Source organism: Pseudomonas onubensis (genome assembly GCF_965653655.1).
Classification (GTDB): Bacteria; Pseudomonadota; Gammaproteobacteria; order Pseudomonadales; family Pseudomonadaceae; genus Aquipseudomonas.
Map to the genome: position 1 here is coordinate 57,672 of NZ_CBFHAZ010000008.1, position 53,361 is coordinate 111,032.

Sequence of the window (53,361 nt, forward strand, 5' to 3'; positions counted from 1 at the left end):
GATCAGTGGGGAGTTTCGCAAGAATGTGCCGCGCTATCTCAAAGACCGTGAATACGCCGAAGGCTGGGAAGACGGCTTTCGCCAGTGCAAGGCCATGCGTGAGAACGAGGAGTTACGTGACTACAAAGACAACCACTGGGATGACCGTGAACGCGCCTGGCAGCAGGAGAAGGACCGTGACGCGGCCCGCGTCTATCGCCCGTAGTAGGTGGTTTTTCTGAAAAGCGGACGCAGAGCGTCAAAGGCGGCATGCCCACGCAGAGCGTGGGAACGATCGCACGGTGAACATGGCCCAACCTCCATAGAGGGAGAACACCATGAGCCGAGCTTTTGTAAACGAAGACAACGCCGCCGCCCAGGCCGATCAGCCGGTGGAGCGCCAGGTGAGTGAGCAGCCCAACCGCCTCACCGCGCAAGGGTTGGCGCAGTTGCAAGCCAAGGTTGCGCAGTTGCAGCAAGAACACAGCCTCGAATCCGCCAAGGACGATAAACAACGCCTGGCGGACCTTGAGCGCGATTTGCGCTACTTCAACCAGCGCGTGCAAAGCGCCCAAGTGGTAGCACCGGCCACCTCCACCGATAAGGTCCAGATCGGCAGTTGGGTCACTTTCGCCAACGAGCACGACGAGCAGCAGCGCATTCAACTGGTCGGTGAAGACCAGGCCGATGCCACTGCCCACCTGATCAACTGGGGCTCACCGTTGGGCCGCGCATTGCTGGGCGCCCAAGTAGGCGACGAGGTGCTGTGGAAGCGCCCCGTCGGCGATCAGTTGATCGAGGTGCTGCGTGTGGAGCCCGAGGTTTAGACGATGCCTTGGGCCAACATCGCATCGGCGACTTTTACAAAGCCCGCGATATTCGCGCCCTTCACGTAATTGACCCGACCGTTTTCTTCGCCGTAATGCACGCAGGCGTGATGGATCGACTGCATGATGGCGTGCAGTTTGCTGTCGACTTCGCCAGCGGTCCACAGCAGGCGCATGGCGTTCTGCGACATTTCCAGGCCACTCACGGCCACGCCACCGGCGTTGGAAGCTTTGCCCGGCGCGAACAGAATGCCCGCCTCGATAAAGATATCCACAGCCTCCAAAGTGGTCGGCATGTTGGCGCCTTCGGCCACGCAAATGCAGCCGTTGCGCAGCAGCGTGCGGGCGGCTTCGGCGTCGAGTTCGTTCTGGGTGGCGCAGGGCAAAGCGATGTCGCAGGCCAGTTCCCATGGCGTCTTACCGGCGCGAAATTCCAGCCCGTAACGAGAAGCCAATTCACTGATGCGCCCGCGCTGCACGTTTTTGAGCTCCAACAGCGCCGACCATTGCGCCTCGGTCAATCCGCTTTCGGCGTACAGCGTGCCTTCGGAGTCGGAGAGGGAAACCACCTTGCCGCCCAGGTCCATGACTTTGCGCGCGGCGTACTGCGCGACGTTGCCGGAACCCGAAACGGCTACACGCTTGCCTTCGACCCGCTGGCCGTTGCGCTTGAGCATTTCTTCAGCAAAGTACACACAGCCAAAACCGGTGGCTTCAGGGCGGACCAGGCTGCCACCGTAGGTCATGCCTTTGCCGGTCAGCACTGAGGTGAACTGATTGCTCAGGCGTTTGTACTGGCCAAACAAAAAACCGATTTCACGCGCACCCACGCCGATATCGCCGGCCGGCACGTCGACGTCTGCGCCGATGTGGCGGTACAGCTCGCTCATGAATGCCTGGCAAAAACGCATCACTTCGGCATCGCTCTTGCCCTTGGGGTCGAAGTCCGAGCCACCTTTGCCGCCGCCCATGGGCAGCGAGGTCAGGGAATTTTTAAAGGTTTGTTCGAAGGCGAGAAATTTCAGCACGCCCAAATTCACCGAAGGGTGAAAACGCAGGCCACCTTTATAAGGGCCGATGGCGCTGTTCATCTGGATGCGGAACCCGCGATTGACCTGAACCTTGCCGTGATCATCCACCCACGACACCCGGAAGGTGATCGCGCGTTCCGGCTCGCAGATGCGCTCCAGAATGCCCGAGGTCAGGTAGTGGGGGTTGGCTTCGAGAAACGGCCACAGGCTGCGCAGGACTTCTTCTACGGCCTGGTGGAATTCCGGCTGGTCGGGGTCGCGTTTCTTGAGGCGGAAAAGGAAGGATTCGACAGATTCGATCATGGAGAAGTCTCGGCAAATTGATTGTTTTTAAGGGAGATTGAGCCGGACCTTAGCAATTCATGTTGCACCTGAAAAGCGCAAGATGTCGCCTTTGTGAATTTAAATGGTGCATTGGATATAAATTAATGGGCTTTTTTGCACCATGAGAGGGATTTCAACTCAGAGCATGCACCAACAGTTAAACCGTCTTCGCGAGCAAGCCCGCTCCCACATTTGATCGGGTTGTCACATTGAAATGCGGTCGAATGTGGGAGCGGGCTTGCTCGCGAATGAATCCACCTCGGTCTCATTGAAAAAACGCGCAAAAAAAAACGGAGCCCAAAGGCTCCGCTCTTTTAAACCAGCCCAACTCAGGCCAGTTTTTTGTGCCGTACACGGTGCGGCTGGGCAGCAGCATCGCCCAAACGCTTCTTACGGTCCGCTTCGTACTCGGTGTAGTTACCTTCGAAGAACACCGCTTGGGAGTCATCTTCGTAGGCCAGGATGTGCGTCGCGACGCGGTCCAGGAACCACCGATCGTGAGAGATCACAATGGCGGCGCCCGGGAAGTCCAGCAGGGCTTCTTCCAGGGAACGCAGGGTTTCAACGTCGAGGTCGTTGGACGGTTCGTCGAGCAGCAACACGTTGCCGCCTTCTTTCAAGGTCAGGGCCAGGTGCAAGCGACCGCGCTCACCACCGGACAGGTCCTTGACGAACTTCTGCTGGTCGCCGCCCTTGAAGTTGAAACGGCCGACGTAGGTGCGCGACGGGATCTCATAGTTGCCGATGCGGATCTGGTCCGAACCCTCGGAGACTTGCTGGAATACCGTTTTGCTGCCATCGAGGTCTTCACGGCTCTGGTCCACACAGGCCAGTTGCACGGTTTCACCGATTTCGATGCTGCCCGAGTCCGGGGTTTCCTTGCCCATCAGCATGCGGAACAGCGTGGATTTACCCGCACCGTTACCCCCGATAACGCCGACGATCGCGCCTTTTGGCATGGAGAACGACAGGTTGTCGATCAACACACGGTCGCCATAGCCTTTGCAGACGTTCTTGAATTCGATGACCTTGTCACCCAGGCGCGGGCCGGCCGGGATGTAGATCTCGTTGGTTTCGCTGCGCTTCTGGAATTCCTGCGACTGCATTTCTTCAAAGCGTTGCAGACGTGCCTTGGATTTGGACTGGCGGGCCTTGGCGCCTTTGCGCACCCACTCCAGTTCTTCCTTCATGGCTTTTTCGTGGGCCGATTGCTGCTTGGATTCGGCGGCCAGACGGTCGGACTTGGCTTCCAGCCAACCGGAGTAGTTGCCCTCGTAAGGGATACCGGCGCCACGGTCGAGCTCGAGGATCCAGCCGGCGACGTTGTCGAGGAAGTAACGGTCGTGCGTGATCGCTACCACGGTGCCCGGGAAGTCGTGCAGGAAGTGCTCCAGCCAGGCGACGGAATCGGCGTCCAAGTGGTTGGTCGGTTCGTCGAGCAGCAGCATGTCGGGGGCCGACAGCAGCAGGCGGCACAGGGCCACACGGCGTTTTTCACCGCCGGAGAGGAATTCGACCTTGGCGTCCCACGCAGGCAGCCGCAGCGCGTCGGCGGCGACTTCCAGCTGGCGCTCCAGGTTGTGGCCGTCGCCAGCCTGCAGGATGGCTTCGAGCTTGGCCTGTTCGGCGGCCAGCTTGTCGAAGTCGGCATCTTCTTCGGCGTAGGCGGCGTAGACCTCGTCCAGGCGGGCCTGGGCGTTCTTGATCACGGCCACCGCTTCCTCGACCACTTCACGCACGGTCTTGGTCGGGTCCAGGATCGGCTCTTGCGGCAGGTAGCCGATGTTCAGTTCGGGCATCGGGCGCGCTTCGCCTTCGAACTCGGTGTCGACGCCGGCCATGATTTTCAGCAGCGTGGACTTACCCGAACCGTTGAGGCCGAGCACGCCGATCTTGGCGCCGGGGAAGAAGGACAGCGAAATGTTTTTCAGGATTTCCCGCTTCGGCGGAACAACTTTTCCCAGCCGATGCATGGTGAAGACGTATTGAGCCATGGTGAACCTAGCGTCAGTGACTGATGAATTAAGCGGGCGAAGCCCGTGCCAGGCCATGCGCCGCGCGGGCCGTTGACTATCATCAATGCCTGCGAGCGGAAAAAGCCTGAATGTCTGGGGCTGGAACGCCCCCGCGTAACCGGCAAAGCTACCTGAATGCGCTTGGGCAGTCCAGCCAGGCGGGGCTGGCACTTTGCCACAAGGCAAGGCATGCTAGCCGCCCTCCGGGCGTCCGGCTTATAGTGCACGTCGCGCGCCAATCCAGCCAAACCGCAGGATCACAGCTTGTCCAAAGTCACGCCGCCCACGCCCTTGCGCGCCGCTCATATAGCGCCGGGCGCGCCCCTGCACGGCACTTTTAAAGGCGCGTTGGCGATGCTGGTGCTGGTGCTGCTGGCGTTGTTGTTCTGGCAACTGCTGGACCAACTGCAGCAAAACCAGAAAAACCAGCAGCAATACACCATCGACTACAGTGCCGACCTGGCTGAACAAATCAGCCTGAATATGGCCCTGAGCGCGAAAATCGCCCTGAACCTGCTGCCGATGGTCGAGCCGCCGCGCAACGACGAACAGCAACAAGCGCTGATGCGCACCTTGCAGCGTTCGCTGCCGGAGCTGCGCAGTTTTGCCCTGCTCGCCCCCAGCGGTGCGCTGATCAGTGACAGCGCCAAAGACAGCCAGGACCGCGCCTGGCTCGAAGAACTGGTGCAGCGCAGCCATTCGCAACCTTATTACCTGAGCAACAATGCCGACGGCACCCTGATCTATTTGTTGCTGCAACAGCCCAGTGGCGGCTCGAAAATGTACTGGGCCTTGCGCTTGGCGCCCAACTACCTGAGCAACCTCACCCACCAGGACAGCCAGGGCCAGCGGCCGATGTGGGCCATCGAGAACCGCCTGAACCACCGTGTGGTCAGCCGTGACAACGGCATGCCGGCACAATGGGCCACGGCATTGACGCCGGATGAATTGAACAAAAGCGTACTGGTCACGCCCTTGAGTAAAAGCGACTGGCAATTGCGCGGGCTGTTCGACCGCAGCGCAGTGCTGGAACAACTGCTGCCGGCGTTTATCGGCAAATGCCTGCTGGGCCTGGCGTTCTCGCTGATCCCGCTGATCGTTTTGCTGAACATGCGCCGCCGCCAGCGCCAGGTGCATGAGGGCCGCCGACGTTATCAGGATATTTTCGAAGGCACTGGCGTGGCCCTGTGCGTGTTGGACCTGTCGGGGCTCAAGGCGTTTTTTGACAAAACCCACATGCAGACCCGAGAGCAACTAAAGGCCTGGTTGCACAACAACGCCGCAGAACGCCAGCAACTGCTCAAGGAATTGCGCATTACCGAAGTCAACCAGGTGGCCGTGCGCCTGTTGAATGTAGGCTCGTGCGAGGAAGCCTGGGAACGCCTGATCGATGATTGCCCACGCAATGCCACCGCCATTGGCTATCAAGTGCTTGAGGCGGTGCTGACCCAGCAAAAACAGCTGGAGCTGGAAATCCAGCTCAATGACGTCGCCGGCAACGACCAATACCTGTGGCTGGTGATGCGCCTGCCGGAGCAGCAGGACGACTTCAAGGCCGTGATCCTCAGCATCAGCGATATCACCAGCCGCAAGCTGATCGAGCTGTCGCTGGTGGAGCGCGAGAGTTTCTGGTCGGACGTGGTGCGCACCGTGCCCGACCATCTGTATGTACAGGACGTGATCAGCCAGCGGATGATTTTCAGCAACCACCATTTGGGCCACACCCTGGGCTATAACAAGCCCGAACTGCAGCAAATGGGCGAGTATTTCTGGGAAATCCTGCTGCACCCCGAGGATGCCGAGTATTACCACGACTTGCGCCAGCAACAGCGCGAAGTCGGCTACACCACCCAGCTGCAATGCCAGCTGCGCTTTCGTCATCGCAATAACCAGTGGCGGCGCTTTGATATCCGCGAGCAGGCCCTGGCCCGCGACAAAACCGCAGTGGTCACGCGCATCATCGGCGTGGCCAAGGACATTACCGACCAGATCGAAGCCAGCGAATCCCTGCGTGACAGCGAGCAGCGCTACCGCATGCTGGCCGAAAGCATCAGCGACGTGATCTGCTCCACCGACAGCCAACTGGCTCTCAACTACATCAGCCCTTCGGTGAATACCGTACTGGGTTATGACGTGGAATGGGTGTTCAAGAACGGCTGGCAGTCGATCATCGCCAACCCGCAGCAGTTGACCGGCATTTACAGCCTGATGGAACAGGTCAGCCGTGCGCTGGGCGATCCCGTAGCGTTGAACACGCTGCGTGATGACGTACAAACCCAGATGTTCCTGTTCGACTGCCTGCGCGCCGATGGCCGCAAGGTGCCGATCGAGCTGCGCCTGGTGCTGGTGTGGGACGAGCACGGCGCGTTTGAAGGCATCCTCGGTGTGGGCCGTGATATCAGCCAGCAACGCCGCGCCGAAAAAGACCTGCGCATGGCGGCCACGGTATTCGAGCACTCCACCTCTGCAATCCTCATTACCGACCCTGCGGGCTATATCGTGCAGGCCAACGAGGCGTTCAGCCGGGTCAGCGGCTATGCCGTGGCGGACGTGCTCGACCAGTTGCCGAACATGCTCACGGTGGACGAACAGCAGGAAGCCCACCTGCGTTACGTGCTCAAGCAGCTGCATCAGCACAGCACCTGGGAAGGTGAAGTGTGGCTCAAGCGGCGCAATGGCGAGCATTACCCGGCCTGGGTCGGCATTACCGCCGTGTTCGACGATGAAGGCGACCTGGCCAGCTACGTGTGTTTCTTCAGCGATATCAGCGAGCGCAAGGCCAGCGAACAGCGCATCCACCGCCTGGCGTATTACGACGCCCTGACCCACCTGCCCAACCGCACGCTATTCCAGGACCGCCTGCACACCGCGTTGCAGTCGGCCGAACGGCAGAAGTCGTGGGTGGTGCTGATGTTCCTCGACCTCGACCGCTTCAAGCCGATCAACGATTCCCTGGGCCACGCCGCCGGCGACCGCATGCTCAAGGAAATGGCCACCCGCCTGCTCGGTTGCGTGGCCGAAGACGACACCGTGGCACGCATGGGCGGCGACGAGTTCACCTTGCTGCTGCAACCACGGGTGAGCCGCGAGATGGCGTTGAACCGCGCAATTACCGTGGCCGAGCAGATCCTCGCAAGCCTGGTGAAGCCATTTGTGCTGGAAGGCCGCGAGTTCTTTGTGACCGCCAGTATCGGCATCGCCTTGAGCCCGCAGGACGGCAACGAGCTGAGCCAGTTGATGAAAAACGCCGACACGGCGATGTACCACGCCAAGGAGCGCGGCAAGAATAACTTCCAGTTCTATCAAGCCGACATGAACGCCAGCGCCCTTGAGCGTCTGGAGCTGGAAAGCGACCTGCGCCATGCCTTGGACCAGAACGAATTCGTGCTGTATTACCAACCGCAGTTCAGCGGCGACGGCAAGCGCCTGACCGGCGCCGAAGCCCTGCTGCGCTGGCGTCACCCACGCCGAGGGCTGGTGCCGCCGGGGGATTTCATCCCGGTACTGGAGGAATTGGGGCTGGTGGTGGACGTGGGCGACTGGGTGATCGCGGAAGCCTGCCGCCAGCTCAAGACCTGGCACCAGAACAAGGTGCGCGTGCCGAAAGTCTCGGTGAACATCTCGGCGCGCCAATTCTCCGATGGGCAATTGGGCGAGCGCATCGCGACCATTCTCAAGGACACCGGCCTGCCGCCGGCGTGCCTGGAGCTGGAGCTGACCGAAAGCATCCTGATGCGTGAGGTCAACGAAGCCATGCAGATCCTCGCCAGCCTGAAAAACCTGGGCCTGAGCATCGCGGTGGACGACTTCGGCACCGGTTATTCGTCGCTCAACTACCTCAAGCAATTCCCCATCGATGTGTTGAAGATCGACCGCACCTTTGTCGACGGCCTGCCGTCCGGCGAGCAGGACGCGCAAATTGCCCGCGCAATTATCGCCATGGCCCACAGCCTCAACCTGGCGGTGATCGCCGAGGGCGTGGAAACCCATGAGCAGCTGGATTTCCTGCGTGAGCATGGTTGCGATGAAGTGCAGGGTTATCTGTTTGGGCGGCCGATGCCGGCGAATCGGTTTGAGGCGCAGTTCAGTAACGACGCGTTGTTCATGTTCGACTGAAGCCCAGTGGTGGGGCTGATGGCCTCTTCGCGAGCAAGCCCGCTCCCACACTTGACCGAGTTCCAACTTTGAAATGCAATCGAATGTGGGAGCGGGCTTGCTCGCGAAGAGGCCAGTCAAGGCACCGCCCATCCCTGGATGAGCCCCACTTGTCCGCGACATGATGTCCTTTCATATGCCATCTAAAACCCATTGGGTTAGAATGCCCTCCTTTTCTGCCCCCGATCCTTGAGGACCGCCATGTTCAGCCGTGATTTGACTATTGCCAAGTACGACGCCGATCTCTTCGCCGCCATGCAGCAAGAAGCCGTGCGTCAGGAAGAGCACATTGAACTGATCGCTTCGGAAAACTACACCAGCCCTGCGGTGATGGAGGCTCAAGGTTCGGTTCTGACCAACAAGTACGCCGAAGGCTACCCAGGCAAGCGCTACTACGGTGGTTGCGAGTACGTCGACGTGGTTGAGCAACTGGCTATCGACCGTGCCAAGGAACTGTTCGGCGCCGATTACGCCAACGTCCAGCCACACGCCGGCTCCCAAGCCAACAGCGCCGTGTACCTGGCCCTGCTGCAAGGCGGCGACACCATCCTGGGCATGAGCCTGGCACACGGCGGTCACCTGACCCACGGCGCCAGCGTTTCCTCCTCCGGCAAGCTGTACAACGCCGTTCAGTACGGTATCGATGCCAATGGCCTGATCGACTACGACGAAGTCGAGCGCCTGGCCGTTGAGCACAAGCCAAAAATGATCGTGGCCGGTTTCTCTGCCTACTCGCAGATCCTGGATTTCCCACGTTTCCGCGAAATCGCCGACAAGGTTGGCGCATACCTGTTCGTGGACATGGCTCACGTAGCCGGTCTGGTCGCCGCTGGCGTCTACCCGAACCCGGTGCCATTCGCTGACGTCGTGACCACCACTACCCACAAGACCCTGCGCGGTCCACGTGGCGGCCTGATCCTGGCGCGCGCCAACGCCGAGATCGAGAAGAAGCTCAACTCCGCGGTATTCCCAGGCGCCCAGGGCGGCCCACTGGAGCACGTCATCGCTGCCAAAGCGATCTGCTTCAAAGAAGCCCTGCAGCCTGAGTTCAAGACTTACCAGCAACAAGTGGTGAAGAACGCCCAGACCATGGCCAGCGTGTTTATCGAGCGCGGCTTTGACGTGGTCTCCGGCGGTACTGAAAACCATCTGTTCCTGCTGTCGCTGATCAAGCAGGACATTTCCGGTAAAGATGCTGACGCCGCCCTGGGCAAAGCCTTCATCACCGTGAACAAAAACTCCGTGCCGAACGACCCACGTTCGCCGTTCGTCACCTCCGGCCTGCGCTTCGGCACCCCGGCTGTGACCACTCGTGGCTTTAAAGAAGCAGAGTGCCAAGAGCTGGCCGGCTGGATCTGCGACATCCTGGCAGACCTTAACAACGAAGCCGTGATCGACGCGGTCCGTGAGAAGGTCAAGGCCATCTGCAAAAAGCTGCCGGTGTACGGCGCTTGATTGCAGTTGCTTGAATAAAAAGCCCGGCTCTTGAGCCGGGCTTTTTTATGCCTGAAAAACGGCTCTCTGACCTTGAAACCGAATCAAATGTGGGAGCGGGCTTGCTCGCGAAAGCGGTCTTTCAGTTGATACTTGTGCTAACTGAACCACCGTATTCGCGAGCAAGCCCGCTCCCACATATTTGACCGTGTTTCAGGTCAGGACTGGTAGACGCGATGGAAGCCTTCGCGGATTTTGTCCTCCGGCAACTCATCGGCAATAAACACAATCACACTTTCGCGCGCCTCGCCCTCGGCCCATTCGGTGTCCCAATCGAAACCGTAAAGCTTGAGCACGCCCTGGAACACCATGCGCCGATCTTCCCCGGCAATATTCAGCACGCCTTTGTAGCGCAGCAGTTGTTTGCCGTGGTCTTCCAGCAGTTCGTTCATAAACTCGCTGAGCCGATCAATATCCAGCGGCTGGTCGGTGCGTAGCACCAGGCTGGAAATGCGGTCGATGGACGGCGCGGCACTGACCGGGCGCAGGCTCATGCCCGCGTTGAGGTTGAAGCCGCGCACGTCGAGCAGCTCGGCCAGGTCGATGGCGCCGTGGTCGACCACCCGAATCGGCGCGCGGCGGTTGATGCGGGTCAGGCGCTGGCTGAGGGCGTCGAAGCTCGCTTCGTCCACCAGGTCGCGCTTGCTCACCAGCAGGCGGTCGGCAAAACCGATCTGGGCCTGGGCGATGGTCTGGGTCAGGTGATGCTCGGCGTGGGCCGCGTCCACCAAGGTGATGATGCCGTCGAGGATGTAGCGCTCGCGCAATTCCTCGTCGATGAAAAAGGTCTGGGCCACGGGCGCAGGGTCGGCCAGGCCGGTGCACTCGATCACCAGGCGGTCGAAGGCGATTTCGCCGCTGTCCAGGCGTTCGAGCAGCAGGTACAGGGCTTTGGTCAGGTCGGTGTGGATGGTGCAGCACACGCAGCCGTTGGACAGGGTCATGACTTGCACCGGTTCGGCGCCCAACAGTTGGGTGTCGATGCCTGCATCACTGAACTCGTTTTCGATCACGGCGATTTTAAGGCCGTGCTCGGCTTTGAGCAGGTGGCGCAGCAAGGTGGTTTTGCCGGCGCCGAGGAAGCCGCTGAGGATGGTGACGGGGATGGGAGAGGACAAAAAATTCTCCTTATTATTGAAGGAACACAAAACAAATGTGGGAGCGGGCTTGCTCGCGAAGGCGGTGTATCAGCCAGCACATACATCAACTGACAGACCGCCTTCGCGAGCAAGCCCGCTCCCACAAGGGATCACCGCAACCCGTACTTACCGGGCTAGCAGCACTTGGGCCCACCCTTGCCACCGTAACGGGCTTCCTGGCGTTCCCGGAAGAACGCCTTGTAGTCCATCATCGGTTTGTCCGGGTGTTTGGTTTGCATATGCTCGACGTAGGTGTCGTAGTCGGGCATGCCGACCATCAGGCGCGCGGCCTGACCGAGGTATTTACCGAGGCGACTGATGTCATTGAACATGGTTGCAATCCTCGTTTACGCGTCCGGTACAGCCTGGAACGGGGCTTCTTTGTCCGTGCGTTCTTTGTTGCCCCAGGCGGCGACGCCGACTTTGAGCGCATAGAACAGGATGCTGAAGACCACGAACAGGAACAGCGCCGTCAGCGTTGCGTTGGTGTAGGCGTTCCAGATCACGTGTTGCATCTGGTCGATATTCTTGGCCGGCGCGAGGATCTGGCCGTTGGCCAGGGCATCGCTGTACTTCTTGGCCAGCGACAGGAAGCCGATCGCCGGGTTAGCGTCGAACAGCTTGATGAAGCCTGCGGTCACGGTGCAGATCAGCAGCCAGACAGCTGGCAGCATCGTCACCCAAATGTAGCGCTGGCGCTTCATTTTGATCAGCACAACGGTAGCGAGCATCAGCGCGATACCGGCGAGCATCTGGTTGGAGATACCGAACAGCGGCCACAAGGTGTTGATCCCGCCCAGCGGGTCGATCACGCCTTGGTACAGCAAGTAACCCCACATCGCCACGCAACCTGCGGTAGCAATCAGGTTGGCGGTCCAGGACTCGGTACGCTTGAGCGACGGCACGAAGGAGCCGAGCAAATCCTGGAGCATGAAGCGTCCGGCACGGGTGCCGGCGTCGACTGCGGTCAGGATGAACAGGGCTTCGAACAGGATCGCAAAGTGGTACCAGAACGCCATGGTGTTTTCACCCGGCAGCACACTGTGCAGGATCTGCGCGATACCAACGGCCAGGGTCGGCGCACCGCCGGCACGCGCCAGGATAGTGGTCTCGCCGATGTCATGGGCTACCGCCGTCAAGGCTTCCGGGGTAATGGCAAAACCCCAGCTGCTGACGGTTTGCGCCACCGTCACCACGTCCGCGCCGACGACCGCAGCCGGGCTGTTCATGGCGAAGTACACGCCGGGTTCGATCACCGAAGCGGCAACCATGGCCATGATCGCCACGAACGATTCCATCAGCATTGCGCCGTAACCGATGTAGCGCGAGTTGACTTCGTTATCCAGCAGCTTGGGCGTGGTGCCCGAAGAGATCAGCGCGTGGAAGCCGGAAACCGCACCGCAGGCAATGGTAATGAACAGGAACGGGAACAGACCGCCCTTCCACACCGGGCCGGTGCCGTCGATGAATTGGGTGAGGGCCGGCATTTTCAGCTCTGGCATGGTGACCAGGATGCCGATCGCCAGGGCAATGATGGTGCCGATTTTCAAGAACGTGGAGAGGTAGTCACGCGGTGCCAGGATCAGCCACACCGGCAGTACCGCTGCGACGAAACCATAGCCCACCAGCATCCAGGTGATCTGGATCCCGGTAAACGAGAAGGCCTTGGCCCACACCGGGTCAGCGGCGATTTGCCCGCCCAGCCAGATAGAACCCAGCAGCAACAGTACACCGATGACCGAGATTTCCCCAATCCGGCCCGGGCGGATGTAACGCATGTACACGCCCATGAACATCGCAATCGGGATGGTCGCCATCACCGTGAAGATGCCCCACGGGCTCTCGGCCAAGGCCTTGACCACGATCAGTGCCAGCACCGCGAGGATGATGATCATGATCAGGAAGCAGCCAAACAGCGCAATGGTCCCCGGAATGCGGCCCATCTCTTCGCGAACCATGTCCCCCAGGGAGCGGCCATTGCGACGAGTGGACAGGAACAGCACCATAAAGTCCTGCACCGCACCGGCCAGCACCACACCGGCAATCAGCCAAAGCGTGCCGGGCAGATAGCCCATTTGCGCCGCCAGTACCGGGCCGACCAACGGGCCTGCACCGGCAATCGCCGCAAAGTGGTGACCAAAAAGAATGTGTTTGTTGGTCGGCACATAGTCCAGACCGTCATTGTTGAGCACTGCGGGGGTGGCCCGCCGTGGGTCGAGCTGCATCACATGGTTAGCGATGAACAGACTGTAGTAACGGTACGCAACCAGGTAGATGGCGACAGCAGCAACCACAATCCACAAGGCGTTGATCGCCTCGCCGCGGCGCAAGGCCACTACGCCCAGGGCGCACGCTCCTACAATTGCCAGCCCCAGCCAGGGTAGGTGGCGTAGCAGGCTATTATTATTTTTCATTTTTATATTCCAGCCAGGGTGGACAGAAAGGACAGCCAGCCCGAGTTTAGCGCTGTTGGCCTTAAAGGCCACCCCCCTACGTTGGTCTAGAGCCTTGTGACAGCAAAAAAAGCAGAAATAAAAGCCCGGTGATGGCGCAGGGCTACAATCCCCTTATCTCCAGAGGGTTTGACCATGAGCGAACACCCGTCAGATCGCCGCCGTTTCCGGCGTATTGCCTTCGATGCGCGAACGACCATTGCGCAAAACAGCTGGAATTCGCCGGTGCAATTGGTGGACCTGTCGCTAAAAGGTTTGTTGGTGCAGCGCCCTGATGACTGGCAGGGCAATCGCGCTCAGCCGTTTGATGTGGATATCCGTCTGGATCCGCAGACGCATATAAAGATGCAGGTAAAACTGGCCCATGATGACCCTGGGCAGTTGGGGTTTGTGTGTGAGCACATCGATATGGAGTCGATCAGCCATTTGCGGCGGTTGATCGAGCTGAACCTCGGGGATGAGGAAGAGCTTCACCGTGAGTTAGCGGCCTTGCTGGAGATATAGCAGCCAACACCAACCAAAATGTGGTTTTGCAGTGTTATTGATTACTCGAACAGTGCATCCAGCGCCTGCTCAAGGCGCGTGACGCCAATAATCTTGATTCCCGGCGGCGATTCCTTCGGCATATTGCCCTTGGGCACGATCGCACGCTTGAAACCGTGCTTGGCCGCTTCCTTTAAACGCTCCTGGCCGCTCGGCACCGGGCGCACTTCGCCCGAGAGGCCGACCTCACCAAACACCAGCAAGTCATGGGGCAACGGCTTATTGCGCAGGCTGGACATCACCGCCGCCATCAGCGCCAGGTCGGAAGCGGTTTCCAGCACCTTGACCCCGCCGACCACGTTGAGGAACACGTCCTGGTCGTGGGTAGGAATGCCGCCGTGACGGTGCAACACCGCCAGCAGCATCGCCAATCGGTTCTGATCCAGGCCGAGCGTAACCCGGCGCGGGTTGGCCAAGTGGCTGTCATCCACCAGTGCCTGAACCTCCACCAGCATCGGCCGGGTGCCTTCCCACGTCGCCATCACCACACTGCCGGGGACTTCTTCCTGGGCGCGGGTCAGAAAAATCGCCGATGGGTTGGAGACTTCTTTCAAGCCTCGGTCAGTCATGGCGAACACGCCTAACTCGTTAACCGCACCAAAGCGGTTCTTCACCGCCCGCAGCAAACGCAGGCGGCCATCGGATTCGCCCTCAAAATACAGCACGGTGTCGACCATGTGCTCAAGCACGCGCGGGCCGGCCAGCGCGCCTTCCTTGGTTACGTGGCCGACCAGGAAAATCGCCGTGCCGCTCTGTTTGGCATAGCGCACCAACAGCGCCGCACTTTCACGCACCTGGGACACGCCGCCGGGTGCCGATTGCAGTTGTTCGGTAAAAATCGTCTGGATCGAGTCGATCACCATGACCTTGGGCTTTTCGATACGCGCCGTGGCGATGATGCTTTCGATGCAGGTTTCGGTCATGACCCGCAGTTGATCCTGGGGCAAGCCCAGGCGACGGGCGCGCATGGCCACTTGCTGCTGGGATTCTTCACCGGTGACGTACAACGCCGGCATGCGGCTGGCGATGCTGCACAGGGTTTGCAGCAAGATGGTCGATTTGCCGATGCCGGGGTCGCCGCCGATCAGCACCACCGAGCCGTCCACCAGCCCGCCGCCCAGTACACGGTCCAGCTCGCCGGACGCGGTGGAAAAACGCGGGATTTCTTCAACGCTGACTTCGGCCAACGTCTTGATCTGCGCCTGCTGCCCGGTCCAGCCGGCACGACCGGTGGGGGCAGCAGCGCCGCCGCTTTCGATCATGGTTTCCGTCAGGGTGTTCCATGCACCGCACTCGGTGCATTGGCCGGCCCACTTGGGAAAGGTCGCGCCGCACTCCGTGCAGCCGTACATGCGCTTGGCCTTTGCCATTTGAGAACCTCCAACCGAAAAACCGCGATGATAGCTCAGCGCGGCGCCGGGGTCCGGATTTCACCACTGGCCAAACGTGAAGCGCTGTTGCCGATCGGGTCTTCAGCGTTAAGGTCGGCTCCTTTGGCCTTTAACTCATCCAGCAACTCAACACGCTTGAACAGCCCGGCGTACATGGCGGCGGTCTGCCCGGCGCCGTTGCGCTGGTCGGGGTTGCAGTCGGTGGCGAGCAGGCGCTGGGCAATTTTCAGCTCGCCTTTGAAGATCGCGCCCATTAATGCGGTGTTACCGCGCTTGTCCTGCACACAGGCGTCGGCGCCGGCGTTGAGCAGGCGTTCCACGAACGGAGCCTGGCCGTGGTAAGCGGCAAGGATCAGCGCGGTGTACCCCTTGTCGTCCTGGGTGTTGAGGCTGTAGCCGGATTCGATGAAGGTGTTGAGCATGTCGATATCGCCACGGCGGGCGGCGTCAAAATAGTAGTCCTGCAACTGTGCCTTGAGTGCGACCGGGTCAGGTGACTCGGCATGGGCGACAAAGGCCAACATGGCCATCAGTAAACCGATAGAAATTCGCATGGTTTTTTTCTCCTGCAAGGAGTCGACGCCCGTCTGCGGGCGCCGACCGTCACCAACGTCAGTCAGTCAGTTTTTCTGCCAGCGCCTTGACGCGCGCCAGGTCGCCTTTTGCCACCTTGGTCACGCCAGTGCCGTACTCAGGGTCGGCCTTATAGAGGAACGACAGAATGATGTGCTTGCTCTCGTCGTCGGTGGTGGCCAGGGAGCCGCCGAAGTTTTCGATCAAGTCCTGACGCTCTTTGTTGCTATAGGAGCGGTACAAGTCACCGGCCTGCTTGAAGTTCTGCTCGCGCTGGATCTTCGCCTGTTGGGTGCTGCCCGACAGCGCCGACTGGCTGTAACGCGCGGCTTGCGGCTCCTCACGCGGCAACAGGCGGCTTGGCTGGTAGTTCACGCCTGTGGTGGTCTTGCCGGTGTTCATTGCGCCATCCTGGTTACCGTTGTTGACGGTGACACGGGGTGCGTTGATCGGCAGTTGCAGGGCGTTCGGCCCCAGGCGGTACATCTGCGTGTCCGCGTAGGAGAACACCCGGCCTTGCAGCAAGCGGTCTTCCGACGGCTCGATGCCCGGCACCAGGTTGGCCGGGGCCATGGCCACTTGCTCGGTTTCCTGGAAGACGTTGGCCGGGTTGCGGTTCAACACCATTTGCCCGACTTTGCGCTCGGGTATGTTCGGCCAGATCTTAGTGGCGTCCAGCGGATCGAAATCAAACTTGGCCAAGTCCTCAGGTTTTAATACCTGGACATACAAGTCCCACTTGGGGAAGTCCCCTTTATTGATATGGGTAACCAAGTCATTGGTCATATGGCTGTAGTCACGCCCCTGCACTTCGGTCACTTGCTTGGGGTCAAGGTTCTTGATGCCCTGCAGGCTCTTCCAGTGGAACTTGACGTAGTGCACTTCACCCTTGGCGTTGATCAACTTGTAGGCATGTACGCCGTTACCGTCCATTTCGCGATAACTGGCCGGCGTGCCGGAGTCAGAATACAACTCGGTGAGGGTGCGGGTGGACTCTGGAACATGGGAGAAGAAGTCAAAACGCCGCGAGTCGTCGTCGAGGTTAGTGCGCGGGTCCGGTTTGAACGCATGGACCATGTCCGGAAACTTGATGGCGTCGCGGATAAAAAACGTCGGGAAGTTATTGCCCACCAGGTCCCAGTTACCTTCGCTGGTGTAGAACTTGGTGGCGAAACCGCGTGGGTCACGCAAGGTTTCCGGGGAATGGTTGCCGTGCACCACCGCCGAAAAACGCACGAATACCGGGGTGGCTTCACCAGCCGCGAAGACTTTGGCTTTGGTCAGGTCGCTGAGGTTGTCGGTGACGGTAAAGGTGCCGTGGGCGCCGGTGCCGCGGGCGTGAACCACTCGCTCCGGGATGCGTTCGCGGTCAAAGCGCTGCAACTTCTGAATCAACTGCACGTCTTGCAGCAGTACCGGGCCATTGGCCCCGGCGGTTTGTGAATTCTGGTTGTCACCCACGGCGGCGCCGTTATCGCGGGTCAGGTTGGCAGCTTGTACCGAAAGGGATAGCAGGCTGGCAGTGACCAATCCCAGTGCGTATCGCGCGGTAACAGGCCTGCGGCTCATTGACGTGTTCATCGAGATTTCCTCTGGCTTTTTTAGTGCACATTCAGTTGTGCTTGCCAGAGGCTAGTGACCTGCGAGTCAGAAGATAAATAGAAAAACAGCACCGGGCTGATTAAGAAAAAAGTCTGGTAAGCCCCTGAAGTAGCGCGTATTTCGCGCGCGATTGGTGGCACTTTGCAAACTATTTGCGATTTAATGGGTCGATAAAAATTGACAGTGTTAAAGGTTGTGTCGAGCAAGCGGGCTACGACTGACTTACACTGACCTCCACCCTTCTCATCTGTAACAAGGAATAACCTATGGGCGTGATCAGTGAGTTCAAGGCCTTCGCGGTCAAAGGTAATGTGGTCGATATGGCCGTCGGTATCATCATCGGTGCCGCCTTCGGCAAAATCGTTTCCTCCTTTGTAGGCGACGTGGTGATGCCACCAATCGGTCTGTTGATCGGCGGTGTGGACTTCGGGGACCTGGCGATAACCCTCAAGGCTGCGCAGGGTGATGTGCCCGCCGTGGTCCTGGCTTATGGCAAGTTCATCCAGAGCGTCATCGACTTCGTGATCGTCGCCTTCGCCATCTTCATGGGCGTGAAAGCCATCAACCGCCTGAAGCGCGAAGAAGCTGTTGCGCCAAGCCTGCCACCGACGCCGACCAAGGAAGAGGTGCTGCTGGGCGAGATCCGTGATCTGCTCAAAGCACAAAACGACAAGCCGCTTTAACCCGAGTTTGCTTGGAAAAGGCGCCTGTTTCAGGCGCCTTTTTTGTTACCAGTAATTTTCTACCGCCACTTGCCCTGGACGCCGGCTGAGGCTCAGTTGCAGATCGCGCTGCTTGAGCAACTGCCGTGTGTCATCGACCATCTGCGGGTTGCCGCAGATCAGCACGCGGGAGTGCTCCGGCGTCAGTTCTACGCCGGCAGCGCGCTCCAGCTCGCCATTCGCGATCAACGTGGTGATGCGCCCGTTCAGCGCTCCAGGGTGCTGCTCACGGGTGACGATGGGAATGTAGGTGAGTTTGTGCGCGTACTCGGCCAGGTATTCGCGTTCACCCAGCGTGTTGATCAGCGACTGATACGCCAGCTCCTTGGCCTCACGGGCGCTGTAGACCAGCACGATGCGCTCGAATTTTTCCCAGACTTCGAAGTCCTGCAGCATCGACAGAAACGGTGCCACCCCGGTGCCTGTGCCCAGCAGCCACAGATCACGCCCGTCCACAAAGCGGTTCAAGGTCAGATAGCCTGTGGCCTGACGCTCCACCATCAAAGTATCGCCCACCTTCAGGCGGCTTAGTTCACTGGTGAATTCGCCACCCGGAACCACGATAGAGAAAAAATCCAGGTGTTCGTCAAACGGCGAGGACACAATGGAATAGGCGCGCCACACCGTGCTGCCGTCGGCCTTGTTCACGCCCAGGCGTACAAACTGGCCGGCGGTAAACCGAAAGCCCGGGTCTCGGGTGGTGCGCAGGGTAAACAGGCTGGGCGTCAGCGATTGCACCTCGAGCAGGGTCTGGCGGGTAAATTTCTCAGCACTGGCCGTCATGGGGGGCTCCGTTGAACAGGTGCCCTAGTGTCCCTCAAAGCCGCTGCGGGAAACACCGCTGGTTTGTACTGACATTGCCAATGCCAGCAATCACTGAGGGTTACACCAGAAGTGGTCGGATCGAAACTACCCAGTTCCAACTAATCATTTAGCTATTTCCAACCTTTCAACCGGCCATTACATGTCGCAGTGCAACTAAATAAATGCCAATTTAACATCACTGCTAACGTATTGAACCTATTAAAGTTATCCGAACCACAGAAGTATATGTACAAACGATGACTCGCTGTACAAGCATTAAACAAAAAAAATACGGGCATTCGGTAAAATTTTTTCACATCACGATCTGTAGGCTTTGTCCTACACTGATTTCCGTACCTCACTGGGAGATAGGACGTGCCCAGGCAACAACACCCATGGAGAGTTACCAATGGTTAACTGGCGCAATACAAGACTCCCCAAACTGGAAGGTGAGAACAAGATCACCACTATTTATGAGATGGTCGTCAATCACACCTATGAGCTCGGGTTCCAATACTGCTCATTCACGATGAGTTCACAACAATCAACCACTCAAACAAAACCCATTCACTTCAACAACTATCCAAACGAATGGAACAATGTTTACAAACAAGCGCATTTCTTTGATATTGATCCGGTGGTCGCCCACTGCAAAACCAGCGTGATGCCCATTGTATGGGACGAAAAAACCTTCAGCGACACACCCCACCTCTGGTCGTTGGCCCAGTCGTTTGGTGTGCACTTTGGATGGACCCAGGCGGTGCACGACTTTCAAGGCGTGTTCAGCATGCTGACCCTGGGCAGAAGCAACGGTGAAGTCAGCCCGGAAGAGCTTTACGAGAAAGCCGGCCAGGTCCTCTGGCTTTGCCACGTGATGCACGCTGCGGTGGCACAAAAATATGCCGAAAAACCGAGCGGCGCGGCGCCTTGCAAATTGACCCCACGAGAAACAGAAATTCTCAGGTGGTCGGCCATGGGCAAAACGGCGTCGGACATCGCCACGATCCTGTGCCTGTCGGAGCGTACGGTGGGCTTTCATATCAGCAGTTGCTTGAGAAAACTGGGGGTCAATAACAAGATTGCCGCTGTGCTCAGTGCCTCCAAAGCCGGTCTGTTTTAACCACTGAAGAAACACCGCATGTAATCCCATCGAAAAAAAAGTAACATTTACGGCCAATTCTGAGTGTTGATACGGCGCCTTGGTGCCGCTTCGTTGTTCACTCAGATGGTTGCGCCGGTTGCCCGTACCCGCTGCCGCCCCATCGATGACCCAGAGCTCCCCCCGCCATGCCCCTGCTTGACAGCCCCTTCGCCCAGCTCGACCTGATTCGCCAGCCAGAGCAACACAATGACCCGTTGCAGGCCTTTGATGCCGCCGACGAGTACCTGCTCAGCTACCTGGCCGAGCAGCAGCCAGGCGCTGCAACCCGTGTGCTGGTGCTCAACGACAGCTTCGGCGCCTTGGCGACCAGCCTTGAAGGCCAGGTGCAGGTCACGTCCAGCGGCGATTCGTTCCTGGCGGCTCAGGGTCTGGAAAAAAACCTGATGCGCAACGGCAAGACGTTTGATGCGGTGGCTTTCGTGCCGGCCAGCCAGGTATCGGCCGGGCCGTTCGACCGCGTGCTGATCCGCGTGCCAAAGACCTTGGCCCTTTTGGAAGAGCAGTTGATTCGCCTGCAAGGCCAACTGGCGCCCGGCGCCCAGGTAATTGCCGGGGCGATGGTCAAGCACCTGCCACGGGCGGCGGGCGAGTTGCTGGAGCGCTATATCGGCCCGATGCACGCCTCCCTCGCGGTTAAAAAGGCCCGATTGCTGATCGCCACGGTGGAAGCCCGCCCGGCTGCCGTCTCGCCCTACCCTACCCGCTACACCTTGGACGCACCGGCCATCGAACTGTTGAACCATGCCAACGTGTTCTGCCGCGAAGGCCTGGACATCGGCACCCGCGCCTTCCTCCCGCATCTGCCAAAAAACCTCGGCAGCGCGCGCGTGGCGGACCTGGGCTGCGGCAACGGCGTGCTGGCGATTGCCAGTGCCCTGCAAAACCCCGACGCACAGTACACCCTGGTGGATGAGTCCTACATGGCCGTGCAGTCGGCGGCCGAAAACTGGCAGGCTGCCTTCGGTACGCGCGATGTAAGCGTACGCGCCGCCGATGGCCTCGCCGGCCAGGAACCGCAATCCCTGGACGTGGTGCTGTGCAACCCGCCGTTCCACCAGCAACAGGTGGTCGGCGACTTCCTGGCCTGGCGCATGTTCCAGCAGGCGCGCGAAGCCCTGGTAGTGGGCGGTGCCCTTTATATCGTCGGCAACCGCCACCTGGGTTATCACAGCAAATTGGCGCGTTTGTTCCGTGGCGTTGAACAAGTAGCCGCCACGCCGAAGTTCGTCATTCTCAAAGCCCGCAAATAAAAAAGCCCTCGAGGCGAGGGCTTGAAAACCGGGCCGCAAAGCCCGGATCGGGATGTCAGTGAGTGGTCAGGCCGGCCGCATTCATGAACATGCGCATCAGGCTGGCCACGACGAACAGGGCCAGCACGCTGCCGGTCCAGATCATCGCCAGCCACCCCAGGCGCCGCCATAACGGCTGTTTCTCGGCCTGTTCAATCTCGTGTAACGAAGGTTTGCCGGACATACAACGACCCTCCTAGTGGTAGCCGTCTTCGTGGGTGACCTTGCCGCGGAACACGTAATAGCTCCAGAAGGTGTAGCCCAGAATAAATGGGATGATGAACAACGTGCCCACCAGCATGAAACCCTGGCTCTGCGGTGGAGCAGCGGCGTCCCAGATCGACACGGAAGGCGGAATAATGTTCGGCCACAGGCTGATGCCCAAGCCGCTGTAGCCGAGGAAGATCAGCACCAGCGTCAGCAGGAACGGCGTGTAGTGGGCATTACGCGCCACCGCGCGGATCAACCCGTACATGGTCACCAGCACCAAAATCGGCACCGGCAGGAACCAGAACAGGTTCGGCAGGGTGAACCAGCGTGAAGCAATTTCCGGGTGCGCCAGCGGCGTCCACAGGCTGACGATGCCGATCACCGCCAGCACCACAAAGGCCAAGGGCCGCGCCAGGTTGTGCATCTGCTCCTGCAACTTGCCTTCGGTTTTCATGATCAGCCAGGTGCAACCGAGCAAGGCATAGGCGACCACCAGTGCAACGCCGCAGAACAGGGTGAATGGCGTAAGCCAATCGAGCGAACCGCCGGCAAACTGGCGATTCACCACCGGAATGCCATCGATAAACGCCCCCAGCGCCACGCCCTGGAAGAACGTCGCGGCGATGGAGCCACCAATAAACGCCTTGTCCCACAGGTGGCGCTTGTCGTCCTTGGCCTTGAAGCGGAACTCAAAGGCCACGCCGCGGAAGATCAGCCCGATCAGCATCAGGATCAGCGGCAGGTACAACGCCGACAACACCACCGAATACGCCAGCGGGAAAGCGCCGAACAGCGCCGCGCCGCCGAGTACCAGCCAGGTTTCGTTGCCGTCCCATACCGGCGCGACGGTGTTCATCATCACATCGCGGTCGACTTTGCCGGGGATAAACGGAAAGAGGATGCCGATGCCCAGGTCGAAGCCGTCCATCACCACGTACATCATGATGCCGAAGATGATAATTACGGCCCAGATCAGCGGAAGATCAATACCCATCTCAATTCCCCTTGTGCTGGATGTGGGCGTGGTCGTCATCGCTGCCGTCATCGGCGGCGGACAACGGACGGGCCGGTGTACGTTTCTGGCCAGGGCCACCATGGGTTGGCTCGCTGCCTTCGTGGGTCTGCGGGCCTTTGCGCACCAGGCGCATCATGTAGCCCAAACCGGCGCCGAACAGCGCGAAGTACACCACCACGAACAACACCAGCGTGATGGTCATCTGCGCCAGGCTATGCCCGGATGAAGCATCCGCCGTGCGCATCAGCCCATACACCACCCACGGCTGGCGGCCGATTTCGGTGGTGAACCAACCGGCAAGAATCGCGATCAAGCCGGAAGGCCCCATCCACAATGCCAGGTACAGGAACGGCTTGGACGTGTACATCTTGTCGCCCCGGCGCAGCCAGAGGCTGAACAGACCGGTGAAGATCATCAGGAAGCCCAGGCCGACCATGACCCGGAACGACCAGAACACAATGGTCGAATTGGGGCGGTCCTCAGGCGGGAACTCCTTGAGCGCCGGCACCTGCTTGTCCAGGGAGTGGGTCAGGATCAGGCTGCCAAGGTACGGAATTTCCACCGCGTATTTGGTTTTCTCAGCCTTCATGTCGGGCCAGCCGAACAGGATCAGCGGCGTCGGCTCGTTGCCGATATTTTCCCAGTGGCCTTCAATCGCGGCGATTTTCGCCGGTTGGTGCTTCAAGGTGTTGAGGCCATGGAAGTCACCAATCACCGCCTGGATAGGCGCCACAATCAAGGCCATCCACATCGCCATCGACAGCATGGTGCGGATCGCCGGGTTGTCCTTGCCGCGCAACAAGTGCCAGGCCGCCGAAGAACCGACGAAGAACGCCGTGGCGACAAAGGCCGCTGTAGCCATGTGCATCAGGCGGTAGGGGAACGACGGGTTGAAGATCACCGCCAACCAGTCGGTAGGAATCACCCGGCCGTCGATAATTTCAAAGCCTTGGGGCGTCTGCATCCAGCTGTTGGACGCGAGAATCCAGAAGGTCGAAATCAGCGTACCGACGGCCACCATCACCGTGGCAAAAAAATGCAGCTTGCGCCCCACCTTGTTCCAGCCGAACAACATCACCCCGAGGAAACCCGCCTCAAGGAAGAAGGCCGTGAGCACTTCGTAGGTCAGAAGCGGCCCGGTAACGGCGCCGGCGAAGTCCGAAAAGCGGCTCCAGTTGGTACCAAACTGGTAAGCCATGACCAGGCCCGAAACCACCCCCATGCCGAAGTTGACGGCAAAGATCTTCGACCAGAAATGGTAGAGGTCACGGTAGGTATCGTTGTGGGTCTTGAGCCACAAGCCTTCCAGCACCGCAAGGTAGCTGGCCAGGCCGATGGTAATCGCCGGGAACAGGATGTGAAACGAGATGGTGAACGCGAATTGAATTCGGGCGAGATCTAGCGCCTCCAAACCGAACATAAGTCTTCCTCTGTCAGGTAATACCGGCTGCTGGCGGGAGCCTGCACCCACTGCCCCCACGGATATGGAGTGTGGCGAATTTCAATTCGTTTCTTTTTTTACCCATCACGTAGGGATTCTGGCCTTTCGGCCGCCAGAACAATCCCGGGGCCGGTTTTGATCTGGATCAAGCATTGCTCAAAGAGTAGTCCCATTTTGGCTGTAGGACGGCGTGGTCTTTTGCCGCGTGACAGCTTGCCTCAGCTCAGTTCTTGCAACTATTTGTTACAGCTTGATGCTAATCTGCCCGCTCCCTCTGCTCCTGACCTGACTTCCCGATGCCTAGTGAACCTGCGTTGCTGTTGCGTCACCACCGCCCTTTCATCGCGTTCTGGCTGGCGCGGATCTTTACCGCAAGCGGTTTCCAGATGCTCACCGTGGCCATCGGCTGGAACCTCTACCAACTGACCGGCAATGTGCTGGACCTGGGTTTGGTCGGCCTGGTGGAGTTCATCCCACGGGTGCTGTTCATGTTGCACACAGGCCACGTGGCCGATCGTTATGAGCGGCGCAAGGTCGCTGCCATCTGCCAGACCGTGCAGGCATTGATTGCCCTGTCTCTGGCCATTGGCGGGCTGACCGGCAACGTGACCCGCGAGATGATCTTTATCCTCGCGTTCCTGCTTGGCGCTGCGCGCTCGTTTGAAATGCCCACCACCCAGGCGCTGTTGCCCAGTATCGTGCCCAGCGCGCTGTTCCCACGGGCCGTAGCCTCGTCGCAGTCGGCCCAGCAACTGGCCACCATTGTCGCGCCGGCGTTGGGCGGCTTGCTCTATGCGTTTGGCAGCGTGTGGGTGTATGGCCCAACCGTGGCGCTGTACCTGATCGCCTGCGTGCTGACCCTTAACCTGCCCGCACGCCAGACGCCGCTGAACAAGGCCAAGGCAACCATGGACTCGCTGCTGGCCGGGATCCGCTTCATTCGCAGCCGCCCGGATATCCTTGGCGCCATCTCGTTGGACCTGTTCGCCGTGCTGCTGGGCGGTGCAACCGCATTGCTGCCAGTGTTCGCCAAGGACATCCTGCTGACCGGCGCCTGGGGCCTGGGCCTGCTGCGTTCGGCGCCGGCGGTGGGCGCGTTGTTGATGTCGCTGTGGCTGGCGAGGTTCTCGGTGGACCGGCAGGTCGGGCGCGTGATGTTTACCGCCGTCGGTGTGTTTGGCGTGGCAACCATCGCATTCGGCCTGTCGACTTCGTTCTGGTTTTCGCTGGCCGTGCTGGTAGTGCTGGGCGCGGCGGACATGATCAGCATGGTGATCCGCGCTTCGTTCGTGCAACTGGAAACCCCGGATGAAATGCGCGGGCGCGTCAGTGCGGTCAACGGCCTGTTTATCGGCGCATCCAACCAACTGGGCGAGTTTGAATCGGGGATTACCGCCCACTGGTTCGGCACGGTGCCTGCCGTGGTCATGGGCGGGATCGGTACGCTGTTGGTGACGGGGGTGTGGATAAAGCTGTTTCCGACCCTGGCGAACCGCGATCGGATGCATGTGCCGGTGGAAGAAACCAAGGCCTGAGGCACCGGTGAACCGGATGTTGAAATGCAGTCAATGTGGGAGCGGGCTTGCTCGCGAATGCAGTGTGTCAGTCACTGAATGTGTATCTGACACGCCGTATTCGCGAGCAAGCCCGCTCCCACATTTTGACCTTCTGTGGCTTGGAGACCGGGTTACAGCACCTTATCCAGGGTGATAGGAAACTCCCGCACCCGCTTGCCGGTGGCATGGTAGATCGCATTCGCCACCGCTGCCGCGACCCCGACAATGCCGATTTCTCCCACGCCCTTGGAGCCCAGGGCGTTGACGATTTCGTCGTGTTCGTCGACAAAAATCACCTCAATGTCGCCGATGTCGGCATTTACCGGGATGTGGTACTCGGCCAGGCTGTGGTTCATGTAGCGCCCCAGGTGATGATCGATCTGGGTTTCTTCATGCAGGGCCATGCCGATGCCCCAGACCACGCCGCCGAGGATCTGGCTGCGGGCCATCTTCGGGTTGACCACCCGCCCGGCGGCAATGGCGCTGACCACCCGACGCACCTTGATCGTGCCCAGGTCTTCGTCTACCTGAACCTCGACAAACACTGCCGAATGGGTCGCGGTCGCATAACCTTCACGCTTTTTGTCCGGCTGGCTGTCAACCTGAACGGCCAACGCCTCTTCGCCACTGTCCTTGACCAGTTGTGCCAAGGACACACTCACATCACCGGTGTGCAACTGGCCGTCTTCAAAACGCACCGATTCAACCTCTTTGAACACTGGGTAAGTCTGCCGGGCAATCGCCAGCAGCTTGGCGTTCAGCGCCTCGCAGGCTTGCTGCACCGCAGTGCCGACGGACGACACGGTAAACGAGCCGCCCTGTAACGGCGCCGTGGGTAACGACGAGTCGCCAAGCAGAAAACGCACATCGGCCATCGCCACACCACTGGTTTGCGCGGCAATCTGGGTCATCACCGTGTAGGTGCCCGTGCCGATATCAGTGGTGGCGCTGCTGACCGTCAATTGGCCTTGGGCATCCAACTGCGCCTTGGCGCTGGCCTTCATCTGCATGGCCTCCCATACACCACCGGCCATGCCCCAGCCGATCAACTGGTTGCCATCACGCATGCTGCGCGGCTCGGGGTTGCGCTGGCTCCAGCCGAAGCGCTCGGCGCCTTCGCGGTAACACTCGCGCAGGGCTTTGCTCGACCAGGGTTTGTCTTCGTTCTGGTTGCGCTCGGCGTAGTTGATCAGCCGCAGTTGCACAGGGTCCATCCCAAGGGCGCAGGCCAGTTCATCCATCGCACATTCCAGACCGATCACACCCAGCGCAGCGCCCGGCGCACGCATGTCCATCGGCGTATACACGTCCAGAGGCACCAGTTTGTAGGTCAGTTGCACATTGTCGCAGTGGTAAAGCATGCCGCTCCATTCCACCACATGTTCGCTGAAATCTTCGAAGCGCGAGGTCTGGCCAATCGCAGTGTGGCCCAACGCCAACAGGCGTCCATTGGCGGCAGCGCCCAGCTGCAAACGCTGCAGGGTGCGCGGGCGGTAGCCAAAGGTGAACATCTGTTGACGGGTCAAGGTGACGCGCACCGAACGCTTGAGCGCCAGCGCGGCCATCACCGCCAACGGCAATTGATATTGCGGGCGCAGGCCCGAGCCAAAGGCACCGCCGACAAACGCGGCGAAGATCCTTACCTGGCTTTTATCCAGGCCAAAGACTTTTTGCACATAGGCCTGGCAGTTCTGCGGGCCTTGGGTCTTGTCGTGGATATGCAGGGTGCCGTCCGGCTGATACAGCACGGTGCTGGCGTGGGGTTCCATCGGGTTGTGGTGCTCGATGGGCGTGCTGTAGTGCATATCCAGGCTGACGGCGGCAGCGGCCCACTCGGCCTGGAAGTTGCCCCGTGGCTTGGGCGGCGTTTGCGGCGAGGGGTGCGCCTGCTCCTGCAGGGCAACCAAGTCGGTTGCAAACGCCTCGCTCGCGTATTCGACCTCGACCAGCGAGGCAGCGTGCCGCGCCAGTTCAAGGTTGTCAGCGATCACCAAGGCCAGGGGTTGGCCGCTATACAGTACGCGGTCGTTATACAGCGGGCGAAACGGCGAGCCGTCGGCTGCATCGGCATCGGCGAAGGCCTCATCGTAGCTGGCGAGTTTGGGGCGGTTCAGATGATCTAGCACCTTGATCACGCCCGGCAGCGCCAGGGCTTTGGACGCGTCGACCCGGAGGACCCGGCCCTTGGCAATCGTGCTTGAGACGACACTGCCATGCAGCAAGTCGTTGCCTGGAAACTCACCGGCATAACGCGCCTGGCCGGTGACCTTGAGCAGACCGTCAACACGGTCCAGGGGTTTGCCGACGGCGGTCATGGGCGTTCTCCTGCGACAGCAGCGTCGCTCAGGGCACGGATAATTGCGCGGCGTGCCAACTTGATCTTGAAGCTGTTGTGTTCCAAGGGTTCTGCGTCTTGCAGCAGGGCGTCAGCGGCCTGGCTGAAGGTTTCACGGCTGACCGTTTGCCCGATCAGGGCGGCTTCCACAGCGCGATCGCGCCAGGGTTTGTGGGCCACACCGCCAAGGGCCAGGCGCGCATCGACGATGGTGTCGCCTTGCAGTTCCAGCGCGGCGGCAACGGAGACCAGCGCGAAGGCGTAGGACGCACGGTCGCGGATCTTCAGGTAGTGGCTATGGCTGGCGAGACGGTCAGGCGGCAGTTCGATGGCGGTAATCAGCTCATCGTCGGCCAGCAGGTTGTCGCGCTCGGGCGTATCGCCCGGCAAGCGATGAAAATCAGCAAACTCGATTACCCGCGCGCCGCCACGTCCTTCTACATGCACCCGCGCCTGCAGCGCTGCGAGGGCGACGCACATGTCCGAGGGATGGGTGGCCACGCAGTGTTCGCTGGCGCCGAGGATCGCATGGATGCGGTTCAACCCGGTGCGCGCCGGGCAGCCGCTGCCAGGTTCACGCTTATTGCACGGCACGCTGGCATCATAAAAATAGTAGCAACGGGTACGTTGCAGCAGGTTGCCGCCGGTACTGGCCATGTTGCGCAACTGCGGCGAGGCACCCGCCAGGATGGCCTGGGACAGCAATGGGTAGCGCGCCTCGATCAACGGGTGCCAGGCCAGGTCGGCATTGCTGACCAACGCGCCGATCATCACCCCGCCGTCGGCGGTCGCTTCTACGCCTTTGAGCGCCAAGCCGGTGATGTCGATCAGGTGTTCGGGGCGGCTGATGTTTTCTTTCATCAGGTCCAGCAGGTTGGTGCCTCCTGCGATAAACCGCGACGTCGCGCTGCTCAAGTGCACGGCTTCATGCACATCGGCCGGCTTGCTGTACTGGAAGGGGTTCATTGGTCACCTCCCAGCACGACGTCTTCAATGGCATCGCGAATATTGCTGTAGGCCCCGCAGCGGCACAGGTTGCCGCTCATCAGCTCCTTGATTTGCGCCGTGTCATGGGCGCGGCCCTCATTGGCCAGGCCGACGGCGGAGCAAATTTGCCCCGGTGTGCAGTAGCCGCACTGGAACGCGTCACGCTGGATAAAAGCCTGCTGCATCGGGTGTAACTGGTCGCCGTCGGCCAAGCCCTCGATGGTGGTCAATTCGGCACCGTCGCACATCACCGCCAGGGTCAGGCAGGCGTTGATACGCTTGCCATCGCGCAACACCGTGCAGGCGCCGCATTGGCCGTGGTCGCAGCCTTTTTTGCTACCCACCAGATCCAGCTGTTCGCGCAGCAGGTCCAGCAAGGTGGTCCAGGGCAACACCTGCAACTGGCGGTCTTGGCCATTCAGGGTCAGGCGTATCGGGTGGCTGACGAACGGTTGGGTCGTCGCGCCATTAGGGGTCGCGCTCATAAACACCTCACGGGTTGGTGCACATCCGCGGCGTTCAGGAAAGTCGCCGTCTTAGGGCTACGACTTCCCGGGGTAGTGAGCGTTCAAGGGGATTGATCAGAGGATGTTGAATTCGAGCTTCAAGGTGTTTTGCGCGCCATTGATCGAGATATTGCTGAATTCGAACCAACCTTGGGCCTGGACATTCAGGTCAAACACATAGATGTAGCCCATCACAGTGCCTGCGCCGTTACAGACTTCGCTGATGTTGCCCACCTGACAGACCGGCGTGCGTTGCCCATTCAATTCGGCGCCATTGAAGCGCCCCATCGGGCTTTTGCCCAGGCCGACCTCCATCACCGAGACCTTGGTCGGCCCACGATGAGTACACATCTGGGTGGTCGTCACATATGTGGGGATGGTTTCCGTGCAACGCGCCGACTCGACCTTGAACACCCGCACCTCGCTCAACGGCGGTGCAGCCGCGCCCCACGCCGGTGCCACAAGCCCCAGGCCGATTGCGGCGAACAGAGCTAGACTGCTGGCGTTGGCTTTTTTCATGCTGAGAACGACCCTGTATTTAACGTCGGCGCAGTATGCCTCAAGGCCAGAGTCGAGAATACGCAGCCTATCCGCCACATCGCGTCGGCTGCTGGTATCATGCGCCGCTTTTTCCGATCCTCTCTGAAACCACAGGCGCTTGGCGCAGTTTGTGCTTTGACTTAGAGGTCAACAAATAACGACGCAAAATAGCGTCACAGGGAGCCGGCATGCTGGAAAAGCTGTTTCAACTCAAAGCACACAACACCAACGTGCGCACCGAAATTCTCGCGGGTATCACGACCTTTCTGGCCATGGCCTACATTCTGTTCGTGAACCCGAGCATTCTCGGCGAGACCGGTATGGACAAGGGCGCGGTATTTGTCGCCACCTGCCTGGCCGCCGCCATCGGTTCGACCGTGATGGGCCTGATCGCCAACTACCCGATCGCGCTGGCACCGGGCATGGGCCTCAATGCCTTCTTCACCTACACCGTGGTCCTGCACATGGGCCACACCTGGCAAGTCGCGCTGGGCGCGGTGTTCATTTCGGCGGTGTTGTTCTTCCTGCTGTCGATCTTCCGCATTCGTGAGTGGATCATCAACAGCATCCCGCTGCCGCTGCGCTCGGCGATTGCCGCCGGTATCGGCCTGTTCCTGGCGCTGATCGCCCTGCACAACGCCGGCATCGTGGTCAGCAACCCGGCCACCATGGTCGGCCTGGGCGACCTGAAACAACCGGCGCCGATTCTCGCCACCCTGGGTTTCGCGCTGATTGTTGCGCTAGAGGCCCTTGCAGTACGCGGCGCGGTGCTGATTGGCATCCTGGCGGTGACCATCGTGTCTATCGTGATGGGGTTCACTCCATTCGGCGGCGTCACTTCCATGCCACCGTCCCTGGCCCCGACCTTCCTGCAGCTGGATATCAAAGGCGCGTTGGACATCGGCCTGGTCAGCGTGATCTTCGCCTTCCTGTTCGTTGACCTGTTCGACAACTCCGGCACCCTGATCGGTGTGGCCAAACGCGCCGGCCTGATGGGCAAGGACGGCCACATGCCGAAAATGGGCCGTGCACTGATCGCCGACAGTACCGCCGCCATGGCCGGTTCGCTGCTGGGTACGTCGACCACCACCAGCTACATCGAGTCGGCTGCGGGCGTGAGTGCCGGTGGCCGTACCGGCTTGACCGCCATTGTGGTCGCCATCCTGTTCCTGCTGGCGCTGTTCTTCTCGCCGCTGGCCGCCAGTGTGCCAGCGTTTGCCACCGCACCGGCGCTGCTGTTCGTGGCCGTGCTGATGACCCAGGGCCTGGCCGAAATCGACTGGGATGACATTACTGTTGCAGCGCCGGTGGTGGTCACCGCCCTGGCGATGCCTTTCACTTACTCCATCGCCAACGGCATTGCCTTCGGTTTCATCGCCTGGACTGCCATCAAGCTGCTTTCGGGCCGCTACCGTGAGCTGAACCCGGCACTGGTGATCCTGTCGATTCTGTTTGTGATCAAGCTGGGCTGGTTCAACGCATGACTTTTGACGCCGCAAGCTACACCGTTCAACTGCAAGACAAGGTCACGCGCCTGCGTGACCTGTTGGCACCGTTCGACGCCCCCGAACCGCAGGTCTTCGATTCGCCGCTGCAGAACTTCCGCCTGCGCGCGGAGTTCCGCCTGTGGCGCGAAGGCGGCGAGCGCCACTACGCGATGTTCTCCCAGGACGACAAACGCACGCCGATCCTGATCGAAGAATTCCCGATCGCCAGCCAGCGCATCAACCAGTTGATGCCGCAACTCAAGGCCGCCTGGCAAGCCAGCGCAGCCTTGAGCCACAAGCTGTTCCAGGTGGAGTTCCTGACCACACTGGCCGGCGACGCGATGATTACCCTGTGCTATCACCGCCCGCTGGACGAGCATTGGCACACTGCTGCGAACAAGCTGGCGGCCGACTTGAATGTCAGCATCATCGGCCGCTCCAAGGGCAAGCGTGATGTGATCGGCCACGATTACGTGGTGGAAAAACTCGAGGTCGGTGGCCGCACGTTCAGCTACCGCCAACCCGAGGGCGCGTTCACCCAGCCCAACGGCACCGTGAACCAGAAGATGCTCAACTGGGCCTATGAAGCCTTGGGCGATCGCCCGGATGATTTGCTGGAGCTGTACTGCGGCAACGGCAACTTCACCCTGCCACTGGCGACCCGCGTGCGTAAGGTGCTGGCCACCGAAATCAGCAAGACCTCGGTGAATGCGGCCTTAAGCAACCTCGATGAGAACGCAGTGGATAACGTCACGCTGGTGCGCCTGTCCGCCGAAGAACTCACTGAGGCCCTCAACGAAGTGCGCCCGTTCCGCCGTCTGCACGGCATCGACCTGAAGAGCTACGAATTCGGTAGTGTCTTCGTCGACCCACCGCGCGCCGGCATGGACCCGGACACCTGCGAACTGACCCGACGTTTTGACAACATCCTGTACATCTCCTGCAACCCGGAGACGTTGGCGGCGAACATTGCGCAACTGCATGACACGCACCGGATTACCCAGTGTGCGATGTTTGACCAGTTCCCCTGGACCCACCATATGGAATCCGGGGTGTTATTGACCCGGCGGTAAACTGTGGGAGCTGGCTTGCCTGCGATGGCGGTAGGCCTGCCCTGCATCGGTCAACTGGTACACCGCTATCGCAGGCAAGCCAGCTCCCACACTGGATTTTCATGCATCTGTTGAATCACCGTTATCCAACGGCTCCTTGCGTGGCCGACCGCCCTTCTTGCCATTGGCTCGGGCGGCGGCGGTTTTGGCGGCGCTGCTCTTGCGACCGTTACGCGATGCCACCAGGCTTGTCGCCAGGTCCATCAAGGGCTGGCTGGTGGCGATGAGGCCGGTGATCGACACATCCAGATCCTGCGCCTCACAGCACAGCGCCTTGCCGCCAAAGCCGACCTCCAGTTGTTGAAAGTCCGCCTGGGAAAACCCTTCGAACTCCGGTAGCCCGGCTACAGGCAACATGACGCGGCTGCCGTCGCTGAAGCCGATGGAAATGCACTCGTGTTCATAGCGCACATTGCTGGCATTGGCGTACAGACGTTTGAGCTTGCGCCCACGGGCGATTGCCTTGTCGACATCGGCGTCCGTGAGCGGCTTATACGGCACGACTTTGGCTTTTACGATTTTTTTCATAAATCAATCTCCACAAAACCCGGTGCCCTGACCAGATTCAAAATTGTCTTCTGCCCTACGACATCGTGCCGGGCACGTGCAATCACATAAACACCGCGCTGAATGATCAGCCCTGGCAGTACCTCATCGGCGTCCCAATCCCAGGAATGGTTCTCCAGGCAAACCGTTTGCAGCTTCTCCCACCAGATCCTGCGTGCCCGCGCCAGGTAATGCGGCTGCATGATCGCCTCGCGTATTTCCTTCAGGAGCGCAGTGGATGGCCGCCTGCGATCCGGCTCTACATCCCACAACTCCACATCCCCATCCAGAAAGCTGAAACGAAAACGCGCATCCCATGCCATGCCCCTGACATGAACGTGGGGCGGGCAGTGTTCATCCCTGAGAAACACCGAAATCACATATCCCTTGTAAGCACCTACTCTCATCGTAACCCATCCGTTAGGTTATTTTCCGTCAGGTAACAATTTTTCCGTGGCACCCGACAACCGGCTCCATCCTTGCGAAGCTGTTTTACAGATTAGTAACGACGAACAAGCCCGCGAATGCGGGGTTGTAACCACTCATGCCGACGGCTGGGAATACCCTGCCAACGCCCGCAAGTCCTGCTCGCTCAGCAACCCCGCGTAATACTTCAACTGAATCCGCGCCAGCAAATACGCATGCCGTGCGCTCGCCCAGTCCGGCATCGAGGTTGATTTTCAATTGATATCTAATCTGATGCTGTGCCGGTATGCCTCAGAATAAGCGTTCGATAATCGAACACATCAGCCGCCTTCAATTGACCAAATTAACCATCCAGTACATTTTATCCGCACAACCAATAATAAGTGTGGAGAGACCCTTTATGCCGCCCATCGTGCTGGTGCTCAACGGCCCCAACCTCAACCTGCTCGGCACCCGCGAGCCTGCTACCTACGGGCATGAAACCCTGGCCGACATCGCCGCACTGTGCGGTCGCAGCGCGGAAAACCTCGGGTTGAAAATCGAATTTCGCCAGACCAACCACGAAGGCGAACTGCTCGACTGGATCCACGGCGCCCGTGCGCGCTGCGCCGGTATCGTGATCAACCCGGCGGCCTGGACCCACACCTCCGTAGCGATTCGCGACGCACTGGTGGCCAGTGAAGTGCCGGTGATTGAAGTGCATTTATCCAATGTGCATGCGCGCGAGGCGTTCAGGCACCACTCGTTTGTATCGCCCATTGCCAAGGCGGTGCTTGCAGGCTTCGGCAGCCATGGTTATCACCTGGCGCTGGAACACTTCAGCCACAGCCTCAAAGGATCCGCCCGATGAAACCGCGCATCCTCGCCGGCCTGATCGGCGCCGGCATCCAAGCCTCCCGCACGCCTGCCTTGCATGAACAGGAAGGCGACGCCCAGGGCTTGCGCTGCCTGTATCAATTGATCGACCTGGAAGCGCTGCAACTGAACATCAACGCCCTGCCCGACCTGCTGGACGCGGCCGAGTTGATGCACTTCACCGGGTTAAACATTACCTACCCGTGCAAGCAGGCGGTCCTGGCGCTGCTCGATGAATTGTCTGACGAGGCGCGCGGCATTGGCGCCGTCAACACCGTGGTGTTCAAGGACGGCAAGCGCATTGGCCACAACACCGATTGCCTGGGGTTTGCCGAAGGTTTCCGGCGCAACTTGCACGACGTTGCACGAGAACGCGTGGTACAGATGGGCGCCGGCGGTGCGGGCGCAGCAGTGGCTCATGCGTTGCTGGCCGAAGGTGTGCAGCACTTGAGTATTTTTGACGTGGACTTGGCCCGCGCCCGCGACCTGGTGGATAACCTGGCGCAGCGCTTTGGTGCCGGTCGTGCCCAGGTCGGCAACCACCTGGAAAACGCCATGGCCGAGGCAGACGGCTTGGTGAACACTACGCCCATGGGCATGGCCAAGCTGCCCGGTACGCCGGTGCCGCCTGTGCTGTTGCGGGCCGAATTATGGGTCGCGGAAATCGTGTATTTCCCGCTGGAAACCGAACTGCTGCGCAACGCCCGCGCCTTGGGTTGCCGCACGCTGGACGGCGGCAATATGGCGGTGTTTCAGGCAGTGAAGGCGTTTGAACTGTTCAGTGGCCAAACGCCGGATGCGCAGCGAATGCTGGCGCACTTTCAGAGCATGAATGGCTGACTGCCGAAACCGAATCAAAAAATGTGGGCGCTGGCTTATTGTGGGGAGCAAGCTTGCTCCCGCTGACTGCGCAGCGGTCTCACGCTTTTTGGGGACGCTTCGCACCCCAGCGCAAGCAAGCTTGCTCGCCACAACAAGCCAGCTCCCACATGGGTTGCATTCCAAGCTGGGAGTCGGGTGAATTCAGGCCTGTAAGTAGCGCATCACCGACTCACAAATCATCTCCCGATGCCGCTGTTTAACCGCTTCATCCGACAGCTCGATCTGAAAAATCTCACTGAAGGTATGGCGGTTGGACACCCGGTAAAAGCTGAATGAGTTGATCAGCAGGTGCACATCCAGCGGCTCCAGCCCCTCACGAAACAACCCCATCTCGGCGCCACGCCGCAATGTGGCGCCCAGCGCTTCGAGGATGTTGCTATTCATTGCCTTGATCGAATCCGAGCGCTTCACGTATTCCGCGTTGTGGATATTTTCGATGCTGACGATGCGCACGAAATCCACGTTCTGGTCGTGGTGATCAAAGGTGAACTCCACCAGCCGGCGGATCGCTTCACGCGGTTCCAGGGCCGTGAGGTTCATGCGCGTTTCGGTGTTGCGGATGTCGCCGTAGAGTTTTTCCAGCACCTCGACGTACAACTGCTCCTTGCTGCCGAAGTAGTAATAGATCATGCGTTTGGAGGTGTGGATACGCTCGGCGATCGCATCCACGCGCGCGCCGGACAGGCCCTGCTGAACAAACTCGACGATGGCTTCCTGCAGGATGTTTTCGCGGGTCTTTTCCGGGTTGTTCTTGCGACTCTTGCGCGGTGTGTCTGACACAGCGGAGAGGTCGGGGGTCAGGGTCATGGTGCGCTCACGGCCATTTTTGTTGTGCAGGCGGCGATTATGGGCCGAGGCGCTTCCCGAAGGAAGCACCTGGCCAGCCGTTATAAACGCGCCTGACGTGCTGCGCCGCTGCGCGATTTGGCCATCGCCGCCAGGCGCACCGCCACGTTGGCCGCCCCATAACCGGCATAGCCGTTTTTGCGCTGGATGATCTCGAAGAAAAACCGCCCTTCAAACGCCTCGGTGTACACATGAAACAACTCACCGCCCTGGGCGTCACGGTCGTACAACACGTTGTAGTACGCCAGTTCGCTGAGGAACTCATCGTCGAAATCAAACCGTGCGGCCAGGTCGTCGTAGTAGTTGAGCGGGATATCCAGTAACGGCACGCCGGCCGCTTTGGCCCGGCTGACCTCCGCGAAAATATCCGCGCAGTCAAACGCAATATGGTGCACACCCGAACCACGATAGCTCGACAGCGCGTGGGAAATTGCCGTGTTGCGGTTCTCGGAAATATTCAGCGGCAAGCGGATCGAGCTGCAACGGCTGCGCAACGCTCGGCTTTTCACCAGGCCATAAGGGTCGGGCAGCACCACTTCGTCATCGGCTTCGAAATCCAGCAGGCTCTTATAGAACAGCACCCAGCTGTCGAGGCTGTCGGCCGGCAAGGCCATGGCCATATGGTCGATGCGCAGCAGGCCGCCGCTGGACGCCGTTGCCGGTTGCAAGTTGAAGTCGGTGTCGTATAGCGCGCCCTCGGCAGGGTCCACCAGATAAATCAGGCTGCCATCTGGCGCACGTACTGCCGCCAGCTCCAGCTCGTTAGGCCCGACCAGCCCGCGATACGGCTGGCCTTTGTAGGCCACGGCCCGCTCCAGCGCCTTGGCGCTGTCCTTGACCCGAATGGCCGTGGCGCACAACGACGGGCCGTGGGCTTCGAAAAAGTTGTGGGCAAAGGAATAGGGTTCACAGTTGAGGATCAGGTTGATATCCCCCTGGCGCAGCAGGCTCACACTCTTGGAGCGGTGCTGCCCAGCCTTGACGAACCCCAGGCGCTCCAGCCAGTGGGTCAGCTTGGCGCCGAGGCTTTCATCCACAGCAAACTCGAGGAACTCGATGCCGTCGTATTCGCTGGCCGCCGGGGTATCAAACAGAATCTCCACCGGCTGGGCCGGCGCTTCTTGCTTGAGACGTTCACGGGTTTTCTCTTCCAGGTACAGCAGCGAACGCAAGCCATCCGCCGCATTCGCACGGGTGGGCGCAGCGCGAAAACCATCGTTGAAAATCTCCAGGGACAACGGCCCGGTGTAGCCACTTTTGATGATCGGCGCGAGAAAACCTGCCACGTCAAATTCGCCCTGCCCCGGGAAACAGCGGAAATGCCGGCTCCACTCCAGCACATCCATGGCCAAAACCGGCGCGTCGGCCATTTGCACAAAAAAGATTTTGTCGCCGGGAATGTCGGCGATACCGCTCGGATCACCCTTGAGCGACAACGTGTGAAAACTGTCGAGCAACACGCCCAGGCTTGGGTGATCGACCTGGCGCACCAGGTTCCACACCTGCTGCCAAGTGTTCACATGCTTGCCCCAGGCCAGCGCTTCATAGCCGATACGCAGGCCACGGCGGCCGGCGTGTTCGGCCAGCAAGCTGAGGTCATCGAGCAAAATGCGTTCATCGCCCACGCAATCTGCCGAGGCATTGCTGCACACCAGCACCAGGTCGGTGCCCAATTCCTGCATCAAATCGAACTTGCGTTCGGCGCGCTCCAGGTTGCGCGCCAGGCGGTCGCGGCGGCATCCTTCAAAGTCACGGAACGGCTGGAACAAGGTGATGGCAATGCCCAGGTCGGCGCACATCTGCCTAACTTCCCGCGGGCTGCCGTCGTAATACAACAGGTCGTTCTCGAAGATCTCGACCCCGTCGAACCCGGCAGCGGCGATGGCTTCGAGCTTTTCCGGCAGGGTGCCGCTCAAGGAAACGGTGGCAATGGAACGTTGCATGGGGCGACTCCCGGCAGTTGTTATTTGCAGCAAATTATTGGCCCCTAGCCTACACGCAGCAATTAAAATGTACGAACCGGTTAGTTTTTTGTGCGATTACCGAACACTATGCCCTGTTGGCGAATTGACGACTTTTTAACCACTGCGCACCATCGAACCTGCACCAAGACCCAGAACACACCATAAAAATTTCAAAAACGGGTACGACCTCATGCCTTCGCAAAACTCCGCCCTGGCCGCGCGCCCGGGCAACCCGCACGCCGGCATCGGCGACAAGATCCGTGGCGCCATGGCCGTGGGTAAAACGCGCTGGGGCATGCTGGCCCTGGTGTTCTTCGCCACCACCCTGAACTACATCGACCGCGCCGCCCTGGGCGTGATGCAACCGATCCTGGCCAAAGAGATGAGCTGGACGGCGATGGACTACGCCAACATCAACTTTTGGTTCCAAGTCGGTTATGCCATCGGTTTTGTGCTGCAAGGCCGGCTGATTGACCGCGTGGGCGTGAAGCGCGTGTTCTTCTGCGCCGTGCTGCTGTGGAGCCTGGCCACCGGCGCCCACGGCCTGGCCACCTCGGCGGTGGGCTTTATGGTCTGCCGCTTTATCCTCGGCCTGACCGAAGCCGCCAACTACCCCGCCTGCGTCAAGACCACGCGTTTGTGGTTCCCGGCCGGCGAGCGCGCAGTGGCTACCGGCATCTTCAACGCCGGCACCAACGTCGGCGCGATGATGACCCCAATGCTGCTGCCGTTGATCCTGCACGTGTGGGGCTGGCAGGCGGCGTTCCTGTGCATGTCGGCACTCGGCGCGATCTGGCTGGTGTTCTGGGGGTTGAAGTACTACAACCCGGAAGACCACCCGACGGCCAAACAATCCGAATTGGACTACGTGCAACAGGAAGCCGAACCCGAGCAACCGAGCGTGCCGTTCAGCCGCATCCTGCGCATGCGCGGCACCTGGGCCTTCGCCCTTGCCTACGCAATGACCGCCCCGGTGTTCTGGTTCTACCTGTATTGGCTGCCGCCGTTTTTGAACCAGCAATACAACCTGGGCATCAACGTGACCCAGATGGGTATCCCGCTGATCATCATTTACCTCACCGCCGACTTCGGCAGCGTGGGTGGCGGGATCCTGTCGTCATTCCTGATCGGCCGGGGGATGAATGCGATCAAGGCACGGCTGTTGTCGATGCTGCTGTTTGCCTGCTGCATCGTTGGCGTGATCATGGCTGCCGGTTCCAGCCAGCTGTGGGTTGCAGTGTTCGCCATTTCCCTGGCGATCGGCGCGCACCAGGCCTGGACCGCCAATATCTGGAGCCTGGTGATGGACTACACGCCCAAGCACATGATGAGCACGGTGTTCGGTTTCGGCGGCATGTGTGCGGCCATCGGCGGCATGTTCATGACCCAGATCGTCGGGCACATCCTCACCGTGACCAACAACAACTACACCGTGTTGTTCACCCTGATCCCGGCGATGTATTTCATTGCGCTGACCTGGATGTACTTCATGGCGCCGCGCAAGATCCCCAAGGTCGAGGTGTAACTCACCGCCGCCGCTGCTGCCAGGCAGCGGCCAGCCCGCTCATGCAGATCACCCCGATGCCGACCACCGTAGTCACATCGGGGGTATGGCTGAACACCAGCCAACCCAACAACCCCGCAAACACGATCTGGCAATAGCCGAACGGCGCCAGCAAGGCCGGCGCCGCGAAGCGGAACGCCTGGGTCAGCATCAAGTGCGCCGTCATGCCGCAGGTGCCCAGCGCCAGCATCAGGCAGGCATGCCACAGCGTCGGGACCTGCCAGAAGAACGGCACCAGCGCACTCATCACCAAGGTATTGCACAGCCCGGCGAAGAAGTTGCTGGTGGTCGGTGTGTCGTATTGGCTGAGGATGCGCGTGAGCAATTGGTAGAAACAGAAGAACATCGCCGAACACAGCGGCAGCAGCACCGCAGGCGTGAACAACTCGCCGCCGGGGTGGATGATGATCAGCACACCGACAAACCCGCAGATCACCGCCAGCCATTGGCCACGTGTGACGTGCTCGCCAAGCAAGGGCACCGACAGCGCCGTCACCAGGATCGGCGCCAGGAAGTTCACCGCCGTGGCTTCCGCCAACGGGATGTAATGCAGCGCCGCGGTAAAAAACAAACTCGTGCCCAGCAGGCACAAAGCACGTACCACCTGCATGCCCGGCCGCTTGCTGCGCAGCACCCGCAAGCCGGATTGCGGCAGGAATATCCCGGCCATCAGCAAGGTGTGCACCAGGTAACGCGCCCATACCACCATCACAATCGGGTAGAACCCGGCCAGGTACTTGGACAAGGCGTCGTGGCTGGAGAACAGAAACGTCGCCAGCACAATCAGCAGGATGCCTTTGAAAGGATGGTTGACGCCGGAAAGCGGTGTGCTGACAGTCATTGAATTCTCTTGCATGGCGGGCTGAACGCTTTTGTACTCAACCCGGTAATCTAGCAGCCGGGCTTGCGTCTGCCCCAAGAGCATAACCAAACACCGTGCGAACAGCGCACTAATTCATGGGTTTCGAGTCCAACGCTGCACGCTCACCGCCGCGTTGCACCCTTTTTAACCAAGGCCATGTCGCTATGAAAAAAACACTCTTTGTTCTTTCTGCCCTTGCCCTGCTCACCGCGTGCAACAAGGAACCCAAGGAAGCGCCCAAACCCGCACCAGCTTCCGTGCAAGCCACGCTGGTGCCGGCAACCCCACCGACCGATAAATGGGTCGGCAAATGGATCGGCGTCGAAGGCCTGAACCTGACCATCGCCAAGGACGACAGCATTGGCCGTGGCCACTACCTGCTTACCATGCAATATGGCCTTGATGCCGACGACTCCGGCACCTTCAAAGGCGAAGCCAATGAAGACGGCATCAGTTTCACGCGCCCGGACGGCCCGCAACAGTTGAGCGCCGGCGACGGTGAAGCCACGGGCCTTAAATGGCTGGTAGATAAAAAAGACTGCCTGATCGTCGACACCGGCGAAGGTTACTGCCGCGACTGAGGCGGCAAACCTGACATATCTTTCATCTGGCGCCCCTGCCGACACGGCCTGACAGCAGCGATACTAGGCAGCTCTCGTTGCTTGTCAGACAGCCGGGCTGGCGCCATGCCCCTGCACCAACAACACTGCTCTTAAATAAAGAGCGCAGGCTTAACGAGAGGACTGCACCCATGCTATGGAAAAAAGGCCGACGCAGCGACAACGTGGTGGACGCCCGCGATGACAGTGGCGGCGGCGGGGGCGGCATGCGCTTTGGCGGCGGCAAAGGCCTGAGCCTCACAGCAATTGTGCTGATCGTCGGCATTGGCTGGCTGACCGGCCAGGACCCGATGCAGATCCTCGGCCAGTTAAGCGGCCAAATGGAGCAAGCGCCCCCGGCGAGTACGCAGGCGCGCCAGGCGCCGCCGGCCAATGATCAACAGGCCGATTTCGTGCGCGCCGTGCTGGGCGACACGGAAGACACCTGGGGTCAGGTGTTCAAGGAAAATGGGTTGGTCTACAAGAACCCTAAACTGATTCTGTTCCGTGGCCGGGTCAATTCCGCCTGCGGAGGCGCCACCTCGGCCAGCGGCCCGTTCTATTGCCCGGCTGACCAGCAAGTGTATCTGGACCTGGATTTCTTCCGGGAGATGTCGCAACGCTTCAAGGCTTCGGGCGAGTTCGCCCAGGCGTATGTGATTGCCCATGAAGTCGGGCACCACGTGCAAACGCTGCTGGGCATCTCGGCCAAGATCCAGGCCGCACGCCAGCAAGGCCGGCAGATGCAAGGCGATGGCGGTTTACTGGTACGCCAGGAACTGCAAGCCGACTGTTTCGCCGGCGTGTGGGCCAACCGTGCGCAAAAACGCCTGAACTGGTTGGAGCCCGGTGATATTGAAGCCGCACTGAATGCGGCCAACGCCATTGGCGATGACCGTTTGCAGCAACAGGGTCAAGGGCGCGTAGTGCCGGACTCGTTTACCCATGGCACCTCGGCACAGCGGGTTCGCTGGTTCAAGACCGGCTTCGCAGAGGGCCAAATCACTCAATGCGACACCTTTACAGCCAAGAGTCTTTAAATGAATAAACGATTGGGTTTGCTGCTTAGCGCATTAGCGATGTGTTCCACCGCCACCTGGGCCGCCGAGAAAGAACATGGCGTCAAGGTGGTCAGCCCCGATCGTTTCCAACTGGATGCCGGCGCCTTGAGCCTGGGTTTGAGCCAGGACTGGAGCCAGCCGCTGCCCAATGTCACCCACGCGCTGATCATCGTGCACGGTCGCCTGCGCAATGCGCAGACCTACCTGCAAAGCGGCGAAGACGCGGCCCAGCACGCAGGCGTTGCCGCCAATACCCTGGTGATAGCGCCGCAGTTTCTGAATGAGTCGGACATCAAGCGCAACCACCTCGACAGCCAGGTACTGCGCTGGAACGGCAATGACTGGATGGCGGGCGACCCGTCGACCGGCCCAGGCCAAGTCAGCTCCTACGGCGCCCTCGACCAGATCATCAAACACCTGGGCAACCGCAAGTTGTTCCCCGCCTTGAAAGAAATCGTGGTAGCCGGCCATTCCGGTGGCGGCCAGGTGGTGCAGCGCTTCGCCCTCACCGGCCACGACCACCCGATGTTGCAAACAGAAGGCATCAGCCTGCGTTACGTGGTGGCTAATCCATCGTCCTACGCCTACTTCACCCCGCAACGCCCGGTGAAGTTTGATGTGGCCAGTTGCCCAGGCTTTAACGACTGGAAGTACGGCATGCAAAACCTGCCGGATTACGCCAAAAACCAGAGCGCGCAGCAGCTTGAGCAAGGTTACGTGTCACGCAACATCACCTACCTGCTGGGCCAGCAAGACACCGACCCGAACCACCCGGCGCTGGATAAAAGCTGCGAAGCCGAAACCCAGGGCGCGTATCGCCTGATTCGTGGGCACAACTATTTCGACTACCTCAAGCAGCGCCATCCGCAGTTGACGCAGAAGCTGGTGGAAGTGCCTGGGGTTGGGCACGACGGCGACAAGATGTTTACCTCGCCTGAGGGCGAGAAGGTGCTGTTTAGTCAGTAACTGACAAAACCGGATCAAAAATGTGGGAGCGGGCTTGCTCGCGAATGCAGACTTTCAGTCGACTCAACATTGACTGATCCACCGCTTTCGCGAGCAAGCCCGCTCCCACATTTGATCTTCAGTGTCTGGTTTAAATCATTCGGCGCAACGCCGCGCAATCCTCAGCATGCCAATCCGCCAGTTCCGGCCACGGGTTCTCCGGCAGATTAACCAACACGGTGCTGGTCCCCGCCGCCCGGCCGCAATCCAGGTCAAAGCGGTAATCCCCGACCATCACCATCGCGCTCGGCGCTACCTGCCAGGCAGTCGCCAGTTTCAGCAAACCACCCGGATCGGGTTTTGGCGGCGCATTCTCACGCCCCAGCACATCCTCGACGGCAAAGCAGTCCGCCAGGCCAATCGCTTGCAGGGTGATATGCGCCAACTCTTGCGCATTGCGCGTCAGGATGCCCAGGCGATAACCTCGCCCGGCCAGCTCGCGCACCAACTCCACCGCGCCAACAGCAGCAACCGAACCCACGGCCAGCTCGCGCTCATGCTCAAGCAACCAGGCATGCTTGGCCGCCGCCACATCCGCAGGCAAGGCTGCCAGGTGGGTGAGAATGTCGTCTTCAGGCGGGATATCAAGCGCCACGCGAATCGCGGCAAAATCATGCACGGCCACCGTGAGGGTGCCGTCCATATCAAACACCCAATGTTTAACGTCCGACAGGCTCATGCCCAATCCTTGCGATGGCGAATCAACCCTTCCTGGGTCACCGAAGCCACCAGTTGCCCGGCGCGGTTGTACACGCTGCCTCGCGAGAAACCACGGGAATTACCGGCCCACGGGCTGTCCATGGCATAGAGCAGCCAATCATCAGCGCGCAGATCGGCGTGGAACCACAACGCGTGGTCCAGGCTGGCAACCTGCATGTCTTTCTGCCACACCGTCTTGCCGTGGGGCAGCAGCGAAGTGGTCAGCAGGCCGAAGTCCGAGGCGTAGGCCAGCAGGTATTTATGCAGCGCCGGCGAATCGGCCAGCGCACCGTCAGCACGAAACCACACGTATTTGACCGGGTCGGACGGCTGCGGGTTGAACGGGTCTTTTTCGGTCACCGGGCGCACTTCGATCGGCTTGGGGCACAGCAGCTTGTCGCGCATGTGCTCGGGGATCAGGTGCGCGCGTTGCTTGGTCAGTTCCAGCTCCGACGGCAGGTTTTCCGGGCCGACCACCACAGGCATGGTGGTCTGGTGCTCGAAGCCTTCTTCGTCATACTGGAACGAGGTGGTGCAGGTGAAAATCGGGTTGCCCTTCTGGATCGCCGTGACGCGGCGCGTGCTGAAACTGCCGCCATCGCGCACGCGGTCCACCGAATACACCACGGGCAGCGCTGCATCGCCAGGGCGCAGGAAATAGCCATGCAGGGAATGCACGTGGCGCGCTTCCTCTACGGTCTGGCTGGCGGCCGACAGCGACTGGCCCAGCACTTGGCCGCCGAACAGTTGGCGAAAGCCCAGGTCCTGGCTGCGGCCGCGAAAGAGGTTTTCCTCGATCGGCTCCAGGGTCAGCAAGTCCACCAGATCTTCCAATACTTGGCTCATAGAGCAACTCCTACAATCAATAGAGCATTCCGGGCTGCTTATCCATGCAGCGTGTCCAGCCATTGGGCGCGGGTGATGCGGTACAACACATGATGGCGCAGCGGGTCATCGGCTGCGACCTTGGGTGTTCAAAATCTGCCTGCGGATCGTAATGCATACCGATGGCCTGCATGACTTTTTGTGATGGCAGATTGGCTTCGGTGGTGAAGGCGAGGATTTCATCCAACTGCAGGCGGTCGAAACCACAGCGCAGCGCGGTCCACGCCGCTTCACTGGCGTAGCCCAAACCCCAATGCTCACGGGCCAGGCGCCAGCCAATTTCTACCGCTGGGGTAAAGTCGGCCTCGAAGTTGACGTTTTGCAGCCCGGTCAGGCCGATAAATTCGCCGGTGTCCTTGCGCTGCAAGGCCCAAAAGCCAAAACCGTATTCGGCAAAATGCCCGCGAATACGGCCGATCAACGCAGCGCTTTCCAGGTGGCTCAGCTTGGCCGGGAAATAACGCATCACCTGCGGGTCGGCGCACATGCGTGCAAATTCCGTCAGGTCGCTGTCGCGCCATTGGCGCAGCACCAGCCGTGCGCTTTCCAATTCCAGTATCGGCTCCATGGGTCCCCCTCCCTTGCCATGTGCGTGAGTGTACAGCGCTGGTAAGATCCGTCGCAGGTTCCCGTCAGAAAATCCCATGCCTTTGCCATTGATCTACCACGATGACTACAGCCCTGAGTTCCCGGCGGACCACCGGTTCCCCATGGACAAGTTTCGCCTGTTGCGTGACCACCTTGTGGACAGCGGCCTGACCCAGGACAGCCACTTGCTGCGACCAGAGGTCTGCCCCGCCGAGATTCTGGCCCTGGCCCATGAACCTGGGTATATCCAGCGCTACATGAGCGGCGAGTTATCGCGCGAAGACCAACGCCGCCTCGGCCTGCCCTGGAACGAAGCACTGGCGCGGCGCACCGTGCGCGCGGTCGGTGGCTCAATTCTCGCAGCAGAAAAAGCCTTGGAACACGGCCTGGCCTGCCACCTGGCGGGCGGCACACACCACGCCCATTACGACTACCCAGCGGGCTTTTGCATCTTCAATGACCTGGCGGTGATCAGCCATTACCTGCTGGCCAGCGGGCGGGTCAACCGCGTGCTGATCTTCGATTGCGACGTACACCAGGGCGACGGCACCGCGCGCATCCTGCACGACACGCCGGATGCCATTACGGTGTCGCTGCACTGCGAAAAGAACTTCCCGGCGCGCAAGGCCCAGAGCGACTGGGACATCCCGTTGCCCATGGGCATGGGCGATGCCGACTACCTCAAAGTGGTCGACGACGCGCTCAACTATTTGTTGCCGCTGTACCAGCCCGATCTGGTGCTGTACGACGCCGGGGTGGATGTACACAAGGACGACGCCCTCGGTTACCTCAAGCTGACCGACGCTGGCGTTGCCGCCCGTGATGAAAGCGTGATGCGCCACTGCCTGGGCCGCGACATCCCAGTGATGGGCGTGATCGGCGGCGGCTACAGCAAAGACCGCCCGGCCCTGGCCCGCCGCCACGGCATCCTGCACCACAGCGCACAACGGGTGTGGGCGTCATCAGGTTGTCATTGAGTTGTGGGCGTTACCCACAATGCCTGTGGAACGGCCTGTGGATAACTTGAGCGTAAGGGCCTGAAAGCCAGCAGCCGTATGGCCTGTAGGAAAGTGTACGTTTTTTGATCAGGCAGCTACGCCGTCGTCGGGTAGAATGCTCGGCCTATTCAAGCGACCGTAGCCCTGCCCATGCCTCAGACCCCTTCCCAACACGTCACTATTATCGGCGGCGGCCCTGCCGGGCTGATGGCCGCTGAAGTCTTGAGCCTGGCGGGCGTGCGGGTGGACGTGTATGACGGCATGCCTTCGGTGGGGCGCAAGTTCCTGCTGGCGGGCGTGGGCGGCATGAACATCACCCACTCCGAGGCGTACCCGGCATTCCTGGCACGCTATGCCGAGCGCGCACCGCAGATGGCGCCGCTGTTGCGGGCGTTTGGTAGCGACGCCTTGTGCGAATGGATTCATGGCTTAGGCATTGAGACCTTTGTCGGCAGCTCCGGCCGCGTGTTTCCGACCGACATGAAAGCCGCCCCACTGCTGCGCGCCTGGCTCAAGCGCCTGCGCGACCAGGGCGTGGTTATCCACACCCGGCATCGCTGGCTGGGCTGGACCGACGACGGAGGTTTACTTATCCACAGCCCGGACGGCGATAAAACTGTCCACAGCGATGCGGTGTTGTTGGCCTTGGGTGGCGGCAGTTGGTCGCGGCTGGGCTCCGACGGTGCCTGGCTCAAGTTGCTGGAAGATAAGGGTGTGCCTTACACCGCGCTGCAACCGAGCAATTGCGGCTTTGAAGTGTCGGGCTGGAGCGAGTTGATGGTCAGAAAATTCGCGGGCGCGCCGTTGAAGAACGTCGCCATTGGCCTGGGCGATGACAAGCCTCGGCTGGGGGAATGCGTGATCACTACCATGGGTATCGAAGGCAGTTTGATCTACGCGCTGTCGGCGCCGATTCGCGAAACGATCAACCGTTATGGCTCAGCCACGGTGCATATCGACCTGTTGCCGAGCAAGCCGCTGGACAAGGTGCAGGCCGCCTTGGCCAAGCCCCGTGGCTCGCGGTCGATGAGCAAGCATTTGCACAGTCAGTTGGGTTTGGATGGGGTCAAAGCGGCGCTTTTGCGTGAGTTGGCACCCGCTGAACACTTTAATGATCCGGCGCAACTGGCGGTGGATATCAAGGCGCTGCCACTGACGCTGGTGAAGACACGGCCGATCGATGAGGCGATCAGCACGGCAGGCGGCGTGCCGTTTGAAGCGCTGGATGAGCATCTGATGCTCAAGCAATTGCCAGGCGTGTTTTGTGCCGGGGAGATGCTGGACTGGGAAGCGCCGACCGGTGGGTATTTGCTGACGGGGTGTTTTGCCAGTGGGCAGATGGCTGGGCGGGGTGTTCTTGAATGGTTGACCTGCGTCAATCAGCCGAAAACCGCCATGGATGAATAACTTTTAGCAGGCATTCACCGTCGCCCTTCACCCGTAAAGTCAGCAGGGTTTGCCCAGCCTGATTTCTACAACAAGCGGCGTTTAAGGCCGCGACAAAAAAACTGCTTTTCTGAACGGCCGCTGACCTGCACCTCGACAACGACTGTCTGCAACATCCGATGAACTTCCTGCACAGAAATGAGCATGGCTTCGTCCATGGGAAATCGCTGTCCTGCGTCTTCAATGGAACGTTGAGAGGGCGGACGATAAACCGTCTCTAATGCTTCACGCTCCAGATCATCCAACGCCGGTGTAGCCGCCAGAGCGTGCGCTCTACCTTCATCAGTTCTTTTCAACATATCTATCGCCCACTAACGTCGCGCGGTGTGCAGGTGACGGATCAGTAACAATTGCCTTGGGATTAATTGACCGCGACACCGTACTTGTGAACGGCATAATTAATACCAAACGACTCTTCCAACGCCTTAAGCTTCGGCGCACCAGCGCCCAATAGCTTTTCCAACTTAACCAGATAAGTACTCTGCACCTCGTAGGTTTTTTCACCCTCTTCGTCATTTTCAATGGCCGCGAGTTCATTGCGGTACTCACGATCCAGTTTCCGATACTCGCTCAACGCGGCGCCTCTTATATCATCGTAAGAGCGTTCCAGCTCTGCCTTGATTTTCGGCGACACATCAAACTTATTTTCTACGTGATCTATGTACCGTCTGAATGCACGAAAAGCCGGATACAAAGCCCCCGAGGATAGGTGAGCTTGTATTTCACCCACGAGGTCGTTCGCTGTTTTTTTTGCTTGTTCTACCTCGGCAGCTTTCGCCGCCTTGGCTTTTTTAGACTCAATAACGCCGATACCCGCGCCGGTTGCCAGCGCTCCACCGGCCAGAATGACTACAAAAGGAACCAAAAAAGCAGGCATTGTTATTCTCCATTACCGTCGATACGGATAAGCTATTTTGTTCTGACAGGCTTGTAACCGTGGCTGAACCCCTCACACGCCAACACCTTACAACTCGGCAAAAAAGCAAGCCGAGCATAAGCCGCGCCTTGGCCGACAGGCATTATTTATGCACTACTCAATGAACCAATCCGCTGGCCAACCAAGAACCTTGATTAAGTGTATAAAGAAATCCGGGGATATAATTGCTCCCAACGCTGCACTTCCCTGCGCAAAACGGCATCGTCTTGAGGTAAAACCACCTTCAACGCTTCTATGTACTCATGGTGTGCAACGGAAAGCGCGTGAGGATCATCTTGCAAAGACGCCTCTTTGACTTTGAACTCGCGACCTAACACTATCGCTTTTGTTTGGGCGTTAAAAACCAAATCATTAAGCATCCTGTCTAAATTCTTTTTGTCTTCAGGCGTTACCGACCCACGTTCATTAAACAACGTAATATGCTGTTTCAACGCCCTGATCGCTTGCGCAAATTCACCTTTCTTCGCATGTTCCTTATACGTTTCAAACGTATGATTCAATGACGTTTCAAATCTATTCCAGACCTTTTCTTCTTCTCTCTTTCTATCATTTTTATCGGCCTCCACTTTTTTCCAAATGGTTAACCCACCCAGCGCAACCGCCACATGAAAAATGGACATATCAACCCCACTGCTTAGTACATCATAAGTTAGTTAACTCACGACATCAGTGGCCCTCAAACGCCCTCAGTTCCAAAGCGTCACATGACATTTTATGACCAAAAAAGCACAACACTTAAAATCACAGTTTCAAATAGGCAATTAGTAACTTTTTGGGTCAGACGCCACTTCATATCCGGTTGAACGAGCGGCATTGCACCGCTCACTCAGTTCGCCAACCTTCAGCAGGTCGCGAAAAATCTACTTCTTCTTACGCGGTCCAGTATTAAACACCGGCACTTTACGCACCGGTTTAATCGAAGGCTCCGACGGTGCCACTTCCCCACTGTCCACCCACTTACCCAAATTGCGCTTGCCGCCACCGCCGCCCGACGTTTTAGGCTTCTTCGGCTTTTTCGGCTTCTTCACCACTTGCCCACTGGCATCGGTGTCCGGCACGCGGTGCTCAGGTTCGAAATCCGGCTCCATCTTGCGGGTCAGCGTCTGACGCGTGAGCATCTCGATGGCCGACAGCATGTTCACTTCATCGGCACACACCAGCGAAATCGCCTCGCCGGTGTTGCCGGCTCGGCCGGTACGGCCGATGCGGTGGATGTAGTCTTCAGCCACGATCGGCAGGTCAAAGTTGACCACCAGCGGCAAGTCTTCGATATCCAGGCCACGGGCCGCCACGTCGGTGGCCACCAGAATCTGCACGTCGCTGGATTTGAAACGGTCCAGCGCGCGTTGGCGGGTGGCTTGGGGTTTGTCGCCATGGATGCCATCGGCATTGATGCCCAGGCCCTGCAACTTGTCCACCAGCGCATCCACGCCGTTACGGGTCTTGGCGAACACCAGCACCTGCTTCCAACGGCCTTTGCGCATCAAGTGCACAAACAGCTCCGGCTTGCGCTTCTTGTCCACCGGCACCACCCACTGTTTCACGGTGCTGGCGGCGACGTTGCGCGGGCTCACTTCGATACTCAGCGGGTCGTTGAGCATCTGCCCGGCCAGTTGGCGAATTTCATCGGAGAAAGTCGCGGAAAACAGCAGCGTCTGGCGCTTCTTCGGCAGCATGCGGTAGATGTTCGCCAGCTCTTCGGAGAAGCCCAGGTCGAGCATGCGGTCGGCTTCGTCCAGCACCAGGGTTTGCAGCTGGTTGAGTTTCAGCGCGTTCTGGCGGAACAGGTCGATCAGGCGGCCAGGCGTGGCGACCAGAATGTCGACGCCCTTGCGCAGCTTCATCATCTGCGGGTTGATGCTCACACCGCCGTACACCGCGTAAGTGGTCAGCGGCAGGTTCTGCGCGTACTCGGCGACGCTGGCGTGAACCTGCTCGGCCAGTTCGCGGGTGGGGCACAGAATCAGCGCACGCGCCGAGTTGGCGGCGACTTTCGGCCCTTCCATGGTCAGCAACTGCAGGAGCGGCAGTGCGAAACCAGCAGTTTTGCCGGTGCCGGTCTGCGCGGCGGCCATCAGGTCGCGACCGGCCAGCACCGCCGGAATGGCTTGCGCCTGCACCGGCGTCGGGGTCTGGTAGCCAAGCGTCTCAAGGGCGCGCAGCAAGGGTTCGATCAGGCCAAGTGTGGCGAAAGTCATGTGTTTACCGTAGGGAAAGTTCAGCGCCATAAGCGGGTAAAAAAAGCCGTAATGCGCCGCAGTTTACCTTATTTCCGGCCTGGGCTTGCGCCACTGGGGCAGGCTGATCAATAGCACCGCGCTGATGATCACCAGCATCGCCAGGGCTTCTTCCATGCCGATGGTCTCACCGACGAACACAATGCCCAGCAACACCGCGACTGCCGGGTTCACATAGGCATAGCTGGTCGCGGCCGCCGGGCGCACGTGCTTGAGCAGGTACATATAGGCATTGAAGGCGATGATCGAGCCAAACACGGCCAGGTACGCCAAGGCCAGCCAGCCTTCAATCGGCGGCACAGAATGCAAGCGTTCGCCGGAGAGCGCACTGCCCACCAACAGCAAAGCACCGGCGACGATCATTTCCGCCGCACTGGCCATCGCACCGGGAGGTAACGGCAAATGCCTGCTCCACACCGAGCCGAAGGCCCAGGAGGCAGCGGCGAACAGCAACAACATCGCACCGGCTGGGCTCGATTGCAGGTTGGAGCCCATATTGAGCATGGCAATGCCGATAATCCCCAGCACTACCCCGGCCCACTCCAGGCGGGTATTACGTGCGCCCCAGAAATAGCCGCACAGCAACGTGAACAATGGCACCGTCGCCACCGCCAATGCAGCCACACCTGAAGTGACCCCCGTGTGCTCAGCCACCGACACCGCGCCATTGCCGAAGGTCAGCAGCAAAATGCCGATCTTGGCCGCAGCCTTCCACTGCATCCACGTCGGCGCAGGTGCCCCGCGCCAGCGCAAAAAGCCATACATCGCCAAACCCGCGACCAAAAAGCGAATCCCGCCAAGCATCAGCGGTGGCCAGTATTCAACGCCGATTCGAATCACGAGGTAGGTGGAACCCCAAATCACATACAACGCAAAAAAGGCAGCGATCAACGGTAACGGAAAGCGACGTGGGCCAGGCATTGGGCGGCTCTATGGCAGGAGATGGGAGGCTTATTCTAAAAAGGCAGCACGCTAAACATAAGTTACAAAACCTGTTTAAAGCGCCCATACACTTTTCAAAACATGGTTATGAGGGCTATAACCCGTGCTTTCGAAAGCCACGCGTTGCTGGAGCCTTATCATGGACAAATACGACCGCATGCTCCTCAGCGCCCTGCTCGAAGACGGCCGCGCGTCCTACGCGCAATTGGCCCGCACGGTAAACCTTTCTGCGCCCGCCGTGGCTGAACGCGTGGCCAAACTTGAGGCCAGCGGCGTGATCACCGGGTATCAGGCCAAGGTGGACATGTCCAAGGTCGGCTTGCCGATTCAGTGTGTGATTGAACTGAGGTTGACCAACCATGGCAGCCAGAAGGTCTACGACGCGCTGGCTGAAATTCCCGAACTGACTGAATGCCACCGGGTCACGGGCGACCCATGCGTGATCATGCAGGCGGCGGTGGGTTCGATGCCGCAGCTTGAGAACCTGATTAACCGGGTGGCGAAGTTCGGGTTCAGCAAGACCTCGATTATTTTGTCGAGTGCGATAGAACGGCGGGTGCCGTTGGGGCAGTTGGAGGGTAAAACCACCTGACACCGATCGTTCCCACGCTCTGCGTGGGAATGCAGCTCAGGACCCTCAGCGTCTGCCCTTGAAGTCGTGACGCAGAGCGTCACCGGAGGCATTCCCACGCGGAGCGTGGGAACGAGCAAAAAGTGGTGGCTGATACACCGCCATCGCAGGCAAGCCAGCTCTTATCAAACAAAAAATAACCCATTGTTTTTGCTCTTAAAAATCAAGCCGCTTTAACCAGCTGCAACCCCAACTTTCGCGCCTTGCGCTCCAAGGCGCGCAGTTGCCGGTCCCGGCTACGCTCTTCAAATTCCTCCATTCCTTTCTCAACATAAGGCTGACCTTTGGTCAGCATCGCGTAGATCAGTCGTGCCAGTTGATGCGCTGTCGCCTTAATCGCGCAACAGGTGTCCATCCGGGTCAGGCGCGCTCGGTGGCTGGCACCGATAAAGCTTTTGTCGTTGCGTGCAATAGAGGCGGCTTGCTTCAGCGCTTGGGCAGCTCGATTAATCACTTTCACAGTCTTTCCAGGAAGGGGTTTTCCTCCCGAAATTCTCGTCGGCGGTGCAAGACCTAGCCACGAACAGAAGTGCTGCGAAGTCGGAAAGCGTGATAAATCCGCCCCCAATTCACTGGCCAAAACCAAAGCCGTGTCGATTCCTATGGTTGGGATTGCGGTCAAATCCACGCCCATGACCTTGTTCAGTGCGCGATGCAAAATCAGTTGCTGCTCATTTGAGCGGTGTGGGTTGCGCA

The 53,361-nt window shown here is 59.7% G+C and carries 50 protein-coding genes and 1 pseudogene (1 of these 51 cut by a window edge); 20 read left to right on the forward strand and 31 right to left on the reverse strand.

Annotated elements, in window-relative coordinates; translation table 11 throughout:
- Window positions 1–205 carry the 3' portion of a hypothetical protein gene (locus ACTD9P_RS04645; RefSeq protein ID WP_200431485.1) on the forward strand. The gene continues 149 nt to the left of window position 1, outside the view, so 205 of the gene's 354 nt are visible here — the last part of the coding sequence; the start codon falls outside the window, past its left edge; the stop codon is at window positions 203–205.
- A gap of 112 nt (window positions 206–317) precedes the next feature.
- Window positions 318–806: a GreA/GreB family elongation factor gene (locus ACTD9P_RS04650; RefSeq protein WP_438866856.1), complete on the forward strand. Its 489-nt coding sequence runs from the start codon at window positions 318–320 to the stop codon at window positions 804–806.
- On the opposite strand, the gene gdhA is transcribed toward ACTD9P_RS04650, so the two are convergent.
- A complete protein-coding gene (gene gdhA / locus ACTD9P_RS04655; protein WP_438866857.1) occupies window positions 803–2,140 on the reverse strand; it encodes an NADP-specific glutamate dehydrogenase in 1,338 nt (445 codons plus the stop codon). The genes ACTD9P_RS04650 and gdhA overlap by 4 nt on opposite strands.
- Before the next feature lie 350 nt (window positions 2,141–2,490).
- Window positions 2,491–4,155, reverse strand: a complete 1,665-nt coding sequence (ettA, locus tag ACTD9P_RS04660; RefSeq protein WP_056858231.1) for an energy-dependent translational throttle protein EttA — start codon at window positions 4,153–4,155, stop codon at window positions 2,491–2,493.
- A gap of 285 nt (window positions 4,156–4,440) precedes the next feature.
- On the opposite strand from ettA, the gene ACTD9P_RS04665 reads away from it, so the two are divergent.
- Window positions 4,441–8,292 (forward strand): sensor domain-containing protein, encoded by a 3,852-nt coding sequence (locus tag ACTD9P_RS04665; RefSeq protein ID WP_438866858.1) that lies wholly within the window; start codon window positions 4,441–4,443, stop codon window positions 8,290–8,292.
- 240 nt (window positions 8,293–8,532) lie between these two features.
- Entirely contained in the window at window positions 8,533–9,786 is a 1,254-nt protein-coding gene (glyA, locus tag ACTD9P_RS04670) for a serine hydroxymethyltransferase (protein ID WP_438866859.1), read from the forward strand.
- 197 nt (window positions 9,787–9,983) lie between these two features.
- Here the strand turns inward: glyA and yjiA are convergent, their stop codons facing one another.
- The 3 genes from yjiA to ACTD9P_RS04685 form a co-directional block, all read right to left on the reverse strand.
- Window positions 9,984–10,943: a GTPase gene (yjiA, locus tag ACTD9P_RS04675; protein ID WP_438866860.1), complete on the reverse strand. Its 960-nt coding sequence runs from the start codon at window positions 10,941–10,943 to the stop codon at window positions 9,984–9,986.
- Between the two features lie 155 nt (window positions 10,944–11,098).
- On the reverse strand, window positions 11,099–11,296 hold the full coding sequence (locus tag ACTD9P_RS04680; RefSeq protein WP_003176208.1) for a YbdD/YjiX family protein: 198 nt from the start codon (window positions 11,294–11,296) through the stop codon (window positions 11,099–11,101).
- Window positions 11,297–11,311: 15 nt separating this feature from the next.
- Window positions 11,312–13,378, reverse strand: coding sequence for a carbon starvation CstA family protein (locus tag ACTD9P_RS04685; RefSeq protein WP_438866861.1), 2,067 nt, complete (start codon window positions 13,376–13,378; stop codon window positions 11,312–11,314).
- Window positions 13,379–13,552: 174 nt separating this feature from the next.
- Here ACTD9P_RS04685 and ACTD9P_RS04690 point away from each other — a divergent pair, with 174 nt between their 5' ends.
- Window positions 13,553–13,921: a PilZ domain-containing protein gene (locus tag ACTD9P_RS04690; protein ID WP_438866862.1), complete on the forward strand. Its 369-nt coding sequence runs from the start codon at window positions 13,553–13,555 to the stop codon at window positions 13,919–13,921.
- Window positions 13,922–13,962: 41 nt separating this feature from the next.
- Here the strand turns inward: ACTD9P_RS04690 and radA are convergent, their stop codons facing one another.
- The 3 genes from radA to ACTD9P_RS04705 are packed head-to-tail and all read right to left on the reverse strand — an operon-like array spanning window position 13,963 to window position 17,505.
- The gene (gene radA / locus ACTD9P_RS04695) at window positions 13,963–15,330 is read right to left on the reverse strand and encodes a DNA repair protein RadA (RefSeq protein WP_056858224.1); all 1,368 of its coding nucleotides are present in this window, start codon (window positions 15,328–15,330) and stop codon (window positions 13,963–13,965) included.
- A gap of 35 nt (window positions 15,331–15,365) precedes the next feature.
- Complete coding sequence (locus ACTD9P_RS04700) at window positions 15,366–15,905, reverse strand: ankyrin repeat domain-containing protein (RefSeq protein ID WP_219269353.1); 540 nt, start codon at window positions 15,903–15,905, stop codon at window positions 15,366–15,368.
- 58 nt (window positions 15,906–15,963) lie between these two features.
- Entirely contained in the window at window positions 15,964–17,505 is a 1,542-nt protein-coding gene (locus ACTD9P_RS04705) for a catalase (protein WP_438866863.1), read from the reverse strand.
- Between the two features lie 287 nt (window positions 17,506–17,792).
- Between ACTD9P_RS04705 and mscL the strand changes: the two genes are divergently transcribed.
- Window positions 17,793–18,209, forward strand: coding sequence for a large-conductance mechanosensitive channel protein MscL (gene mscL / locus ACTD9P_RS04710; protein ID WP_017737414.1), 417 nt, complete (start codon window positions 17,793–17,795; stop codon window positions 18,207–18,209).
- Between the two features lie 45 nt (window positions 18,210–18,254).
- On the opposite strand, the gene ACTD9P_RS04715 is transcribed toward mscL, so the two are convergent.
- Complete coding sequence (locus ACTD9P_RS04715; protein ID WP_438866864.1) at window positions 18,255–19,031, reverse strand: ferredoxin--NADP reductase; 777 nt, start codon at window positions 19,029–19,031, stop codon at window positions 18,255–18,257.
- A 430-nt stretch (window positions 19,032–19,461) separates the two neighbouring features.
- Between ACTD9P_RS04715 and ACTD9P_RS04720 the strand changes: the two genes are divergently transcribed.
- Window positions 19,462–20,172 carry a helix-turn-helix transcriptional regulator gene (locus tag ACTD9P_RS04720; RefSeq protein WP_438866865.1) on the forward strand — a complete coding sequence of 237 codons (711 nt, stop codon included), beginning with the start codon at window positions 19,462–19,464 and terminating at the stop codon, window positions 20,170–20,172.
- Between the two features lie 167 nt (window positions 20,173–20,339).
- Entirely contained in the window at window positions 20,340–21,464 is a 1,125-nt protein-coding gene (locus tag ACTD9P_RS04725; protein ID WP_438866866.1) for a methyltransferase, read from the forward strand.
- Between the two features lie 55 nt (window positions 21,465–21,519).
- On the opposite strand, the gene ACTD9P_RS04730 is transcribed toward ACTD9P_RS04725, so the two are convergent.
- The 3 genes from ACTD9P_RS04730 to ACTD9P_RS04740 are packed head-to-tail and all read right to left on the reverse strand — an operon-like array spanning window position 21,520 to window position 24,148.
- On the reverse strand, window positions 21,520–21,687 hold the full coding sequence (locus ACTD9P_RS04730; protein WP_010206690.1) for a DUF2474 domain-containing protein: 168 nt from the start codon (window positions 21,685–21,687) through the stop codon (window positions 21,520–21,522).
- Window positions 21,688–21,699: 12 nt separating this feature from the next.
- On the reverse strand, window positions 21,700–22,707 hold the full coding sequence (gene cydB / locus ACTD9P_RS04735; protein WP_056858218.1) for a cytochrome d ubiquinol oxidase subunit II: 1,008 nt from the start codon (window positions 22,705–22,707) through the stop codon (window positions 21,700–21,702).
- A gap of 1 nt (window position 22,708) precedes the next feature.
- A complete protein-coding gene (locus ACTD9P_RS04740) occupies window positions 22,709–24,148 on the reverse strand; it encodes a cytochrome ubiquinol oxidase subunit I (RefSeq protein WP_065911132.1) in 1,440 nt (479 codons plus the stop codon).
- A 317-nt stretch (window positions 24,149–24,465) separates the two neighbouring features.
- Between ACTD9P_RS04740 and ACTD9P_RS04745 the strand changes: the two genes are divergently transcribed.
- Entirely contained in the window at window positions 24,466–25,704 is a 1,239-nt protein-coding gene (locus tag ACTD9P_RS04745) for an MFS transporter (protein WP_438866867.1), read from the forward strand.
- A 152-nt stretch (window positions 25,705–25,856) separates the two neighbouring features.
- On the opposite strand, the gene ACTD9P_RS04750 is transcribed toward ACTD9P_RS04745, so the two are convergent.
- The 4 genes from ACTD9P_RS04750 to ACTD9P_RS04765 all read right to left on the reverse strand — a co-directional run bounded on the left by ACTD9P_RS04750 (window position 25,857) and on the right by ACTD9P_RS04765 (window position 30,072).
- Entirely contained in the window at window positions 25,857–28,040 is a 2,184-nt protein-coding gene (locus ACTD9P_RS04750; RefSeq protein ID WP_438866868.1) for a xanthine dehydrogenase family protein molybdopterin-binding subunit, read from the reverse strand.
- Entirely contained in the window at window positions 28,037–29,026 is a 990-nt protein-coding gene (locus tag ACTD9P_RS04755; RefSeq protein ID WP_438866869.1) for an FAD binding domain-containing protein, read from the reverse strand. Before ACTD9P_RS04755 ends, ACTD9P_RS04750 begins: the two co-directional genes overlap by 4 nt.
- Window positions 29,023–29,532: a (2Fe-2S)-binding protein gene (locus ACTD9P_RS04760; RefSeq protein ID WP_438866870.1), complete on the reverse strand. Its 510-nt coding sequence runs from the start codon at window positions 29,530–29,532 to the stop codon at window positions 29,023–29,025. The genes ACTD9P_RS04755 and ACTD9P_RS04760 overlap by 4 nt, the downstream gene beginning before the upstream one ends.
- Window positions 29,533–29,628: 96 nt before the next feature.
- Window positions 29,629–30,072: a DUF4879 domain-containing protein gene (locus tag ACTD9P_RS04765; protein WP_438866871.1), complete on the reverse strand. Its 444-nt coding sequence runs from the start codon at window positions 30,070–30,072 to the stop codon at window positions 29,629–29,631.
- Between the two features lie 209 nt (window positions 30,073–30,281).
- Between ACTD9P_RS04765 and ACTD9P_RS04770 the strand changes: the two genes are divergently transcribed.
- A complete protein-coding gene (locus tag ACTD9P_RS04770) occupies window positions 30,282–31,577 on the forward strand; it encodes an NCS2 family permease (RefSeq protein ID WP_065911126.1) in 1,296 nt (431 codons plus the stop codon).
- Entirely contained in the window at window positions 31,574–32,653 is a 1,080-nt protein-coding gene (gene trmA / locus ACTD9P_RS04775) for a tRNA (uridine(54)-C5)-methyltransferase TrmA (RefSeq protein WP_438866872.1), read from the forward strand. Before ACTD9P_RS04770 ends, trmA begins: the two co-directional genes overlap by 4 nt.
- A 99-nt stretch (window positions 32,654–32,752) precedes the next feature.
- Here trmA and ACTD9P_RS04780 read toward each other — a convergent pair whose 3' ends face one another.
- The 3 genes from ACTD9P_RS04780 to ACTD9P_RS04790 all read right to left on the reverse strand — a co-directional run bounded on the left by ACTD9P_RS04780 (window position 32,753) and on the right by ACTD9P_RS04790 (window position 33,906).
- Window positions 32,753–33,220 carry a DUF2442 domain-containing protein gene (locus ACTD9P_RS04780; protein ID WP_219269362.1) on the reverse strand — a complete coding sequence of 156 codons (468 nt, stop codon included), beginning with the start codon at window positions 33,218–33,220 and terminating at the stop codon, window positions 32,753–32,755.
- Complete coding sequence (locus ACTD9P_RS04785) at window positions 33,217–33,645, reverse strand: DUF4160 domain-containing protein (protein ID WP_438866873.1); 429 nt, start codon at window positions 33,643–33,645, stop codon at window positions 33,217–33,219. The genes ACTD9P_RS04780 and ACTD9P_RS04785 overlap by 4 nt, the downstream gene beginning before the upstream one ends.
- 135 nt (window positions 33,646–33,780) lie before the next feature.
- Window positions 33,781–33,906 (reverse strand): hypothetical protein, encoded by a 126-nt coding sequence (locus ACTD9P_RS04790; protein WP_438866890.1) that lies wholly within the window; start codon window positions 33,904–33,906, stop codon window positions 33,781–33,783.
- 158 nt (window positions 33,907–34,064) lie between these two features.
- On the opposite strand from ACTD9P_RS04790, the gene aroQ reads away from it, so the two are divergent.
- Complete coding sequence (gene aroQ, locus ACTD9P_RS04795; protein ID WP_056858207.1) at window positions 34,065–34,514, forward strand: type II 3-dehydroquinate dehydratase; 450 nt, start codon at window positions 34,065–34,067, stop codon at window positions 34,512–34,514.
- Window positions 34,511–35,359, forward strand: a complete 849-nt coding sequence (locus tag ACTD9P_RS04800) for a shikimate dehydrogenase (RefSeq protein WP_438866874.1) — start codon at window positions 34,511–34,513, stop codon at window positions 35,357–35,359. Before aroQ ends, ACTD9P_RS04800 begins: the two co-directional genes overlap by 4 nt.
- A 183-nt stretch (window positions 35,360–35,542) precedes the next feature.
- Here ACTD9P_RS04800 and ACTD9P_RS04805 read toward each other — a convergent pair whose 3' ends face one another.
- Together ACTD9P_RS04805 and quiC are read right to left on the reverse strand one after the other, a co-directional pair.
- Window positions 35,543–36,208 carry a TetR/AcrR family transcriptional regulator gene (locus tag ACTD9P_RS04805; protein WP_219269372.1) on the reverse strand — a complete coding sequence of 222 codons (666 nt, stop codon included), beginning with the start codon at window positions 36,206–36,208 and terminating at the stop codon, window positions 35,543–35,545.
- 80 nt (window positions 36,209–36,288) lie between these two features.
- On the reverse strand, window positions 36,289–38,190 hold the full coding sequence (gene quiC, locus ACTD9P_RS04810) for a 3-dehydroshikimate dehydratase QuiC (protein ID WP_438866875.1): 1,902 nt from the start codon (window positions 38,188–38,190) through the stop codon (window positions 36,289–36,291).
- A gap of 211 nt (window positions 38,191–38,401) precedes the next feature.
- Between quiC and ACTD9P_RS04815 the strand changes: the two genes are divergently transcribed.
- Entirely contained in the window at window positions 38,402–39,736 is a 1,335-nt protein-coding gene (locus ACTD9P_RS04815) for an MFS transporter (RefSeq protein WP_438866876.1), read from the forward strand.
- Between the two features lies 1 nt (window position 39,737).
- Here the strand turns inward: ACTD9P_RS04815 and ACTD9P_RS04820 are convergent, their stop codons facing one another.
- Window positions 39,738–40,616 carry a DMT family transporter gene (locus ACTD9P_RS04820; RefSeq protein WP_017139333.1) on the reverse strand — a complete coding sequence of 293 codons (879 nt, stop codon included), beginning with the start codon at window positions 40,614–40,616 and terminating at the stop codon, window positions 39,738–39,740.
- A 185-nt stretch (window positions 40,617–40,801) separates the two neighbouring features.
- Between ACTD9P_RS04820 and ACTD9P_RS04825 the strand changes: the two genes are divergently transcribed.
- From ACTD9P_RS04825 to ACTD9P_RS04835, 3 genes are all read left to right on the forward strand, one after another.
- On the forward strand, window positions 40,802–41,218 hold the full coding sequence (locus ACTD9P_RS04825) for a membrane lipoprotein lipid attachment site-containing protein (RefSeq protein ID WP_438866877.1): 417 nt from the start codon (window positions 40,802–40,804) through the stop codon (window positions 41,216–41,218).
- A gap of 170 nt (window positions 41,219–41,388) precedes the next feature.
- Entirely contained in the window at window positions 41,389–42,276 is an 888-nt protein-coding gene (ypfJ, locus tag ACTD9P_RS04830) for a KPN_02809 family neutral zinc metallopeptidase (RefSeq protein WP_438866878.1), read from the forward strand.
- Entirely contained in the window at window positions 42,277–43,263 is a 987-nt protein-coding gene (locus ACTD9P_RS04835) for an alpha/beta hydrolase (protein ID WP_438866879.1), read from the forward strand.
- A 130-nt stretch (window positions 43,264–43,393) separates the two neighbouring features.
- On the opposite strand, the gene ACTD9P_RS04840 is transcribed toward ACTD9P_RS04835, so the two are convergent.
- From ACTD9P_RS04840 to ACTD9P_RS04850, 3 genes and pseudogenes are all read right to left on the reverse strand, one after another.
- Window positions 43,394–43,981 carry an HAD family hydrolase gene (locus ACTD9P_RS04840; RefSeq protein WP_438866880.1) on the reverse strand — a complete coding sequence of 196 codons (588 nt, stop codon included), beginning with the start codon at window positions 43,979–43,981 and terminating at the stop codon, window positions 43,394–43,396.
- On the reverse strand, window positions 43,978–44,847 hold the full coding sequence (tesB, locus tag ACTD9P_RS04845; RefSeq protein ID WP_017139338.1) for an acyl-CoA thioesterase II: 870 nt from the start codon (window positions 44,845–44,847) through the stop codon (window positions 43,978–43,980). The genes ACTD9P_RS04840 and tesB overlap by 4 nt, the downstream gene beginning before the upstream one ends.
- Before the next feature lie 38 nt (window positions 44,848–44,885).
- Window positions 44,886–45,454: pseudogene (locus tag ACTD9P_RS04850) on the reverse strand (GNAT family N-acetyltransferase).
- Window positions 45,455–45,530: 76 nt separating this feature from the next.
- Here ACTD9P_RS04850 and ACTD9P_RS04855 point away from each other — a divergent pair.
- Complete coding sequence (locus ACTD9P_RS04855; RefSeq protein ID WP_200431444.1) at window positions 45,531–46,451, forward strand: histone deacetylase family protein; 921 nt, start codon at window positions 45,531–45,533, stop codon at window positions 46,449–46,451.
- 171 nt (window positions 46,452–46,622) lie between these two features.
- Window positions 46,623–47,879: a TIGR03862 family flavoprotein gene (locus tag ACTD9P_RS04860; RefSeq protein WP_438866881.1), complete on the forward strand. Its 1,257-nt coding sequence runs from the start codon at window positions 46,623–46,625 to the stop codon at window positions 47,877–47,879.
- 65 nt (window positions 47,880–47,944) lie between these two features.
- Here the strand turns inward: ACTD9P_RS04860 and ACTD9P_RS04865 are convergent, their stop codons facing one another.
- From ACTD9P_RS04865 to yedA, 5 genes are all read right to left on the reverse strand, one after another.
- Complete coding sequence (locus ACTD9P_RS04865) at window positions 47,945–48,217, reverse strand: hypothetical protein (protein ID WP_438866882.1); 273 nt, start codon at window positions 48,215–48,217, stop codon at window positions 47,945–47,947.
- Between the two features lie 62 nt (window positions 48,218–48,279).
- Window positions 48,280–48,795 (reverse strand): hypothetical protein, encoded by a 516-nt coding sequence (locus ACTD9P_RS04870; RefSeq protein WP_438866883.1) that lies wholly within the window; start codon window positions 48,793–48,795, stop codon window positions 48,280–48,282.
- A gap of 194 nt (window positions 48,796–48,989) precedes the next feature.
- Entirely contained in the window at window positions 48,990–49,475 is a 486-nt protein-coding gene (locus ACTD9P_RS04875; RefSeq protein ID WP_438866884.1) for a hypothetical protein, read from the reverse strand.
- A 240-nt stretch (window positions 49,476–49,715) separates the two neighbouring features.
- A complete protein-coding gene (gene rhlE1, locus ACTD9P_RS04880) occupies window positions 49,716–51,053 on the reverse strand; it encodes an RNA helicase RhlE1 (protein ID WP_438866885.1) in 1,338 nt (445 codons plus the stop codon).
- A gap of 63 nt (window positions 51,054–51,116) precedes the next feature.
- Complete coding sequence (gene yedA, locus ACTD9P_RS04885) at window positions 51,117–52,013, reverse strand: drug/metabolite exporter YedA (protein WP_438866886.1); 897 nt, start codon at window positions 52,011–52,013, stop codon at window positions 51,117–51,119.
- A gap of 160 nt (window positions 52,014–52,173) precedes the next feature.
- Here yedA and ACTD9P_RS04890 point away from each other — a divergent pair, with 160 nt between their 5' ends.
- A complete protein-coding gene (locus tag ACTD9P_RS04890) occupies window positions 52,174–52,626 on the forward strand; it encodes an Lrp/AsnC family transcriptional regulator (RefSeq protein WP_438866887.1) in 453 nt (150 codons plus the stop codon).
- Between the two features lie 202 nt (window positions 52,627–52,828).
- Here ACTD9P_RS04890 and ACTD9P_RS04895 read toward each other — a convergent pair.
- A partial coding sequence (locus ACTD9P_RS04895) for a transposase (RefSeq protein WP_438866888.1) occupies window positions 52,829–53,361 on the reverse strand: 533 nt, incomplete at its 5' end.

Bases quoted from the DNA above. Each gene is read 5' to 3' on its own strand.
- ACTD9P_RS04650 (WP_438866856.1), top strand. From the start codon at position 318: ATGAGCCGAGCTTTTGTAAACGAAGACAACGCCGCCGCCCAGGCCGAT.
- gdhA (WP_438866857.1), bottom strand. From the start codon at position 2,140: ATGATCGAATCTGTCGAATCCTTCCTTTTCCGCCTCAAGAAACGCGAC.
- ettA (WP_056858231.1), bottom strand. From the start codon at position 4,155: ATGGCTCAATACGTCTTCACCATGCATCGGCTGGGAAAAGTTGTTCCG.
- glyA (WP_438866859.1), top strand. From the start codon at position 8,533: ATGTTCAGCCGTGATTTGACTATTGCCAAGTACGACGCCGATCTCTTC.
- ACTD9P_RS04680 (WP_003176208.1), bottom strand. From the start codon at position 11,296: ATGTTCAATGACATCAGTCGCCTCGGTAAATACCTCGGTCAGGCCGCG.
- ACTD9P_RS04685 (WP_438866861.1), bottom strand. From the start codon at position 13,378: ATGAAAAATAATAATAGCCTGCTACGCCACCTACCCTGGCTGGGGCTG.
- ACTD9P_RS04690 (WP_438866862.1), top strand. From the start codon at position 13,553: ATGAGCGAACACCCGTCAGATCGCCGCCGTTTCCGGCGTATTGCCTTC.
- radA (WP_056858224.1), bottom strand. From the start codon at position 15,330: ATGGCAAAGGCCAAGCGCATGTACGGCTGCACGGAGTGCGGCGCGACC.
- ACTD9P_RS04700 (WP_219269353.1), bottom strand. From the start codon at position 15,905: ATGCGAATTTCTATCGGTTTACTGATGGCCATGTTGGCCTTTGTCGCC.
- ACTD9P_RS04705 (WP_438866863.1), bottom strand. From the start codon at position 17,505: ATGAACACGTCAATGAGCCGCAGGCCTGTTACCGCGCGATACGCACTG.
- mscL (WP_017737414.1), top strand. From the start codon at position 17,793: ATGGGCGTGATCAGTGAGTTCAAGGCCTTCGCGGTCAAAGGTAATGTG.
- ACTD9P_RS04715 (WP_438866864.1), bottom strand. From the start codon at position 19,031: ATGACGGCCAGTGCTGAGAAATTTACCCGCCAGACCCTGCTCGAGGTG.
- ACTD9P_RS04720 (WP_438866865.1), top strand. From the start codon at position 19,462: ATGGTTAACTGGCGCAATACAAGACTCCCCAAACTGGAAGGTGAGAAC.
- ACTD9P_RS04725 (WP_438866866.1), top strand. From the start codon at position 20,340: ATGCCCCTGCTTGACAGCCCCTTCGCCCAGCTCGACCTGATTCGCCAG.
- ACTD9P_RS04730 (WP_010206690.1), bottom strand. From the start codon at position 21,687: ATGTCCGGCAAACCTTCGTTACACGAGATTGAACAGGCCGAGAAACAG.
- cydB (WP_056858218.1), bottom strand. From the start codon at position 22,707: ATGGGTATTGATCTTCCGCTGATCTGGGCCGTAATTATCATCTTCGGC.
- ACTD9P_RS04740 (WP_065911132.1), bottom strand. From the start codon at position 24,148: ATGTTCGGTTTGGAGGCGCTAGATCTCGCCCGAATTCAATTCGCGTTC.
- ACTD9P_RS04745 (WP_438866867.1), top strand. From the start codon at position 24,466: ATGCCTAGTGAACCTGCGTTGCTGTTGCGTCACCACCGCCCTTTCATC.
- ACTD9P_RS04750 (WP_438866868.1), bottom strand. From the start codon at position 28,040: ATGACCGCCGTCGGCAAACCCCTGGACCGTGTTGACGGTCTGCTCAAG.
- ACTD9P_RS04755 (WP_438866869.1), bottom strand. From the start codon at position 29,026: ATGAACCCCTTCCAGTACAGCAAGCCGGCCGATGTGCATGAAGCCGTG.
- ACTD9P_RS04760 (WP_438866870.1), bottom strand. From the start codon at position 29,532: ATGAGCGCGACCCCTAATGGCGCGACGACCCAACCGTTCGTCAGCCAC.
- ACTD9P_RS04765 (WP_438866871.1), bottom strand. From the start codon at position 30,072: ATGAAAAAAGCCAACGCCAGCAGTCTAGCTCTGTTCGCCGCAATCGGC.
- ACTD9P_RS04770 (WP_065911126.1), top strand. From the start codon at position 30,282: ATGCTGGAAAAGCTGTTTCAACTCAAAGCACACAACACCAACGTGCGC.
- trmA (WP_438866872.1), top strand. From the start codon at position 31,574: ATGACTTTTGACGCCGCAAGCTACACCGTTCAACTGCAAGACAAGGTC.
- ACTD9P_RS04780 (WP_219269362.1), bottom strand. From the start codon at position 33,220: ATGAAAAAAATCGTAAAAGCCAAAGTCGTGCCGTATAAGCCGCTCACG.
- ACTD9P_RS04785 (WP_438866873.1), bottom strand. From the start codon at position 33,645: ATGAGAGTAGGTGCTTACAAGGGATATGTGATTTCGGTGTTTCTCAGG.
- ACTD9P_RS04790 (WP_438866890.1), bottom strand. From the start codon at position 33,906: ATGCCGGACTGGGCGAGCGCACGGCATGCGTATTTGCTGGCGCGGATT.
- aroQ (WP_056858207.1), top strand. From the start codon at position 34,065: ATGCCGCCCATCGTGCTGGTGCTCAACGGCCCCAACCTCAACCTGCTC.
- ACTD9P_RS04800 (WP_438866874.1), top strand. From the start codon at position 34,511: ATGAAACCGCGCATCCTCGCCGGCCTGATCGGCGCCGGCATCCAAGCC.
- ACTD9P_RS04805 (WP_219269372.1), bottom strand. From the start codon at position 36,208: ATGACCCTGACCCCCGACCTCTCCGCTGTGTCAGACACACCGCGCAAG.
- quiC (WP_438866875.1), bottom strand. From the start codon at position 38,190: ATGCAACGTTCCATTGCCACCGTTTCCTTGAGCGGCACCCTGCCGGAA.
- ACTD9P_RS04815 (WP_438866876.1), top strand. From the start codon at position 38,402: ATGCCTTCGCAAAACTCCGCCCTGGCCGCGCGCCCGGGCAACCCGCAC.
- ACTD9P_RS04820 (WP_017139333.1), bottom strand. From the start codon at position 40,616: ATGACTGTCAGCACACCGCTTTCCGGCGTCAACCATCCTTTCAAAGGC.
- ACTD9P_RS04825 (WP_438866877.1), top strand. From the start codon at position 40,802: ATGAAAAAAACACTCTTTGTTCTTTCTGCCCTTGCCCTGCTCACCGCG.
- ypfJ (WP_438866878.1), top strand. From the start codon at position 41,389: ATGCTATGGAAAAAAGGCCGACGCAGCGACAACGTGGTGGACGCCCGC.
- ACTD9P_RS04835 (WP_438866879.1), top strand. From the start codon at position 42,277: ATGAATAAACGATTGGGTTTGCTGCTTAGCGCATTAGCGATGTGTTCC.
- ACTD9P_RS04840 (WP_438866880.1), bottom strand. From the start codon at position 43,981: ATGAGCCTGTCGGACGTTAAACATTGGGTGTTTGATATGGACGGCACC.
- tesB (WP_017139338.1), bottom strand. From the start codon at position 44,847: ATGAGCCAAGTATTGGAAGATCTGGTGGACTTGCTGACCCTGGAGCCG.
- ACTD9P_RS04855 (WP_200431444.1), top strand. From the start codon at position 45,531: ATGCCTTTGCCATTGATCTACCACGATGACTACAGCCCTGAGTTCCCG.
- ACTD9P_RS04860 (WP_438866881.1), top strand. From the start codon at position 46,623: ATGCCTCAGACCCCTTCCCAACACGTCACTATTATCGGCGGCGGCCCT.
- ACTD9P_RS04865 (WP_438866882.1), bottom strand. From the start codon at position 48,217: ATGTTGAAAAGAACTGATGAAGGTAGAGCGCACGCTCTGGCGGCTACA.
- ACTD9P_RS04870 (WP_438866883.1), bottom strand. From the start codon at position 48,795: ATGCCTGCTTTTTTGGTTCCTTTTGTAGTCATTCTGGCCGGTGGAGCG.
- ACTD9P_RS04875 (WP_438866884.1), bottom strand. From the start codon at position 49,475: ATGTCCATTTTTCATGTGGCGGTTGCGCTGGGTGGGTTAACCATTTGG.
- rhlE1 (WP_438866885.1), bottom strand. From the start codon at position 51,053: ATGACTTTCGCCACACTTGGCCTGATCGAACCCTTGCTGCGCGCCCTT.
- yedA (WP_438866886.1), bottom strand. From the start codon at position 52,013: ATGCCTGGCCCACGTCGCTTTCCGTTACCGTTGATCGCTGCCTTTTTT.
- ACTD9P_RS04890 (WP_438866887.1), top strand. From the start codon at position 52,174: ATGGACAAATACGACCGCATGCTCCTCAGCGCCCTGCTCGAAGACGGC.